The organism is Actinophytocola sp. (genome assembly GCF_035762905.1).
In the GTDB taxonomy this organism is placed as follows: domain Bacteria; phylum Actinomycetota; class Actinomycetes; order Mycobacteriales; family Pseudonocardiaceae; genus DASYTH01.
In genome coordinates, this window is sequence record NZ_DASUCC010000126.1 from 1 (window position 1) to 55185 (window position 55185).

The 55185-nt window shown below is 70.9% G+C and carries 60 protein-coding genes (1 of these 60 only partly in view); 37 read left to right on the forward strand and 23 right to left on the reverse strand.

Going from position 1 to position 55185, the window contains the following annotated elements; all coding sequences use genetic code 11:
- Window positions 1-157: 157 nt before the first annotated feature.
- The 3 genes from VFV67_RS26340 to VFV67_RS26350 all read right to left on the reverse strand — a co-directional run bounded on the left by VFV67_RS26340 (window position 158) and on the right by VFV67_RS26350 (window position 3010).
- Window positions 158-1267 carry a carboxymuconolactone decarboxylase family protein gene (locus VFV67_RS26340; RefSeq protein WP_326473335.1) on the reverse strand — a complete coding sequence of 370 codons (1110 nt, stop codon included), beginning with the start codon at window positions 1265-1267 and terminating at the stop codon, window positions 158-160.
- Window positions 1268-1402: 135 nt separating this feature from the next.
- Window positions 1403-2143 (reverse strand): AraC family transcriptional regulator, encoded by a 741-nt coding sequence (locus VFV67_RS26345; protein WP_326473336.1) that lies wholly within the window; start codon window positions 2141-2143, stop codon window positions 1403-1405.
- Between the two features lie 21 nt (window positions 2144-2164).
- Window positions 2165-3010 carry a winged helix-turn-helix transcriptional regulator gene (locus VFV67_RS26350; RefSeq protein WP_326473337.1) on the reverse strand — a complete coding sequence of 282 codons (846 nt, stop codon included), beginning with the start codon at window positions 3008-3010 and terminating at the stop codon, window positions 2165-2167.
- Window positions 3011-3194: 184 nt separating this feature from the next.
- On the opposite strand from VFV67_RS26350, the gene VFV67_RS26355 reads away from it, so the two are divergent.
- From VFV67_RS26355 to VFV67_RS26365, 3 genes are all read left to right on the forward strand, one after another.
- Entirely contained in the window at window positions 3195-3782 is a 588-nt protein-coding gene (locus VFV67_RS26355; protein WP_326473338.1) for a helix-turn-helix domain-containing protein, read from the forward strand.
- Window positions 3783-3794: 12 nt separating this feature from the next.
- A complete protein-coding gene (locus VFV67_RS26360; protein ID WP_326473339.1) occupies window positions 3795-4547 on the forward strand; it encodes an SRPBCC domain-containing protein in 753 nt (250 codons plus the stop codon).
- A 73-nt stretch (window positions 4548-4620) separates the two neighbouring features.
- The gene (locus tag VFV67_RS26365; RefSeq protein ID WP_326473340.1) at window positions 4621-5049 is read left to right on the forward strand and encodes a PPOX class F420-dependent oxidoreductase; all 429 of its coding nucleotides are present in this window, start codon (window positions 4621-4623) and stop codon (window positions 5047-5049) included.
- A 3-nt stretch (window positions 5050-5052) separates the two neighbouring features.
- Here the strand turns inward: VFV67_RS26365 and dinB are convergent, their stop codons facing one another.
- Window positions 5053-6249, reverse strand: a complete 1197-nt coding sequence (dinB, locus tag VFV67_RS26370; protein WP_326473341.1) for a DNA polymerase IV — start codon at window positions 6247-6249, stop codon at window positions 5053-5055.
- A gap of 124 nt (window positions 6250-6373) precedes the next feature.
- Here dinB and VFV67_RS26375 point away from each other — a divergent pair, with 124 nt between their 5' ends.
- Window positions 6374-7108 carry an ANTAR domain-containing protein gene (locus VFV67_RS26375; protein WP_326473342.1) on the forward strand — a complete coding sequence of 245 codons (735 nt, stop codon included), beginning with the start codon at window positions 6374-6376 and terminating at the stop codon, window positions 7106-7108.
- Here the strand turns inward: VFV67_RS26375 and VFV67_RS26380 are convergent.
- Complete coding sequence (locus VFV67_RS26380) at window positions 7105-7878, reverse strand: alpha/beta fold hydrolase (RefSeq protein ID WP_326473343.1); 774 nt, start codon at window positions 7876-7878, stop codon at window positions 7105-7107. The genes VFV67_RS26375 and VFV67_RS26380 overlap by 4 nt on opposite strands.
- A 91-nt stretch (window positions 7879-7969) precedes the next feature.
- Between VFV67_RS26380 and VFV67_RS26385 the strand changes: the two genes are divergently transcribed.
- Window positions 7970-11128 carry a BTAD domain-containing putative transcriptional regulator gene (locus VFV67_RS26385; RefSeq protein ID WP_326473344.1) on the forward strand — a complete coding sequence of 1053 codons (3159 nt, stop codon included), beginning with the start codon at window positions 7970-7972 and terminating at the stop codon, window positions 11126-11128.
- Here VFV67_RS26385 and VFV67_RS26390 read toward each other — a convergent pair.
- Window positions 11100-11663 (reverse strand): dihydrofolate reductase family protein, encoded by a 564-nt coding sequence (locus tag VFV67_RS26390; protein ID WP_326473345.1) that lies wholly within the window; start codon window positions 11661-11663, stop codon window positions 11100-11102. The genes VFV67_RS26385 and VFV67_RS26390 overlap by 29 nt on opposite strands.
- A gap of 93 nt (window positions 11664-11756) precedes the next feature.
- Window positions 11757-12167 (reverse strand): DUF4383 domain-containing protein, encoded by a 411-nt coding sequence (locus tag VFV67_RS26395; protein WP_326473346.1) that lies wholly within the window; start codon window positions 12165-12167, stop codon window positions 11757-11759.
- 636 nt (window positions 12168-12803) lie between these two features.
- Between VFV67_RS26395 and VFV67_RS26400 the strand changes: the two genes are divergently transcribed.
- The gene (locus VFV67_RS26400) at window positions 12804-14729 is read left to right on the forward strand and encodes an Ig-like domain repeat protein (protein WP_326473347.1); all 1926 of its coding nucleotides are present in this window, start codon (window positions 12804-12806) and stop codon (window positions 14727-14729) included.
- A 1-nt stretch (window position 14730) separates the two neighbouring features.
- Here the strand turns inward: VFV67_RS26400 and VFV67_RS26405 are convergent, their stop codons facing one another.
- From VFV67_RS26405 to VFV67_RS26415, 3 genes are read right to left on the reverse strand one after another with little or no spacing between them, the layout of a single operon-like run.
- A complete protein-coding gene (locus VFV67_RS26405; RefSeq protein ID WP_326473348.1) occupies window positions 14731-15807 on the reverse strand; it encodes an acetate/propionate family kinase in 1077 nt (358 codons plus the stop codon).
- Window positions 15808-15812: 5 nt separating this feature from the next.
- The gene (locus tag VFV67_RS26410) at window positions 15813-18182 is read right to left on the reverse strand and encodes a phosphoketolase family protein (protein WP_326473349.1); all 2370 of its coding nucleotides are present in this window, start codon (window positions 18180-18182) and stop codon (window positions 15813-15815) included.
- A 29-nt stretch (window positions 18183-18211) separates the two neighbouring features.
- Window positions 18212-20023: a PAS domain-containing sensor histidine kinase gene (locus VFV67_RS26415; protein ID WP_326473350.1), complete on the reverse strand. Its 1812-nt coding sequence runs from the start codon at window positions 20021-20023 to the stop codon at window positions 18212-18214.
- A 222-nt stretch (window positions 20024-20245) separates the two neighbouring features.
- Between VFV67_RS26415 and VFV67_RS26420 the strand changes: the two genes are divergently transcribed.
- Window positions 20246-22108, forward strand: a complete 1863-nt coding sequence (locus VFV67_RS26420) for a PAS domain-containing sensor histidine kinase (protein ID WP_326473351.1) — start codon at window positions 20246-20248, stop codon at window positions 22106-22108.
- Entirely contained in the window at window positions 22105-22815 is a 711-nt protein-coding gene (locus VFV67_RS26425; protein WP_326473352.1) for a response regulator transcription factor, read from the forward strand. The genes VFV67_RS26420 and VFV67_RS26425 overlap by 4 nt, the downstream gene beginning before the upstream one ends.
- A gap of 11 nt (window positions 22816-22826) precedes the next feature.
- Here VFV67_RS26425 and VFV67_RS26430 read toward each other — a convergent pair whose 3' ends face one another.
- From VFV67_RS26430 to VFV67_RS26455, 6 genes are all read right to left on the reverse strand, one after another.
- Complete coding sequence (locus VFV67_RS26430; RefSeq protein WP_326473353.1) at window positions 22827-23072, reverse strand: hypothetical protein; 246 nt, start codon at window positions 23070-23072, stop codon at window positions 22827-22829.
- 147 nt (window positions 23073-23219) lie between these two features.
- Window positions 23220-23462, reverse strand: coding sequence for a carbon storage regulator CsrA (gene csrA, locus VFV67_RS26435; RefSeq protein ID WP_326473354.1), 243 nt, complete (start codon window positions 23460-23462; stop codon window positions 23220-23222).
- A 16-nt stretch (window positions 23463-23478) separates the two neighbouring features.
- Window positions 23479-23886, reverse strand: coding sequence for a flagellar assembly protein FliW (gene fliW / locus VFV67_RS26440; protein WP_326473355.1), 408 nt, complete (start codon window positions 23884-23886; stop codon window positions 23479-23481).
- Between the two features lie 20 nt (window positions 23887-23906).
- Complete coding sequence (gene flgL, locus VFV67_RS26445; protein ID WP_326473356.1) at window positions 23907-24791, reverse strand: flagellar hook-associated protein FlgL; 885 nt, start codon at window positions 24789-24791, stop codon at window positions 23907-23909.
- Window positions 24792-24793: 2 nt separating this feature from the next.
- Entirely contained in the window at window positions 24794-26170 is a 1377-nt protein-coding gene (flgK, locus tag VFV67_RS26450; protein ID WP_326473357.1) for a flagellar hook-associated protein FlgK, read from the reverse strand.
- Window positions 26170-26652: a flagellar protein FlgN gene (locus VFV67_RS26455; RefSeq protein WP_326473358.1), complete on the reverse strand. Its 483-nt coding sequence runs from the start codon at window positions 26650-26652 to the stop codon at window positions 26170-26172. Before VFV67_RS26455 ends, flgK begins: the two co-directional genes overlap by 1 nt.
- A 190-nt stretch (window positions 26653-26842) precedes the next feature.
- Here VFV67_RS26455 and VFV67_RS26460 point away from each other — a divergent pair, with 190 nt between their 5' ends.
- The 14 genes from VFV67_RS26460 to VFV67_RS26525 all read left to right on the forward strand — a co-directional run bounded on the left by VFV67_RS26460 (window position 26843) and on the right by VFV67_RS26525 (window position 38076).
- Window positions 26843-27715 (forward strand): sigma-70 family RNA polymerase sigma factor, encoded by an 873-nt coding sequence (locus tag VFV67_RS26460; protein ID WP_326473359.1) that lies wholly within the window; start codon window positions 26843-26845, stop codon window positions 27713-27715.
- Between the two features lie 81 nt (window positions 27716-27796).
- Window positions 27797-28663, forward strand: a complete 867-nt coding sequence (locus tag VFV67_RS26465; RefSeq protein ID WP_326473360.1) for a flagellin — start codon at window positions 27797-27799, stop codon at window positions 28661-28663.
- Window positions 28664-28752: 89 nt separating this feature from the next.
- Complete coding sequence (gene fliD, locus VFV67_RS26470) at window positions 28753-30039, forward strand: flagellar filament capping protein FliD (RefSeq protein WP_326473361.1); 1287 nt, start codon at window positions 28753-28755, stop codon at window positions 30037-30039.
- Window positions 30040-30066: 27 nt separating this feature from the next.
- Complete coding sequence (fliS, locus tag VFV67_RS26475) at window positions 30067-30468, forward strand: flagellar export chaperone FliS (protein WP_326473362.1); 402 nt, start codon at window positions 30067-30069, stop codon at window positions 30466-30468.
- Between the two features lie 13 nt (window positions 30469-30481).
- Window positions 30482-30811 carry a hypothetical protein gene (locus VFV67_RS26480; protein WP_326473363.1) on the forward strand — a complete coding sequence of 110 codons (330 nt, stop codon included), beginning with the start codon at window positions 30482-30484 and terminating at the stop codon, window positions 30809-30811.
- Between the two features lie 137 nt (window positions 30812-30948).
- A complete protein-coding gene (gene flgB / locus VFV67_RS26485; RefSeq protein ID WP_326473364.1) occupies window positions 30949-31296 on the forward strand; it encodes a flagellar basal body rod protein FlgB in 348 nt (115 codons plus the stop codon).
- A gap of 2 nt (window positions 31297-31298) precedes the next feature.
- Window positions 31299-31688: a flagellar basal-body rod protein FlgC gene (locus VFV67_RS26490; RefSeq protein ID WP_326473365.1), complete on the forward strand. Its 390-nt coding sequence runs from the start codon at window positions 31299-31301 to the stop codon at window positions 31686-31688.
- Window positions 31685-31996, forward strand: coding sequence for a flagellar hook-basal body complex protein FliE (locus tag VFV67_RS26495; RefSeq protein ID WP_326473366.1), 312 nt, complete (start codon window positions 31685-31687; stop codon window positions 31994-31996). Before VFV67_RS26490 ends, VFV67_RS26495 begins: the two co-directional genes overlap by 4 nt.
- Window positions 31993-33621: a flagellar basal-body MS-ring/collar protein FliF gene (fliF, locus tag VFV67_RS26500; RefSeq protein ID WP_326473367.1), complete on the forward strand. Its 1629-nt coding sequence runs from the start codon at window positions 31993-31995 to the stop codon at window positions 33619-33621. Before VFV67_RS26495 ends, fliF begins: the two co-directional genes overlap by 4 nt.
- A 3-nt stretch (window positions 33622-33624) precedes the next feature.
- Window positions 33625-34644 carry a flagellar motor switch protein FliG gene (fliG, locus tag VFV67_RS26505; protein ID WP_326473368.1) on the forward strand — a complete coding sequence of 340 codons (1020 nt, stop codon included), beginning with the start codon at window positions 33625-33627 and terminating at the stop codon, window positions 34642-34644.
- A complete protein-coding gene (locus tag VFV67_RS26510) occupies window positions 34637-35290 on the forward strand; it encodes a FliH/SctL family protein (RefSeq protein ID WP_326473369.1) in 654 nt (217 codons plus the stop codon). Before fliG ends, VFV67_RS26510 begins: the two co-directional genes overlap by 8 nt.
- A gap of 91 nt (window positions 35291-35381) precedes the next feature.
- On the forward strand, window positions 35382-36698 hold the full coding sequence (locus VFV67_RS26515) for a FliI/YscN family ATPase (protein WP_326473370.1): 1317 nt from the start codon (window positions 35382-35384) through the stop codon (window positions 36696-36698).
- Window positions 36698-37120 carry a flagellar FliJ family protein gene (locus VFV67_RS26520; RefSeq protein WP_326473371.1) on the forward strand — a complete coding sequence of 141 codons (423 nt, stop codon included), beginning with the start codon at window positions 36698-36700 and terminating at the stop codon, window positions 37118-37120. Before VFV67_RS26515 ends, VFV67_RS26520 begins: the two co-directional genes overlap by 1 nt.
- The gene (locus tag VFV67_RS26525; RefSeq protein ID WP_326473372.1) at window positions 37117-38076 is read left to right on the forward strand and encodes a transglycosylase SLT domain-containing protein; all 960 of its coding nucleotides are present in this window, start codon (window positions 37117-37119) and stop codon (window positions 38074-38076) included. Before VFV67_RS26520 ends, VFV67_RS26525 begins: the two co-directional genes overlap by 4 nt.
- Here the strand turns inward: VFV67_RS26525 and VFV67_RS26530 are convergent.
- Window positions 38028-38762: a hypothetical protein gene (locus VFV67_RS26530; protein ID WP_326473373.1), complete on the reverse strand. Its 735-nt coding sequence runs from the start codon at window positions 38760-38762 to the stop codon at window positions 38028-38030. The genes VFV67_RS26525 and VFV67_RS26530 overlap by 49 nt on opposite strands.
- 93 nt (window positions 38763-38855) lie before the next feature.
- Between VFV67_RS26530 and VFV67_RS26535 the strand changes: the two genes are divergently transcribed.
- The 15 genes from VFV67_RS26535 (at window position 38856) to VFV67_RS26605 (ending at window position 49144) form a co-directional block, all read left to right on the forward strand.
- The gene (locus VFV67_RS26535) at window positions 38856-39482 is read left to right on the forward strand and encodes a flagellar hook-length control protein FliK (protein WP_326473374.1); all 627 of its coding nucleotides are present in this window, start codon (window positions 38856-38858) and stop codon (window positions 39480-39482) included.
- A 15-nt stretch (window positions 39483-39497) separates the two neighbouring features.
- Window positions 39498-39902 (forward strand): flagellar hook assembly protein FlgD, encoded by a 405-nt coding sequence (locus VFV67_RS26540; RefSeq protein WP_326473375.1) that lies wholly within the window; start codon window positions 39498-39500, stop codon window positions 39900-39902.
- A 55-nt stretch (window positions 39903-39957) separates the two neighbouring features.
- Complete coding sequence (locus tag VFV67_RS26545; protein ID WP_326473376.1) at window positions 39958-40779, forward strand: flagellar hook-basal body complex protein; 822 nt, start codon at window positions 39958-39960, stop codon at window positions 40777-40779.
- A gap of 105 nt (window positions 40780-40884) precedes the next feature.
- Window positions 40885-41169 carry a flagellar FlbD family protein gene (locus tag VFV67_RS26550; RefSeq protein WP_326473377.1) on the forward strand — a complete coding sequence of 95 codons (285 nt, stop codon included), beginning with the start codon at window positions 40885-40887 and terminating at the stop codon, window positions 41167-41169.
- A complete protein-coding gene (locus VFV67_RS26555; protein ID WP_326473378.1) occupies window positions 41169-41939 on the forward strand; it encodes a flagellar motor protein in 771 nt (256 codons plus the stop codon). The genes VFV67_RS26550 and VFV67_RS26555 overlap by 1 nt, the downstream gene beginning before the upstream one ends.
- Window positions 41939-42853 (forward strand): flagellar motor protein MotB, encoded by a 915-nt coding sequence (locus VFV67_RS26560; protein WP_326473379.1) that lies wholly within the window; start codon window positions 41939-41941, stop codon window positions 42851-42853. The genes VFV67_RS26555 and VFV67_RS26560 overlap by 1 nt, the downstream gene beginning before the upstream one ends.
- A 10-nt stretch (window positions 42854-42863) precedes the next feature.
- Window positions 42864-43283: a flagellar basal body-associated FliL family protein gene (locus VFV67_RS26565; RefSeq protein WP_326473380.1), complete on the forward strand. Its 420-nt coding sequence runs from the start codon at window positions 42864-42866 to the stop codon at window positions 43281-43283.
- A gap of 148 nt (window positions 43284-43431) precedes the next feature.
- Window positions 43432-44340 carry a flagellar motor switch protein FliM gene (locus VFV67_RS26570; protein WP_326473381.1) on the forward strand — a complete coding sequence of 303 codons (909 nt, stop codon included), beginning with the start codon at window positions 43432-43434 and terminating at the stop codon, window positions 44338-44340.
- Window positions 44337-45086: a flagellar motor switch protein FliN gene (gene fliN, locus VFV67_RS26575; RefSeq protein WP_326473382.1), complete on the forward strand. Its 750-nt coding sequence runs from the start codon at window positions 44337-44339 to the stop codon at window positions 45084-45086. The genes VFV67_RS26570 and fliN overlap by 4 nt, the downstream gene beginning before the upstream one ends.
- Window positions 45086-45499: a flagellar biosynthetic protein FliO gene (fliO, locus tag VFV67_RS26580; RefSeq protein WP_326473383.1), complete on the forward strand. Its 414-nt coding sequence runs from the start codon at window positions 45086-45088 to the stop codon at window positions 45497-45499. Before fliN ends, fliO begins: the two co-directional genes overlap by 1 nt.
- A gap of 47 nt (window positions 45500-45546) precedes the next feature.
- Window positions 45547-46338: a flagellar type III secretion system pore protein FliP gene (gene fliP / locus VFV67_RS26585; RefSeq protein ID WP_326473384.1), complete on the forward strand. Its 792-nt coding sequence runs from the start codon at window positions 45547-45549 to the stop codon at window positions 46336-46338.
- 7 nt (window positions 46339-46345) lie between these two features.
- Entirely contained in the window at window positions 46346-46618 is a 273-nt protein-coding gene (gene fliQ, locus VFV67_RS26590) for a flagellar biosynthesis protein FliQ (protein ID WP_326473385.1), read from the forward strand.
- A 3-nt stretch (window positions 46619-46621) separates the two neighbouring features.
- A complete protein-coding gene (locus VFV67_RS26595; RefSeq protein WP_326473386.1) occupies window positions 46622-47389 on the forward strand; it encodes a flagellar biosynthetic protein FliR in 768 nt (255 codons plus the stop codon).
- Entirely contained in the window at window positions 47386-48468 is a 1083-nt protein-coding gene (locus VFV67_RS26600; RefSeq protein ID WP_326473387.1) for an EscU/YscU/HrcU family type III secretion system export apparatus switch protein, read from the forward strand. Before VFV67_RS26595 ends, VFV67_RS26600 begins: the two co-directional genes overlap by 4 nt.
- Window positions 48469-48763: 295 nt before the next feature.
- Complete coding sequence (locus VFV67_RS26605; protein WP_326473388.1) at window positions 48764-49144, forward strand: hypothetical protein; 381 nt, start codon at window positions 48764-48766, stop codon at window positions 49142-49144.
- A 29-nt stretch (window positions 49145-49173) separates the two neighbouring features.
- Here VFV67_RS26605 and VFV67_RS26610 read toward each other — a convergent pair whose 3' ends face one another.
- From VFV67_RS26610 to VFV67_RS26635, 6 genes are all read right to left on the reverse strand, one after another.
- On the reverse strand, window positions 49174-50349 hold the full coding sequence (locus VFV67_RS26610) for a helix-turn-helix transcriptional regulator (protein WP_326473389.1): 1176 nt from the start codon (window positions 50347-50349) through the stop codon (window positions 49174-49176).
- Between the two features lie 69 nt (window positions 50350-50418).
- On the reverse strand, window positions 50419-50670 hold the full coding sequence (locus VFV67_RS26615) for a hypothetical protein (protein ID WP_326473390.1): 252 nt from the start codon (window positions 50668-50670) through the stop codon (window positions 50419-50421).
- A gap of 11 nt (window positions 50671-50681) precedes the next feature.
- Complete coding sequence (locus VFV67_RS26620; protein WP_326473391.1) at window positions 50682-52238, reverse strand: hypothetical protein; 1557 nt, start codon at window positions 52236-52238, stop codon at window positions 50682-50684.
- A complete protein-coding gene (gene flhA, locus VFV67_RS26625; RefSeq protein ID WP_326473392.1) occupies window positions 52216-54264 on the reverse strand; it encodes a flagellar biosynthesis protein FlhA in 2049 nt (682 codons plus the stop codon). The genes VFV67_RS26620 and flhA overlap by 23 nt, the downstream gene beginning before the upstream one ends.
- 116 nt (window positions 54265-54380) lie before the next feature.
- A complete protein-coding gene (locus tag VFV67_RS26630) occupies window positions 54381-54854 on the reverse strand; it encodes a hypothetical protein (protein WP_326473393.1) in 474 nt (157 codons plus the stop codon).
- Between the two features lie 4 nt (window positions 54855-54858).
- Window positions 54859-55185 carry the 3' portion of a response regulator gene (locus tag VFV67_RS26635; RefSeq protein ID WP_326473394.1) on the reverse strand. It continues 36 nt past the right edge of the window, so the window shows 327 of its 363 coding nt (coding positions 37-363); its start codon lies off the right edge, out of view; it ends in the stop codon at window positions 54859-54861.

A 55185-nucleotide genomic window follows, 5' to 3' on the forward strand; every position in this document is an offset into this window, starting at 1 on the left:
GGTGGCCCGGGGGGTGCAGCGGATCGCGTGCATGCGCGGGCCGAACACGGCGACCGTGCCGTCCCGGGTGCCGGCCGAGCTGCGCAGCGCGCTTGAGCCCTACTCGGACGGCCGGCCGGGCAAGACGTTCGCCGACGCGGCCTGACCCGGTTCCCGGTCAGCGCGGACGACGTCGGAACGGGAGCACGTCGGCGCCGCGCGGTGGCTCGGCCGCGAGCCGGCCGGCGATCCGCCGGGCCGCCGCCAGGCTCGCCCACGCGGTCAGCTCGAGCAGCGCGCGGTCGCCGCGCCGGCCCCGCCGGAACTCCTCGACGGTGCCCCGGTCCACCTCGTGCGGAGCCAGCGCGGTGCGCAGCGCCAGCCGAGCGGCCGGCCGGTCCCGTTCCTCCACAGTGGACAGATCGATTTCGTCCGGGTCCGGATCCGGGCCGGATCCGTTCCACCGGCCCAGTTCCCGGTCCAGCAGGGCCCGGACGGGTTTGGGAACCGAGCGGGCGCCGGCCGCGTCGACGGCGGCGAACGCCCGGGCGAGCGCGCCGGTGACGTTCGGGCTGCCCTTGGCCCAGCCGAGATCGGCGGGCACCGGGGCGGCGGGTAACAGGCGCAGCGCCACGCCCGGGGTGTGCGGGCGGGCGGCGGCGCCCACCAGGAACCGGCCGTACAGGCGCAGTGTCGCGGCCCGGCCGGCGTCCGGAATGCCGGCCGGCACGGCGGATCGCGGCAGGAACAGGGTGGCCATGCGGTTGAGGTACTGCACGGTCAGCACGGTGGCGACCAACTCGGGCAGTTGCTCGGCCGGAACCGGCGCCGTCCGCCAGGTGCCGCCCGCGCGGGCCCACTCGGTGATCGCCCGGATGGTGTGGTCGGCGGCCGCGGTGGCGACGTCGTCCGGCGCCGCCGCGTCCCGGTGCTCGTTCAATGAGTCCAGTGTGGACAGATGCGCCTCGACGCAGTACTGGCACGCGTTCTGGATGGACACTGCGGTGGCCACCGCCTCCTTGGTGACCCGGTCCAGGTGCCCGTCGGCGATCAGCGTCTCGCGCAGCATGACCCAGCACGCCGCCAGCACCTCCGGCGCGGCGGAGTGCACGGCGACCAGTGGGCTGAGCACGCCGTGGTCCCGTTCGGCCTGCGCGTACACGCTGGCCACCAGGTCGCGCGCCTGAGTCGGTGGAACGACGCGGACATGGCAGACCTGGCTCAAGGTCTTGTGGAATGCCTTCCGGATGAGGAAACCACTCATGGCCCGCCCTATCGGTTTCGTCATGCTACTGGCCATGATACGGGCGTGGGCGGGCCGGATCCACGCGCCGGCGCCAGATGAGCACGATCGCGTAACAGCGTGGTGCGGCCGCTGACGGCGGGCTCACTCGCCGGCACCGCCGCGGCCGAAGCTTTCGGGTCAGGACGCGGCGACCGCCCGCGCGGGCCGCACCTCCTGCAGGGCCATCAGCACCGGTGGGTCCAACACGTGCAGGGGGCGAAGGTGCACGTCGGCAAGCCGGGCGGTGATGTCCGGCCGGATCTCGATCGGCCCGCAGGCACCCACGTGCGCCGGGATCTCGCCGGCCGCGGCCCGCCGGGCGCAGTAGGCCAGCAGGTGCCAGCTGCCCGGCGGCACGTCGGGCACCGCGTACGGCCCGGGCTCGGGCAGCGTGGTGTACCGGACCGCCGGGGCCTCCAGGATCCGCCCGGGGAACAGCCCGACGAAGATCGGCCCCAGCGCGCTGCCCGGGGGGGCCAACACGTTCCCGCGCACCGTGGTGCCGTTCGGTGCGACGTCCGCGGTGTGCGTCGGCACGTGCGAGGTGGCGCCGCCGAGCTGGCGGTAGGTGGTCGGGGACACGCCGACGCTGCTGCGGAACCGCGAGCTGAACGTGCCGACGCTGTTGTAGCCGACCTGATGGCTGATGTCGGCGACGGTCAGCGAGGTGGACACCAGCAGCCGCTTGGCCTCGTCCAGCCGCATGGCGGACAGGAACCGGCCCGGCGACACCCCGGTGACCCGCTGGAAGACCCGGGTGAAATGGAACTTGCTGAACATCGCGGAGCGCGCCAGGTCGTCAATGGTGAGCCGGTCGCCGAGGTTCTTCTTCATGGTGTCGACGGCCCGCTCGACGGCGCGCAGGACAACCTCATCCACTCCGGTAACCCCCTCCGTGCTTCACCCCGCCCCGGTGACCGGCTCCGGAACGCGGAACATGGCCGCGAACCGCACCAGCAGGGCGGGCTCGCCGGTGATCCGGATCCGGCCGTCGGCGACCGCGGCGAGCGGATCGATCTCGCCGGCCATCAGTGCCTTGAGCCAGGTACCCGGCTCGATGACCAGGTCCGGCCGGGCGGCGGTGCCGGCCGCGACCCGGACCGCGCCGTCGTCCACCCGGGCGTGCAGCCGGATGTCGTCGCCGATCCGGATCTCGTACGTGGCGCGGAGGTCGCGGGCCTGCTCCGGCCGGAACGTGGAGCGCAGCGCGACCACCTGGGACGCGGTGGTGACGATCTCCTCGGGCCGCTGCGTGCCGAGCAGCCTGGCGCCCCAGGTGCCCAGCCGCAGCAGGATGGCCTCCAGTTCGACGCCGTAGTCGGTGAGCCGGTAGCGCGGGGTGCCGTCGGGCAACGGATTGCTGGTGACCACGTGCGTGCGCTCGAGGTCGCGCAGCCGCGCGGCGAGCACCTCGGGAGAGATGAGGGGCAGGCCGCGCTCCAATTCGGCGGCGGTCCGCGGGCCGACGGTGAGGTCCCGCAGAATGAGCAGGACCCAGCGCTCGCCGAGGATCTCCTCGGCGCGAGCAAGGCCGCAGTACTGCCCGTAGGAACGGCGGGTCATCGCCGCCAGTTCGGACAGTGTCGACTCGACCCGACCCGACTCGGCCATGCCGAGCAGCACGTCGTCGGCGGTCCCGCCGGCCGGAACCCCGTCCGGCCAGACCGTCGTCGTGAGCTGGAAATGGTCACCGGCGATCGTGACGCCCTGCTGGTCCACCTTCAGCTTCCATCGCGTGTCACTCACGTGGAAACGGTCGCAGAAACGCCGATACAGCGGCAGTGATCCACCCATGAGATGCCGGGTGAACAATTCCTGTGACAATTATGACCTGGTCATGAATGGTCCTCCACAGTGGACTCGACATCGCTTCGCCACCGAAAACTTCAGAGGTCTTGACAAGAAAAGTTGTCGGTGGGAGAGTGGTGCCATGCTGGAAGTAGCGGTGATCGAGGACCCGGCCGCGGCCGAGGTCTCCCTGGACCCGATGCGGGCCCGGCTGCTCGCCGAGTTGGCCGAGCCGCGCTCGGCGACCATGCTGGCCAGCCTGGTCGGCCTGGCCCGGCAGAAGGTCAACTACCACCTGCGCACCCTCGAGCGGCACGGCCTGGTCGAGCTGGTCGAGGAGCGGCGCAAGGGCAACGCCACCGAGCGCGTGATGCGCGCCACGGCCGCGTCCTACGTGATCTCGCCCGGCGCGCTTGCCGGCCTCGCGCCGGACCCGGCGCGGTCCCCGGACGGCCTGTCCGCGCGCTGGCTGATCGCCCTGGCCGCCCGCACCGTGCGGGAGGTCGGCGCCCTGGTCACCGGGGCCGCCAAGGCCCGCAAGCGGGTCGCCACCTATGCGCTCGACGTCACGGTGCGGTTCGCCTCGGCGGCCGACCGGGCGGCGTTCGCCGAAGAGTTGACCGCCGCGGTCACCGCGCTGGTCGGCAAGTACCACGACGAGTCCGCAGAGGGCGGACGTGCGCACCGCGTGATCGCCGCGGTCCACCCGAGTGTCCACATCGAGAAATAAGGAGACAGAGCAATGCCGCGCGAGTTCGAGGTCCGCGAAGAGATCACCATCGACGCCACCCCCGAGCAGGTCTGGGCGGCGATCGCCACCGGTCCCGGTCTGGACTCCTGGTTCATGGGCCGTAACCAGATCGAGCCACGGCTCGGCGGTCGGACCCGGATGGAGACACCGGCCTGGACCGCCGAGGCCACCGTGACCGCGTGGGAGCCCGGCCAGCACTTCGCCTATCGCGGCGACGAGGCGCCGGACGGCACCTTCATGGCGTTCGAGTATCTGATCGAGGGCCGGGAAGGCTCCTCGACCGTGCTCCGGTTCGTCCACAGTGGACTGCTCAGTGACGACGGTTGGGAGTCCGAGTACGACGCACTGCGCAACGGCGACCGGATGTACCTGGAGAAGCTGGCCGTCTACGCCGCCCACTTCGCCGGCCGCACCGCCACTCACAACCTGTTCCTGCTCGGCGAATCCGGCACCGACGCCGACGCGCTGTGGGCCGCCTACCGCGGCGCCCTCGGTCTCGGCGGGTCCGTCGCGGTCGGCGACAAGGCCCGGGTGGAGGTTCCCGGCCTCGAGTCGGTGGACGGCGTGGTCGAGTTCGCCCGCCACCCGTACTGGGTCGGCGTGCGCACGCCGGACGGCTTCTACTCGTTCATGTGCGGCTCCGACGCCACGCCGGTGATCGAGTACTCCGGCTTCGACCCCGGCGCCGACGGCTCCGCGATCGAGCGGGCCTGGGACGACTGGTTGGCGAAGGCCCTGGCCTGACGGCGAAGGGGGATGAACGGGGTGGCCCGCCGGGCCACCCCGTTCTTGATCGAGGGTATGAAATGCTGGCGGCATGGCCCGCCAGATGACCGCCGACGAGCGGCGTGCGTTTCTCGAGACGGGGAGCCGGACGGCCGTCGTCGCGGTGGTCCGGCCGGACGGCCGACCGCACGCGGTGCCGGTGTGGTTCGCGCTGGACGGTGACCAGGTGCTGATCAGCAGCCCGGCGGACACGGTGAAGGTCCGGGCGCTGCGCCAGGATCCGCGGGTCACCCTGGTGGTCGACGATCCCCGGCCGCCGTACGCGTTCGTCAAGATCGACGGCGTCGCCGAGGTGTCCGGCGACCCGGACGACATCCGGCGCGGCGTCACCATGATCGCCCGCCGCTACCTGGACGAGGCCGGCGCCCGCGACTTCGTCGGCTACGCCACCGGTCCCGGCATGGTGCTGGTCCGGATCCGGCCAGAGCGGGTGCTCGCCCTTGACCGGGTCGGCGGCTGACGGTCAGTCCGGCAGCAGCGGCACCTGTAGCCCCGGATCCCGGCCGAGCAGCACGGCGCGGGTCAGCGAGGTCGTGCCGAACCGGTCGTGCACCCGGTCCAGCACGGCGTCCAGCGCGGGGTTGGCGTAGTCGTCGAACGGCAGCGCGAGTTGGACCGCGCCGCTGGAGTCGAGGTTGCCGACCGAGATGCCGACCAGGGTCAGGCCGCGCTCCCGGATCAACGGCAGCGCGCCGGCCACCAGAAACCGCACGGTGGTCAGGATCGTCTCCGTGGCCGAGGTGGACCAGGGCAGCGTGTGCGACCGGGTGGCCCGGGAGAAGTCGTCGAACCGCAGCCGCAGCACCACGGTCCGCCCGGTCCGCTGCGCGGTGCGCATCCGCCTGGTGACCCGGTCGACCAGCGTGCACACCACCGCGTCGATGTCCGCCGGGGTCTTGGGGGAGCGGCCGAGCGCCCGCTGCCCGCCGATCGAGCCGCGTCGCCGGCCCACCTGCACCGGCCGGGGGTCGCGGTTGTGCGCGAGCGCGTGCAGGTGCCGGCCGGCCGCCCGGCCGAGCATCGCCACCAGGGTCTTCTCCTGCAGCCGGGCCAGATCGCCGACCGTCATGATGCCGCGGTTGTGCAACTTGGCCGCGGTGATCTCGCCGACGCCCCACAACCGGTCCACCGGCAGCGGGTGCAGGAACGCCAGTTCGCCCTCCGGCGGCACCACCAGCAGGCCGTCCGGCTTGGCCACCCGGCTGGCCACCTTGGCCAGGAACTTGGTCCGGGCCACCCCGACCGTGATCGGCAGTCCGACCCGCTCGCGCACCTGGCCGCGCAGCCGTGCGGCGATCTCCGCCGGCGTGCCTGCGATCTTGCGCAGACCGGCGACCTGCAGGAACGCCTCGTCGATGGACAGCCCCTCGACCAGCGGGGTGGTGTCCCGGAACACCTCGAACACCGCTTTGCTTGCCTCGGCGTAGGCGGACATGCGCGGTGGCACCACGATCGCCTTCGGGCACAGCGCCCGGGCCTGCCACCCGCCCATCGCCGTGCGCACGCCGTGCGCCTTCGCCTCGTAGCTCGCCGCAAGCACCACCCCGCCGCCCACGATCACCGGCCGGCCGCGCAGCCGGGGATCGTCCCGCTGCTCGACCGACGCGTAGAACGAGTCGAGGTCCGCGTGCAGGATCGTCGCCTCGCTCGTCACGAACATATGTTCGCATGGGGCACCGACAAAATCCGGATCGCCGGACAGCACGTGATCGCCAGCCGGTAGGTTGTAGGTCCGGCGTGTTCAGCAGCGAGCGCGTCCCACCCCCGCGCTATCAGGAGATGGGATGTACAGCGAGCTCGAGCCCGCCGCACTGCGTCCGCTGGCGCAACACTTCGCCGGCCTGACGCAAACCTTGCTGCAGGCCAGAACCGTGGACGACGTGCTGCACCGGGTGGCCGCGGCCGCCCGGTCCTCGATCGCAGGCGCCGACATGGTGAGCCTCACCCTGCGACTACAGAACGGTGGCTACACCACGCCGGTGGTGACCGACCCGGCGGCGGCCCGGCTGGACGAACTGCAGTACCGGACCAACCGGGGTCCGGCCATCGACGCCACCCGCACCTCCGGTCAGGGCGTGGCGATGAGCGACGACCTGTCCGCCGACCCACGCTGGCCCGAGGTGGGCCGGGCGGCCGCCGAGGTGGGCGTCGGCGCGGTGCTGTGCACCGGCATCCTGCCCGACTCCGACCCGCCCAGGTTCGGCGCGCTGAACATCTACTCCCGGCGCCCGCTCGGTCTGGTGGACGCCGACCAGGACATCGCCCTGCTGCTGGCCACGCACGCCGCGCTGGCCCTGGCCACCACCCAGGCGCGCACCGCCGGCCAACTCCGCGAGGCGCAGTTGCGCGAGGCGCTGGACAGCCGGGACGTGATCGGCCAGGCCAAGGGAATCCTGATGGTGCGCCGGGGAATCAGCGCCGAGGAGGCGTTCGAGGTGCTGCGACACCGCTCGCAGGAGCTCAACGTCAAGCTGGCCGAGGTGGCCAGGAGCCTGGCCACCGACGGCGGCGACCTCTAGGCCGGAGCGTCCAAAAAGGACTCGATCATCGGGACCAGCCAGGCCGCCCGCTCGGGCAGGCCGACGTGGTTGGTGCCGGGCAGCACGGCGAACTGGGACTTCGGCATCGGCACCACGTCGCCCGGCACGCCGCCACCGAGCAGGCGGAACAGCTCGACGGCGTGCTCCGGGCGCACGATGTCGGAGTCGCCGACCACCAGCAGCACCGGCGCCGCGATCGCCCGCACCGTCGCCGGCTCCCAGCCCTTGAAGTCCAGGTCGAACTCCTTGACCTTGTCCAGCAGCGCCGGCCAGGCCGCCGGGTCCGGCGCGCTCTCGGCGTAGGCCCGCTCGAACGGCGAGCCGGCCAGGTCGTCCGGGGTCAGCTCCTCGATGCCGTCCAGCAGCCCCGGGTGCATCCCGTCCACGGAGAACGCGACCGACTGCAGCACCAGCTTGCCGACCAGGTCCGGGCGGCGGATGGCGATCTCGAGCGCCACCCCGGCGCCGACGCTGTACCCGAAGAAGTCGGCTTCGGCGATACCGAGATGATCCAGCAGGGCGGCCACGTCGTCGGCGAACGCCGGATAGCCGAACGGCCGGTCGATGTCCGCGGTGCGGCCGTGCGCCTGCAGCTCGACCGCGATCACCCGTCGGGTCCGGGCCAGCGCCGGCAGGATCGCGCCGAACGAGGTGCCGATCGTCGACAGGGCACCGTGGATGAGCACGATCGGCCGGCCGCTGCCGTGGATCTCGTAGTACATCTCGACGCCGTTCACCGGTGCGTACATTGTCTTCTCCGTTCTCGACGTGCCGCCTGCACAGGGCAACCGTGCGCCGCACCGGTTACGGCGCACTTCCCATGCCCTTAAGGTGGCCGGCATGCGATTCGGGGTGCTGGGGCCGCTCGCGGTGTGGACCGCGGGTGGGGAGCCGGTCGCGGTCGCCGGGCTGAAGGTCCGCGCGCTGCTCGCCGATCTGTTGCTGCACGAGGGCCGGCCGGTGTCGACCGACCGGCTGGTGGCCGATCTCTGGGGGGACAACCCGCCGGCCAACGCCGCGGGTGCGTTGCAGGTTCGGGTGTCCCAGCTGCGCAAGGCGCTGGCGGACGCCGAGCCGGGCGGGCGGGACCTGGTGGTCTCCCGGTCGCCGGGCTACCTGATCGAGGCCGGGCCGGACGCCCTGGACGCGACCCGGTTCGCCGCGCTTGCCGAGCGGGCCCAGGCCACCGCGGACCCGCGGGCCCGGGCCGGGCTGCTCGCCGAGGCGCTCGGCCTGTGGCGCGGTCCCGCGTTCGCCGATTTCGCCGACGAGGAGTTCACCCAGGCGGCGAGCGCCCGGCTGGCGGAGCAGCGACTGGCGGTGCTCGAACTGCACGCCGAGGCCCGGCTGGCGCTCGGCGAGCACAGCCTGCTGGCCGGCGAGCTCGGCGATCTGGTGGCCCGGCATCCGTTGCGTGAGCGGCTGCGGGCGGTGCACATGCGCGCGCTGTACCGGGCCGGGCGGCAGAGCGAGGCCCTGGACAGCTATGCCGACCTGCGCCGCAGGCTGGACGAGGAGCTGGGCCTCGACCCCGGCCCGGAGCTGGCGGCGCTGCAGACGGCGATCCTGGCGCAGGACCCGGCGCTGCTGCCGGAGCCGGCCGCGGTGGTTCCCGTCGGGGTGGTCGAGGTGGCGCCCGGTGAGCGCGGGCGGCCGGCCACGAACCTGCCGGCCGCGCTCACCGGGCTGATCGGCCGGGATCCGGCCGTGGCCGAGGTCCGGGCGCTGCTCGGCTCGGCCCGGCTGGTCACGCTCTCCGGTCCGGGTGGCGTCGGCAAGACCCGGCTGGGCGAGGAGATCGCCACCCGGATGGTGGACGAGTTCGCCGACGGGGTGTGGCTGGTGGAGCTGGCCGGGTTGACTGACCCCGGCCCGCAGGAGGTCGCCGAGGCGATCATGGCGGTGCTCGACCTCCGGCAGCCGGCCGCGCTCGCGGTTGCCTTGCGGGACAAGCACATGCTGCTGGTGCTGGACAACTGCGAGCGGATCGTCGAGCCGGTGGCCGAGGTGGCCGGGGCGTTGCTGCGGGCGGCTCCCGGTCTGCGGCTGCTGGCCACCAGCCAGGAGCCGTTGGACCTGGCCGGCGAGTCGGTGTGGCCGGTTCCGCCGCTGGCTCCGGCCGGTGCCGCCGAGCTGTTCCGGGCCAGGGCGGGCCTGCCGGCCGGTGCCGAACCGGACGCGGTGGGGGAGATCTGTCGCCGGCTGGACGGTCTGCCGCTGGCGCTGGAACTGGCCGCCACCCGGGTGCGTGCGCTTGGCGTGTCCGGCGTGCTGTCCCGGTTGGACGACCGGTTCCGGGTGCTCACCCGGGGCCGCCGGGGCGCGCCGGCCCGGCAGCAGACGCTGCGTGCGGTGATCGACTGGAGCTGGGGGCTGCTCACCGGGCCGGAGCGGGCGGTGCTGCGCCGGCTGGCCGGGCACGTCGACGGCTGCACGCTGGAGGCGGCGGAGGCGGTGTGCGACGCGGGGGACGTCCCGGACGTGCTGGACGTGGTGGCCCGGTTGGTGGATCGCTCGCTGGTGGCGGTGTCCGACGGGCCGCGTTACCGGTTGCTGGAGTCGGTGGCCGCCTACTGCACCGAGCGACTGGGGGAGGCGGGCGAGCTGGACCCGGTCCGCGAACGGCACCGCGACTACTACGTGGGGCTCGCCGGGCAGGCCGAGCTGCGCGGTCCCGCCCAGCGCCGGTGGCTGGAGCGGCTGGACGCGGAGTCCGGCAACCTGCGTGCCGCGTTGGACACGGCGGTGCGCACCGGCGCCGGGGACGCCGCCCTGCGGCTGGTCAACTCGCTGGCCTGGTACTGGTATCTGCGCGGCCGGCTCAGCGAGGCGCTGCGCTCGCTGGACGCGGCACTTGCGGTGCCCGGCGGTGCGCGGGCGCTGCGCGCGGTGGCCACCGGCTGGCGGACCGGGATCGCGATGATGCACGGCGAGCCGGCGGACTGGACCGCGCGCGGCGACGCGGCGCTGGGGTGTTTCGACGGCACCGGTGACGATGCCGGCCGGGCTCTTGCCGAGTGGTTCCTGGTGCACGCCGGGCTGGACTTCGGTGACCTGCCGGCCGCGGAGAAGCGGTTGACCCGGTCGCTTTCCACGTTCCGGTCGGTGGGCGACCGGTGGGGCGTGGCCGCGGTGCTGGCCACCCGGGCGAAGATCAACCACGTGCGCGGCGATCTCGCCGCGATCGAGCGGTACGCCACGGAGAGCAGTGATCTGTTCCGCGCGCTCGGTGACCGGTGGGGGGTGTTGCAGGCGACCGAGTGGCTCGGCGGCCTCGCGGAGATGACCTGTGACTACGAGCGGGCCGTCCGCCTGCACAAGGAGGGTTTGCGGCTGGCCGAGGAGCTGGGCCTGTGGCCGGAGGTGTGCGGCCGGCAGTGCTGGTTGGGTTGGATCGCCGTTCAGGTCGGCGAGTACGCCCAGGCCCGGGGGTGGTGCGAGCGGGCGCTACGGCTGGCGGTGGAGCAGGACCACACCCCGAGCAAGGTGTTCGCCGAGCTGGGCCTGGCCTTCGCGTGTCGCCGCGAGGGCAGGCTCGACGACGCCGAGTCGCACCTGAACAACCTGCTGGATGTCGCGCGCCGGATGGACGCCGGCCCGGGTCACGCCCTGCACGAGCCGATGGTGTTGTCGGAACTGGGTTTCGTCGCCGAGCTGCGCGGCGACCCGGCCACCGCCCTCGCCCTGCACGCGGAGGCGTTCGAGATCAGCCTCAAGCTCGACGCCCCGCGCGACGTGGTCGGCGCCCTCGAGGGCATGGCCGGCGCCTGTGCGGGCACCGGCCACCACCGCCTGGCCGCCGAGCTGCTCGGCGCCGCCGCCGCCACCCGCGGCTCCAAGGAACTCCCGGCCGGCCCCGCCGAACGCGATGACATCGACCGGATCACCGCGGTCGTCCGCACCGCCCTCGGCGAACACGACTTCGCCGCCGCGGTCGACCGCGGCGGCGAAGCCGATGCCCGAACCCTGGTCAGCTCCGCTCCGCTGGCGACAGGTTGAGGATCACCACCCCGGACTTGAGCGTCCTGGAGCTGTTCACCTTCAACGGAATCTGGTCGCCATCCCGGAACAGCAGCTGGCCGATCTCGCCGGCGCCGGAGAGCACCGGGTAGATCCACACCTCGAGCTCGTCCAGCAGCCCGGCCTTCAGCAGCCGGTGCGCCACCGGCCCGTACCCGTACATGAAGAGGTTGCCCCCCGGCTCCTCCTTCAGCTTGGCCACGGTTGTTTCGACCTCGTCCCGCCGCACGATCGTGGTGTTGGTCCAGTCCGCCGTGTCCAACGAGTCGGACACGACGTACTTGGCCACGGTGTTCATGTGCGTCGCGAACTCCCCCTCGGCCTCCAGCATCTCCGGCTTCGTCCATGCCGCGGCGAACCCCTCATAGGTCCGCCGCCCCATCACCAACCCGTCGAACTCATGCGCCCCCGCCGCGTTGTTCCACTCCTCGTCCCAGAACGTGTGCGTGAACGCACCCGGGTTGTCGATGGCCCCGTCGAGTGACATGTCCGTCTTGGCGATCAGCTTCCGCATCGTCCTCAAGTCCCTTCCAGATGATCGTTCGTTGACAGTGATCACCCTGCCCCCCGGGACTTACGATGTTCTTCTGCCGCCCTTACCGCCCCCTCAGACGTGCGCCGCCGGATGCCGCGCCCGATCCGCCGCCAACCCGATCACCATCAACGCGACCGCACTCGCGAAGTGCAGTGCATGGTCCGGCGCGTTCAACGCCAACAGGTTCAACTCCCCGGACCCGATCGCCACCCCCACGATCCCGACCAGCAGATACACCGCTCCCACGACGGTGTTGACGGCCTTCGACACCGCCGTGCCCGCCGCCGCCGCCCCGATCAACGCCGCCCCCACCAACAGATGCACGACGTTGTGCAACCCGTTCACCGCGAAGATCCCCAACAACAGCCCACCGTGCTCCCCCGCAAAAGCGTGGCTCCCCGACACCGTGAACCCAAGCAGGCCGACCAGGACGTACACCGCCCCGAACCCGTACCCGACCAACTGGTTGACACTGCGAGACATGTTCTCCTCCTAGAGGGATGGAAGGTCATCCCGCTATTCGGACCAACTCGCCGGTCGGATTGGGTGCCGGCCCGGATCGATCTCGATCGGGTGAACGGAGCCGGACGTATGTGCCGCCAGGTGAGGTCGGGCCGACCATCCGAGATGCGGAGGGATGACAGCGGTGATTCCATGACGGCACCGGTACAGCGAGTCGGGAAGGTCGTCGCCATGGCACTCCCCACCGCATGGGGGATCCTCGGCAGTGGTCCTCGACGGCCCAACCGGGCATCGTGGATTCCGGTCCTCTGTCTGGTCGGTGCGTCGCTGGTGACGACGGCCGCTTCGGCGGTCGCCGAAACTGCGCCCGTCCCGGAACCACCCGCCGTGGAAGTCACCGGCGCACCGGCTGAAGGGGGCGCGGTTACACCGGCGCCAGTGCCGACGGTGGAGCAGGCCGGCCCCGCAACCTCCGCGGCGGGAGCCGGTTCGGCGGAGCCGGCCGGGCCCGATCTTCCCGGCGATGTCCCTCCGGAGCCGGATTCGGTCGAGCCAGCGCCCGACCCGGTGCCGGCCAACGAGGAAACCACGCCGAATGCGCCGCCACAGCCACCGCAGCCCGCTGGATCCCGGCCCGACGCCCAGATCGTTCCACCGATGGTGGTGACGCCGAGTTCCGGGCTGGGCGGCCCGGTGACCTTCATCGCGACGATCGACGGTACCGGCATCAGTCCTATTGGGACGGTCACCTTCACGAGCAATCCGAATGTGGGCGGGTGCGCCGCCGTTCCGGTCGCCGGCAGCGGCGCCGATGACGCGGTGGCCACCTGCGAGATCACCGTCGCCCCCGGCCAGAACGTCACGGTCACCGCGAACTACTCCGGCTCTGGGGACGGCACCTACGACCCGACGTCGGCCAACGTCGACTACAACGCGGTCAAAGCCACCCCCGCCGTCACGGTCAGCCCGACGACCGGCCCCAGTGGTCCAGTCACCTTCACCGCCACCATCGAGGGCACCGGAACCCGTCCCACCGGGACGGTTACCTTCACGACCGCCCCGGACGTGGGCGGGTGTGCGGCCGTCCCGGTCGCTGCCAGCGGGGCCGACGATGCCACGGCGACCTGTCTGATCACCGTTGCCCCCGGACAGGGCGTGACCGTCAACGCCGCCTACAGCGGCGACGCCGGCTACAACCCCGCCGCCGGCAACGGGGACTACCAACCGGTCCAGATCACCCCCACCGTCACCGTCACCCCGACGACCGGCTCGGCCGGTCCCGTCACGTTCACCGCCACCATCGACGGCACCGGAACCAGTCCTACCGGGACGGTCACGTTCACGACCAGCCCGGCCGTCGGTGGCTGTACTGGTGTCCCGGTCGCTGCCAGCGGCGCCGACGACGCCACCGCCACCTGCGCCATCACCCTCGCCCCCGGCCAGACCGTGACCGTCAACGCCGCCTACACCGGCGACGCCACCTACAACTCCGCCACCGGCAACACCGACTTCCTGACCCTGCTCGTGCCGGTGGTGACGGTGACGCCGGACGGACAGGGACCGGCGGGGACCGTGACCTTCACCGTGCGCGTGACCGGTGCCGGAGCGGACCCGACCGGGACGGTGGACGTCACGGCCTCGGCCGGGCTTGGTGGGTGCACCGCGCTCACCCTGATCCGAGGCACCTCCGGATCGACCGCGACCTGTTCCCTTTCGATACCGCCGGACGCCAGCGTGCTGGTCACCGCGACCTACTCCGGCGACACCAACTACGAAGCCGGTGTCCAGGGGCAGGCCGGCTACCAGACACCGACGGCGACCGTGGCCGTGGCCGTTGTCGCGTCGGTTCCGCCCGGCGCGCCGGCGGGAACGACGTCGTTCACCGCAACGGTCACCAGCAGCGACGGCGGCACGCCGACCGGGACGGTGACCATCACCGTGCAGACCGGCCTCTTCTCCGGGCCGCAGAGCTGCGTCGCCCCGCTGCAGCCCGGCCCCGGCCCGGGTCAGGCGAGCGGAACCTGCCCACTGGCGGTGGACCCGAACCAGACCTTCTCCGTCGCCGCGGTCTACAACGGCAGTGGCCACTACTTCGCCGGCACCGGCCAGGTGACCAACGCGCTCCGGGCCACGCCCGTGGTGTCGCTGACGGCGGACGTGTCCTCCCCCGTTGCAGCCGGCACACCGGTGACCTTCACCGCCACGGTGACCGGCGACGCCGGCGGTGCCAACCCGACCGGAACGGTGCGCTTCGAGGTGGCCGGAATGCCGGTCACCGGTTGCGAAAGCGTTCCGGTGGTCGCCGGAACGGCCAGGTGCACCGTGACGCTTCCGCCGGGCTCCCACCGGATCGTGGCGGGCTACAGCGGCGACGCCGGTTACCTGCCGGGCAGTGCCGAGATCGGCGAATACCTGGTCGGCGAAGCGCTGGCGTTGACCGGCTCGGCCGAGAACCTGGCCCGCACCGGCGCGGGCGTCGACAGCCTGCTGCTCGCGGCGCTGCTGCTGATCCTCGCCGGCGGAAGGACCGCCGCGTTCGGAGCCACACGTCGAGGCCCGCGGCGCGGCTCGTGCGGCAGCTGAGCTATCCGGAAACCACAGCCCGCGCTTGCCGCGCCATTTCGATATCTTCCCGCGCCGCAATCACCAGGGTACGCACCCCGGCACCCGACGCCGTGATGTCAGTATCGCCGGACGCGGCCCGGTTGGCCGCGTCGTCCACCCGGACGCCGAGGAAGCCCAACCCCGCCGCCGCGCCGGCCCGCACCGCCGGCTGATGCTCCCCGACCCCACCGGTGAATACCAGCACATCCAAGCCTGCCATCGCCGCCGCCATCCCGGCGATCTCGCGGCGCAGCCGGTGCAGGTAGACCTCGAACGCCAACGTCGCGTCCGGACCGGCGCCGAGGGTGCGCAGGTCGCCGGAACCGCCGGTCAACCCGGCCAATCCGGCCCGGTGCTCCAGCGCGTCGGCGACCTCATCGGGAGCCAGGCCGGCACGTCGGATCAGCCACAACACCAGACCGGGATCGACGGAGCCCGGCCGGGTGGCCATCACCAGACCCTCCAGCGGCGTGAACCCCATCGTGGTGTCGACCGACCGCCCCCCGGTCACCGCCGCCAGTGACGCCCCCGACCCCAGATGGCAGCTCACCACCCGCGGGCCGGCCAACCCGACCAGCTCACTCGCCCGGCGCGCGGCGTACGCATGCGACAACCCGTGAAAACCGTAGCGGCGCAACCCGAACCGCTCATTCCACTCCCGCGGCAGCGCATACGTCGCTGCCGCGGCCGGCAACCCGGCGTGGAACGTCGTGTCGAAACATGCCACCGCCGGGATCCCGGGCAGCACCGCGGCCATCGCGTCGATCCCGGCCACCCCACGCGATTGGTGCAACGGCGCCAACTCGGACAGCGCCGCGATCCGGTCCCGCACGTCCCCGGCGATGACCGTCGCACCGGTGAACTCCGCCCCACCGTGCACGATCCGGTGCACCACGACGTCCACAGTGGACACGGTGAACACGAACCGGCGCAGCTCCGCCGTCTCGTCCCGGCCGGCCCAGGAATCCAGGTCCAGCGATCGGACCACGTGATCGGCCGGATCGAGCAGCCGCACCTTCAGGCTGGACGAACCGGCGTTGACGACCAGGACGTGCATCGCGCTCAGGCCGGCCAGGTCCAGTCCCGGACCGCCGGCAGATCCTCGCCGTAGGTCCGGATCCACTGATGGTGCCGTGCCCGCATGTCCTCCATCTGCTGGCGCAGCAACGCGGTCCGCGCGCCCAGCCGCGGCACCCGGTCCAGCACGTCGATCACCAGCCGGAACCGGTCCATGTCATTGAGCACCAGCATGTCGAACGGCGTCGTCGTGGTGCCCTCCTCCTTGTACCCGCGGACGTGGATGTTGTGGTGGTTGGAGCGCCGGTAGGTCAGGCGGTGGATGAGCCAGGGGTAGCCGTGGTAGGCGAAGATCACCGGCCGGTCCACCGTGAACAGGGCGTCGAACTGGGCGTCGGTCATGCCGTGCGGGTGTTCGGTGTGTTGTTGCAGGCGCATGAGGTCGACCACGTTGACGACGCGCACCCGCAACTCGGGCAGGTGTTCGCGCAGCAGCGCGGTGGCGGCCATGATCTCCAGCGTCGGTGCGTCGCCGGCACACGCGAGTACCACGTCGGGCTGGCCGTCGTCGTTGCTGGCCCAGTCCCAGATGCCGGCGCCGCGAGTGCAGTGCAGGACGGCCTCGTCCATCGGCAACCAGTTCGGCGCCTCGTTCTTGCCGGCCACGATGACGTTGACGTAGTCCCGGCTGCGCAGGCAGTGGTCGGCAACGGACAGCAGGGTGTTGGTGTCCGGCGGCAGGTATACCCGGATCACCTCGGCCTTCTTGTTCATCACATGGTCGATGAAACCCGGGTCCTGGTGGGAGAAACCGTTGTGGTCCTGGCGCCACACATGCGAGGTGAGCAGATAGTTCAGCGACGCGATCGGCCGCCGCCATGGCAGCTGTTTGCTGGTCTTGAGCCATTTCGCGTGCTGGTTGAACATCGAGTCGATGATGTGGATGAAGGCCTCGTAGCAGGAGAACAGCCCGTGCCGGCCGGTGAGCAGGTAACCCTCCAGCAGGCCCTGGCACATGTGCTCGGAGAGCATCTCCACCACCCGGCCGTCCCGGGACAGATGCTCGTCGACCGGCAGAACCTCGGCCTGCCACTGCTTTCCGGTGACCTCGTACACCGCGTCGAGCCGGTTGGACGCGGTCTCGTCCGGCCCGAAGATCCGGAAGTTGCGGGCGGAGGTGTTGGCCCGCATCACCTCGCGCAGGAACCGGCCGAGCACCCTGGTCGGCTCCGAGGTGGCACCGCCGGGCGGCTCGGCGGCCACGGCGAACTCCCGGAAGTCGGGCATCGCCAACGGATGCAGCAACAGCCCGCCGTTGGCGTGCGGGTTGCGGCCCATCCGCCGGTCACCGGCGGGCGCCGCGGACAGCACGTCGGCGACCGGACGACCGGCCTCGTCGAACAGCTCCTCCGGCCGGTACGAGCGCAGCCAGCTTTCCAGCGCTGCCAGGTGCTCCGGATTGTCCCGGACGCCGGCCAGCGGAACCTGGTGGGACCGCCAGGTGTCGGCCACCGGCACTCCGTCCACTTCGGACGGACCGGTCCAGCCCTTCGGTGAGCGCAGCACGATCATCGGCCAGCGCGGCCGGACCCCGTCGGCCCCGGACCGGGCGTCGTCCTGGATCCGCCGGATCTCGTCGACCACCGTGTCCAGCGTGGCCGCCATGTCCGAGTGCATCCACTCCGGATCGGACCCGGTGACGTAGTGCGGCGCGTAGCCGTAGCCGCGCAGCAGCGCGTCCAGCTCCTCGTGCGGGATCCGGGCCAGCACGGTCGGGTTGGCGATCTTGTAGCCGTTCAGGTGCAGGATCGGCAGCACCGCCCCGTCGTGCACCGGGTCGAGGAACTTGTTGCCGTGCCAGCTGGTGGCCAGCGGCCCGGTCTCCGCCTCGCCGTCGCCGATCACGCAGGCCACGATCAGGTCCGGGTTGTCGAAAGCCGCGCCGTAGGCGTGTGCCAACGAGTAGCCCAGCTCACCGCCCTCGTGGATGGAGCCGGGCACCTCCGGCGCCACGTGGCTGGGCACCCCGCCGGGGAAGGAGAACTGACGAAACAGCGCCCGCATCCCGCGCTCGTCCCGGGACACCTCCGGGTAGCACTCGGAGTAGCTGCCCTCCAGCCAGGTGTGCGCCAGCAGCCCCGGCCCGCCGTGCCCGGGCCCGATCACGTAGATCATGTCCAGGTCCCGCAGCCGGATCAGCCGGTTGAGGTGGGCGTAGAGGAAGTTCAGCCCGGGCGTGGTGCCCCAATGCCCCAGCAGCCGCGGTTTGATGTGCTCGGCCCGCAGCGGCTCGCGCAGCAGGGGATTGTCCAACAGGTAGATCTGCCCGACGGCCAGATAGTTCGCCGCCCGCCACGCCGTGTCGATCCGGCGGAGCTCCGTCTGGTCTATCCCGGCCCTGGCCACCTCGGTCATACCGCCAGGCTTCCATACCCGGCTAGGGGTCACACATCGTCAGCGGTGGGTGAGGTGGGCAGGGAGATCCGCACCGCCGCGCCCTCGGCGCTGCCGGCGATCCGCAGCTCGCCGCCGTGCCGGCGGGCGATCGCCCTGGCCAGCGTCAGGCCGAGGCCGATGCCGATCCGGGCGCGCTCGTCGCCGGCCGAGAGATGGTCCGCGGTGCGCAGCGTGTCGCCGGACACGGTCAGCGTCCAGTACCGGCGGCCCAGCTCGCCGCGCAGGAAGATCCGCGAGGCCGGCCGGCCGGAGGCGAACGAGCCGGACACCACGTACCGGATCATGCGGTACAGCCAGTGCGGGTCGGCCTCCAGCGTGACGTCGGCGTCGTCGAACTTCTCCACGATCGACACCCCGTACTGGGCGGCCTCGGTCCGCAGCGCGGCGAGCCCCTCGCCGAGCACCGAGCCGATCGGCACCCGTCGGGTCTCCAGCGGTAGCTGGCCGGCCTCGAACCGGGCCAGCAGCAGCAGGTCCTCGACGATGCTGAGCAGCCGAGTGTTGTTGCGGCGCAGCGCGTCCACCATGTCCACCGACAGCGGGGTGGCCCTGTCGTCCGAGTCGAGCAGCTCCAGCAGGCTGGACGCGGCGGTCAGCGGGGTGCGCAGCTCGTGCGAGACGGTGGCCAGGAACTCGTTCTTGAGCAGGGCGAGGTCGGCCAGCTCCCGGTTGCGCGCCTCGAGGGCGTGCTGCGCGGCCACCCGGCCGGTGACCTCCCGGCCGACCAGGAAGTGGCCGCGGATCACACCGTCGATGTCGATCGGCAGGTAGTCCGCCTCGATCACCACGCCGTCCGGGAAGTGCAGTTCCTCGCCGTAGACCGGCTTGCGGCCGGAGATGCTGCGGTCGGCGAAGTCGGCGGCGATCCGCAGTACCTCGCGGGAGGCAAGGCCGCGCTCGGCCAGCTCGGCCAGCTCGGCCACCGAGCAGCCGATCACCGCCTGCAACGGGGCCTGGAACCGCATGATCTGCAGTGCCTTGGGGTTGATCTCGGCCAGCCGCATGTTCTCGTCGACCACCAGGATGGCCACGTCGATCGCGTCGATCAGGGTGCGCAGCCGGGCCGAGCCGACCCGCTGGCTGTACTCGGTCTCGCGCAGGTAGGTGACGTCGTTGGCATAGCTGACCACGCCGCGCACCGCCGGGTTGTCGCACAGGTTGCGCATCACCACGTGTGCGTGCCGCCACTGGTCGTCGGCGCCGAACAGCCGGACGTCCACCTCGGCGTGGTCGCCGGACTCCGCGACGAGTTGCTGGCGGAGCTCGGCCAGCCGGCGCCGGTCGTCCGGGTGCACCCGCTCCGGCGCCATCGCCAGGCCCTCGATGGACGGGGCGCCCCGGCTGGACCAGCGCGCGGTGCCGTCGGGGTCGTGCACGGCGATGAGGAACGGCGCGTGCCGGCCGAGCGCGCGGAAGAACTCGAGCTGGTCGTCGGGGTGCGGGGTCTCGCTGGGGGCCGGCTCGATGACCACGTCCGCGGGCCCGATCTCCCACAGCCGCACGGCCATCGCCTCGGCCAGCAGACCGAGCGCCTGCACCACGTCCGGGCGGACCGAGTTCGGGCCCTTCAGGTGCAGCACGTGTGCCGGGCCGATGGTGATCTTGGTGGGGAAGGCGTCGAGCCGTTCGTCCCGTTCGGTCAGCCGGGCACCGGTGATACCGGGGACGGAGCGCAGGCCGCGGACCACCTCGGGCACGACGACCGTGCCGGGCAGGGCCGAGTCGGCCAGCGTGGCCAGCAGCGCGCCGATCCGCTTGGCCAGCGGTTCCGGCCAGGTCTCGACCAACTCCTGTTCCACTTCGATATCACCTCCTCGGCTTCACTCGAACGTGGTACATAGTGGATTCTAAGCCGCGAGTCGTCGCACAATTGCCCGACCACGCGCCATGCACATGTCCTTTCGAGTGAACCAAGAACACCACTGCAGATCGGTAGTGCCTGGGGTGCGGAGCGGTCGTACCTTGAACGGAAGAGCACGCCAGGAATCGCGCGGCCAATGGTGCACAAAGGGGATGCGCGGGTGAGCGAACCGAACCGCAGCACGGTGCGCGCCGATGCGGCCGCCGTTCAGGTCGTCGACCTCGTGGTCAAGGCGGCCGAGCTGCTGTCCGGTCCGAACCAGACGGACGACCCGCTGGACGAGCTGGCGGCGGTGTTGCGCGCCACACAAGGCATCCACGCCGTCTCCCGGCGACCGCGCACCGTGGCGTCCATCTGGGACGCCAGCCGCGACCTGCCCGGTCAGCGCACCCCGACGGCCACCCAGGTCTCCTCCTGGGCGGGGCAGCGGCAGCGCCATCTGATCGGGGCGTCGTCCCGCGGCGTCGGCCCGGACCTGCTCGTGGTCGATCTGGCCCGGCCCGGCGACGACGATTGGGTCGGCCCCGGGCAACTGCACCGGCTGACCTCGGCGCTCACCGTGATCGAGTCGGCCACCAGTGCGGGCGGCCGGCCGGCCGACGGTCCGAGCGAATGGCTGTTGCGACATGGCCGGTCCATTGTGGTCCAGCTCATGCCGGAAAGCTGGGTCGTGCGCTCGGACGCGATGACCCGGGTGCTCGGCTACCCACGCTCGTTCGTCCCGGTCCAGGCGCCACTGTCGCTGGTGGACCCCAGGGACCGCACCGCCGCCCTGCGCGCCTACGTCGAGGTGCTCACCGGCCGGCGCACCGACCACACCGTGGATCTGCGGGTGCGGGCCGCGGACGGCGGCAGCCGGGTGCTGGAGACGACGTTCGTGAACCTGCTCTCCGCGCCCGGCGTGCACTCGGTGGTGCTGTACGGGGAGGACGTCACCGAGCAGCGGGCCGAGCGGGCGCGCACCCGGGAGTTGGTCAACGGCGCGCTCAGCGCGCTGTTGGTGGTGGACGAGCGCGGCCGGATCCGGCTGGTCAACGACCACTTCACCCGGCTGTTCGGCACCCGGGCCGGCGGGTGGATCGGCGCGCACCAGGAGGACGCGCTGCGTGCGGTCGCGGCGATCTGCCTGGACGAGCCGGGCGTGGCGCGCCGCCTGCGGCCCTACACCACCGCCAACAAGCGCCGGGCCACCCAGCTCGACCTGGCCGACGGGCGCGTGGTGGAGCTCAGCCGGGCACCGCTGGAGGACGGCGGCGCCAGCCTCGGCTCGCTGTGGGCGTTCCTGGACGTCAGCCTGGACATCTCCCGGCGGCAGGACCAGCCGGACGAGGCCGTGCAGAACCGGATCCTGGCCACCGTCTCGCACGAGCTGCGCACCCCGCTCACCGCCGTGCTCAGCTTCGCCGAACTGCTCGGCGATCCGCACATGGGGCCGCTCAACGAGGGCCAGCAGAGTGCCTGCGACGTGATCGCCCGCAACACCAAACGCCTGTTGACCCTGGTGGACGACCTGCTGTTGCTGGCCCGGCTGGAGAGCGGGCAGCATCCGCTGCGCGCCCGGGCGCTGGACCTCGCCCAGCTGGTCACCGACACGGTGGCCCAGCACCAGATCGAGGCCGAGGAGGCCGGCATCACCCTGCTGTGCGTGGCGCTGCCCGGCCCGGATCTGTCCGGTGACCCCAACCGGCTGCAACAGGTGATCGACAACCTGGTCGGCAACGCGATCAAGTTCAGTCCGGCGAGCAGCACGGTGCAGGTGCGGGCCGGTCACCACGGCGACCGGTGGACCATCGAGGTGGCCGACTCCGGGATCGGCATCCCGGAGGGGGAGTTGACCTCGATCACCCGGGGGTTCAAGCGCGGCTCCAACGCGTTGTCCGCCGGGATTCCGGGCAGCGGCATCGGGCTCGCGGTCTGCCGGGAGCTGGTCGAGCTGCACGGCGGCACGTTGGACATTCGCAGTGTGGTGGACGTGGGTACCACCGTGCGGATCACGTTGCCCGACCAAGGGAGTGCGCCATGACGAAGATTCTCGCGGTGGAGGACGAGCCGGACATCGTGCTCGCCCTGCGGCTGGTGTTCGAGCGCGCCGGATACCAGTTCATCTCCTCCTCCGACGGCCGGACCGGGCTGCGCATGGTGCACGAGGAGAAGCCGGACCTGGTGCTGCTCGACATCGGACTGCCCGGAATGGACGGTTGGACCGTGCTGGAGCGGATCCGGGACCTGGCCGATCTGCCGGTGCTGATGATCAGCGCGCACGGCCAGGAGTCGGACAAGGTGCGCGGGTTGCGGGCCGGGGCGGACGACTACGTGACCAAGCCGTTCACCAACAACGAGCTGCTGGCCCGGGCGGAGGCGCTGCTGCGCAGGTCGGCGCGCCCGGCGGAGCAGGCCGCGGACTGGGCCGACTACTACGACGACGGGCTGGTGCGGATCAACCGCAAGGCGCGGGCGGTGCACGTCAACACGGATGCGGGGGAGCGGGAGGTGCAGCTGACCAACACCGAGTTCCGGCTGCTCAACGTGCTGGTCAAGCACGCCGGGGCGGTGTTGTCGGCGCAGCAGCTGCTGGCCAACGCCTGGGACGATCCGACCGGACTGGCGCCGGACCGGGTGAAGTTCGCGGTACTGCGGCTGCGTCGCAAGCTCGGCTGGGACAACGCCGGGACGTCGTCGCCGATCAAGGCCGTGCGCGGGGTCGGATACCGCTACGACCGGCCGGGCTGACGCGGGGTCCACTAGTTACTCCCGACGCAGCGCGCACCCTTCTCGGCGAGGATGGCCCGGATGTCGAACGACTTGGCCGAGCGCAGCGCGTTGGCGGCGGCGATGTTGGCGGCCGCGGTGGCGGCCACGGCGGCGGTGACGGTCTCGCGCGTGCCGAGCTCCTCGGCCAGAATGCGGTCCACGGTCCCGCTGGCCTTGCTCAGCCGGAAGGCCACAACGGCGATCACCGGAACCATCATCAGAAACACCATAGTCATCGTGCACGCTCCCTTCGAGATTCAATAGTGGCAACGGAAAAGGTGGATGGAAAGGGCCCGGGAGCCCCTGCAACCGTCCCGCACCTGTGGCGCACCTGGGGAGTAACCGATGAGATTGGGAACACACGAATCGGCGGGTAACGCCGGTCAGTTCCGGGGTTTGGCCTGCCGGAGAATGGCGGACAGTCCGGCCGCGACGGTGTCGTCGGTCACGGCCGCCTCCTCGTTGGCCCGGCGCAGCTCGCGGTAGACCTCGTCGCGGTGCACGGCCACCGAGCGGGGCGCCTGGATGCCCAGCCGGACCACGTCGCCCCGGATGTCCAGCACGGTGACCGTGACCTCGTCCCCGATCCGGATGCTGTCACCGGTACGGCGCGTCAACACCAGCATGGGGCGGTCCTTCCGGTCAGGGCAGCAGCGGCGCCCGGATAGGGAGATCCTCGGACAGGATGACCTGGACCGCACGCCGGGTCGCCCGGTTGACCACCACCGGCGCCAGCAGGTTGGCGGTGGCCTGCGCCGGCGTGTCGCCGCCGGTGACCACGAGCAGCACCAGCAGGTCGTCCGCCTTGGCGGTGGCCAGCTGCTCGAGCACCTGGTCGCCGATCTCCGGGGCGTAGTCCGGGAAGAACGGGGCGGGCGGCACCACGATGAACCGCAGCGCCGGCTCGTCCACCGAGCACAGCGTGAACACCGGTTCGTCCTCGCCGGAGCCGACCAGGACGAACGTGCGGTGCTCCGGGAAGCCGGGCATGGGTGTGCTGAACTCGATGGTCGGCAGATCCTCTGTGGACGCGGGATCGATGCGGGTCATCGTGGCGTTTCCTCCCCGATTCACCGCAAGAAGTCCAGCAGTGAGGGCGTGGTCACCTTCGCGGTGGCGCCGAGCGCCGCCTCGTACCCGACGCTCTGGCTCTGTAGATCGATGATCGATTTCACCAGGTCGATGTCCTCGAGTTCGGACAGCTCCGAGCCCAGCCGCACCGACTGAGCGCCGGCGGCGTCACTGGCCGCGGTGAGCTGACTGTAACGGGTGCCCACGGCGGTGAGCGCCGAGTTGACGCTCTCGATCCCCAAATCCAACCGATCGAGGTCGGACCCGACCGCGGACGGGTTGCCGCGCAGGTTGGCCACGATCGAGTCGAGCACCCCGAAGAGCTGGTTGGCGCCGGTGCCGAAGGCCGAAGCCGGCACGTCCACCCGCACCTGCACGTTGTCGGCGATCCGGCGGAGCACCTCACCGCTGTCACCGACGTAGCTGCCGGTGGTGTCGAACGCCGTGCTGCCGGCGGTGGTGCCGCCGAACACCGGGCGGCCGAGGAACGTGGTGTTGGCCACGGACAGCAGCCCGTCGCGCAGCCCGGCGAGCTCGCCGGCGATCGCCTCGCGGGCGATCGGGTTCTCCAAGGCGGGCGAGGACATGCCCTGCAGCACCAGATCCCTGGCCCGGTTGAGCATGCTGCTCGCGGTGTTCAGCGCGCCCTCGGCGGTCTCCAGGCGGGAGACGCCATCGGTGGCGCTGCGCATGTAGCGGTCCTTGGCGGAGAGGTCGCCGCGCAGCCGCAGCGCCTGGGCGGCGCCGGTCGGCCAGTCCGACGGCTTGGAGATCTGCTTGCCGCTGGCCATCTGCTCGCGCAGCTGCTCGAGGCGGGTCTGGTTGCGCTGCAGTCCGGTCAGCACCCTGGCCGACATCGACTGCTCGGAAACCCGGAACGTCATGGCTACCTCACCATCCTGTTGATCAGCGTGTCCAGCAGCTCGTCGACCGCGGTCATCACCCGGGACGCGGCCTGGTACGACCGCTGGTAGGCGAGCATCGAGGTGAGCTCCTCGTCGATGTTCACGCCCGCCACCGAGAGCCGGGCGAAGTCCACCTGCGCGGTGATCACGTTCTGGGTCTCGGAAAGCTGCGTGGCGGTGTTCGTCTCGATGCCGATCCGGGCCACCACCGCGGCGTAGGTGTCGGTGACGCCGCCGGCGGCCCGGCCCAGCTCGGCGAGCTTGTCGGCGTTGCCGCCGTCCAGCGCGAGGGTCGGGTCGGACGACGCGGCGATGTCGTCGGGGTTGGTGATGGCGACCTTGATGGTGGCCGCCGTGGTGCCGCTGAAGAACGGCACGCCGGCCGTGCCGGTCGTGGTGTACCCGCCCTGCTGCACCGCGTTGATGCTGTTCGCCAGCATGGCCGCGACGTTGTCCATGGCCGCGGCGTAACCGGGCAGGGTGACGTTCAGGGCCTCGACCGCCGCGCCGGTCTTGCCGCCCGCGCCGGGCACGGCCGTGCCGTCGTCGGCGAAGCGCACCGTGACCGGGTCGCCGGCCTGCCCGGCCAGCGTCGCCGAGCCGGTGAGGGTCAGGGCCCGCGCGGTGCTTCCGGTCACCAGCGCCGCGCCGCCGAGCTGGAGGTCCACCGAACCGTTGGGGTTGCGGGAGGTGGTCGCGCCGGCCAGCTCGGTCAGCCGCAGCACGAGCACGTCCCGCTGGTCGATCAGCTCGTTGGCCTCGAGGCCGGCGGCCTGGGCCTTGACCACCTTGTCGTTCAGGTCGGCCAGCTTGGTGGCCGCGGTGTTGATGTCGGTGATCGTGTCGGTCAGCCCGTGCCGCTGGGCCTCGAACCGGGTGGCGAACCCGGTGGCCATGGTGTTCAGCGAGGTGGCCACGATCTGGGCACGCACCAGCAGTTGGTTGCGGGCGGCCGAGTCACCGGGCGAGTCGGCGACGTCGGTGAAGCCGCCCCACAGCTGGCCGAGCCGGGCCTGCAGGCCGGAGTCGCTCGGCTCGTCGAAGGTCGACTCGATGTCGAGCAGCGCGTCGGTCCGGCTGTTCAGCAGGGCCTGCCGGGCGTGCTCGGTGTGCGCCCGGGTCTCCAGGTACACGTCCCGCATCCGGACCGTGCCAAGCACGTTCACCCCGCCGTCGTACGGGTTCGGGGTGGCCCACAGGGCCGGGACCGCGGTGCCGCCGACCGCGGTGGTCTCCAGCCGCTGGCGGCTGTATCCCTCGGTGTTGGCGTTGGCGATGTTCTGGCCGGTCAGCTCCAGGCCGCGGCGCTGCGCCTTGAGCGCGGACAGCGCGGTGTTCAGTCCGGAGAAGGTGCTCATCAGACAGCCTCGTCAATCAGTCGGGCGCCACCGCTCGCGGCGGCCAGGTTTCCGTCCGGTCCATACATTCCGGTCGCGCCGTTGACCAGCGCCAGCGCCTGCTGCGCGGCGCGCTGGCCCGAGGTGAGCAGCTCCCGGTTGGCCCGCACGGCCGCGTCGATCTCGGCGGCCAGGCCGACCAGCGCCTTGCGGTGCTCGGCGAAGGTCTCCCGCCACGGCTCGTCGAGCACGGCGATCAGGTCGGCAAGGCTCGCCGCTGCCGGCAGCCCGTATTCGGCCGCGACCGCGTCGAAGGCGGCCGCCCGGAACACCTCGTTGGCCTGCACCTGCTCGAGCACCAGCTCGACCTCGTAGGTCGCCGAGCCCAGCCAGCGGGTGCGGCCCGCGGTCAGGATCAGGCTCTCCGCGTCCAGTTTGAACAGCAGCATGGACAGCAGCTCGCGCTGCCGCCACAGGATGTTCGACGTCTCCATGAGACTCATCCGGTGTGCCCTCCTCGGTGCGTGCACGGGCGGTCGTCCTACGCACCATCGGCACGGCGTGGGTGGACCTGAGCGCTCGCGCCCCTGCCACCGAGCGGCAACCGTATGAGCAGCGGAAATACACCCGTGAGCCCCGACTCTCGACATCACCGGGCGGTCGAGCCCGGAGGCCATCGGGAGGAAACCGCTCATGCTGCAGATCAGGACCGCTGCCCCCACCACGTTCGACGCCAACGTGGCCATCGAGACAAACCTGCCGCTGGTGGGGCACCTCGTGCGGGAGATCCTGGCCAGGGTACCTGCGCATGTCCGCCGCGAGGATCTGTTCTCCGCCGGTTCCGAGGCGCTGGTGAACGCGGCCCGCGCGTTCGATCCGGAGCGCGGCATCCCGTTCACCGCGTTCGCCACCATGCGGGTGCGCGGCGCGCTGCTGGACGAGCTGCGCGGCCTGGACTGGGCGTCCCGTTCGGTGCGCGGCAAGGCCCGCCGGATGGAGCAGGCCCGCGACCAGTTCGTCGCCCGGCACGGCCGCACCCCCAACGACATCGAGCTGGCCACGCAGATGGAGACCGACATCACCGAGGTGGTGTCCATTCGCGACGACGTGCAGCGCTCGGTCGTGCTGAGCCTGCAGGGCATCGCCGGCGAGGGCCCGGGCGGCGCGGAGGTCGCGGTCGTCGAGCGGCGCCGGTCGCCGGAGGAGGTGCTGATCGACCGCGAGCGGATCGGCTACCTGCACGACGCGATCTCGGCGTTGCCGGAGCGGCTGCGCCGGGTCATCGAGGCCTACTACTTCCAGTCCCGGCCGATGGCCGAGCTGGCCGAGGAGCTCGAGGTCACCGAGTCGCGGGTGTCCCAGCTGCGCGCCGAGGCGACCGCCCTGCTGCGCGACGGCATCAACGCGCAGCTGGCCCCGGAGCTGGTCGACACGCCGGCCAAGCCGGACGGCTGCGCCGCCCGCCGCCGCGCCTCCTACTACGCCGCGATCGCCGCCACCAGCGTGCTGCGCACCCGGCTCGCGCACACCAGTCTTGACGGTGTTCCCGTCAACCAGTTGGGCTGACCCGAAAAAAATCCAAAAGTCGTCGGCGGGTTTTCTCAGCCCGGAACCGCACGAGCCGATGACATGTTTGCCGGGCCACGGATGGACCGGAAACGGACTCAATTCAAGGAGGAAATCATCATGAGTCTGCGTATCAACAGCAACATCGCTGCGATGAACGCGTACCGCAACCTGTCGTCGAACGACAAGATGATGCAGAGCTCGCTGGAGAAGCTGTCCTCTGGCCTGCGCATCAACAAGGCGGCCGACGACGCTGCCGGTCTGTCGATCTCCCAGGGCCTGCAGGCTCAGATCGGCGGCCTGACCGTGGCTGCGCGCAACGCTCAGGACGGCGTGAACGTCGTGCAGATCGCCGACGGTGCTCTGACCGAGACCAGTGCGATCCTGCAGCGCATGCGTGACCTGGCGGTCCAGGCGGCCAACGCCGGTTCGCAGGACACCGACGCCCGGACGGCGGCTCAGACCGAGGTCACCCAGCTCATCGACGAGCTGGACCGGATCGCGGACACCACCGCCTTCGGCGGCCAGAAGCTGCTCGACCAGGCCTACAACGGCACCTTCCAGGTCGGCGCCAACTCCGGCGAGTCGATCAGCGTTGACCTGACCGCGCAGGGCTTCGACGCCGCCGGGCTGGGCGTCGACGCGATCGACCTGATCGCCGTTGGTGCTGCGGACGCCGCGATCACCACGCTCGACACGGCGATCACGGACCTGTCCACGGCGCGCGCCAACCTCGGTGCGTACCAGAACCGGTTCGAGCACACCATCAACAACCTCAATGTTCAGATTGAGAACCTGTCCGCGTCGAAGTCGGCCATCACCGACACCGACATGGCTCAGGAGATGGTCAAGTTCACCCGGTCGCAGATCCTGTCGCAGGCGGGCACCGCGATGCTGGCTCAGGCCAACCAGGCGCCGCAGTCCGTGCTGCAGCTGCTGCGGGGCTGATTTCAGTCCCTGATACGTGGACCGGGCGGGAGTACCCCGACCCCGCCCGGTCCGCCTTTTCCTGGTCTAAAGCGGAGGAATGATCACCCATGGCTAGCGTCGACGGTCTGGTTACCGGACTGGACACCACCTCGATCATCTCGCAGCTCATGCAGCTCGAGGCCATGCCGCAGACCAGGCTCAAGAACCAGGTCAGCGCCCAGCAGACGGTGCAGAGCTCCTACCAGGCGATCAACGCGCGCATGATGGCCGTGCGCAATGCCGCCCAGGCGCTCACCACCGCCACGACCTGGCAGGCGGTGACCGCGACAAGCTCGACCGACGCGGTCACCGCCTCGGCTGGGGCCACCGGGCAGGCCGGCTCCACCACGTTCGACGTGGTCCGGCTGGCCGCCGCGCACGTGGCCACCTCGACCGGCTCCGGTGCGCCGGCCGCCGGCGGGTCGATCGACCTGACCATCGGCGGGAAGACCACCACGATCACCGTCGGCACCAACACCGCCCAGGGGGTGGCGGACGCGGTCAACAACGCCAAGCTCGGCGTGCGGGCCGCGGTGCTGAACACCACCACCGGACCGGTGCTGCAGTTCTCCGCGCAGACCACCGGGGCCGCGAGCGCCTTCACCATCACCGGCCTGACCGACCCGGTCGTCGTGCAGACCGCGGGCGCGGACGCCGAGATCGCGGTCGGCGCGCACCGGATCACCAGCGCGGACAACACCTTCAAGGACCTCATTCCCGGGGTGACCATCAAGGTCAACAAGATCGAGACCGGTGTCACCGTGAGCTCCGCCCCGGACGTGAACAAACTCGCCGACGCCATGCAGGCGCTGGTGACCGCGATCAACGCGACGGTCACCGACATCAACACCAAGAGTGCGCCCGGCACCGGCGGCAAGGGCGGCGGCGCCCTTCAGGCCGACTCGCTGGTCCGCAGCCTGCGCGGCGAGCTGCTCTCGGGCATCAGCAGCGGCATCGACAAGGGCGCAGGCGTCCGGCCGGAGAGCTTGGCCCCGATCGGTGTGCAACTGGACCGCTACGGCGTCGTGCAGTTCGACCGGGAGAAGTTCCTCGCGGCCTACCAGGCCGACCCGGCCAAGCTGCAGAGCACGGTCAGCACCGGGTTCGCCAAGACCTACGAGACCATGGCCAACAGGGCGACCAACTCCACCGACGGTCGCATCACCCAGGCCATCCAGGGCGTGCAGACCTCGGTGCGCCGGATGAACAACGAGATCTTCGCCTGGGACGCCCGGCTGACGGCCAAGAAGGCCAGCCTCCAGCGCCAGTACTCCGGGCTGGAAGTGGCGCTGGGCAAGTTGAAGGACCAGTCCTCCTGGCTCGCCGGCCAGCTCGCCGGCCTGCCGAACTCCTAGCCCGGACCGAAGCGAGGGACACCCACCATGTCGGCACCCGTGCGGCTGCGCTACCTGACGGACACGATCGCCACCGCCTCTCCGGCCCGGCTGCTCGTCATGCTCTACGACCGGCTGTGCCTTGACCTGGAGCGCGCGCACGCGGCGCTGCTCGCGGGCGAGCGCGAGCCCGCCTCGGATGCGCTGGTGCACGCCCAGGACATCCTGATGGAGCTGCGCGGTTCGCTGCGCCTCGACGGCTGGGACGGGGCGGCGAACCTGTCCGGCATCTACACCTTTCTGATCGGTGAGCTGCTCAAGGCCAACATCCGGCAGGAGCCCGACCGGGTGTCCGCCTGCCTGGCCACGGTGCGGCCGCTGCGCGACACCTGGCGCGAGGCCCTGGGGAGCAACCCGCACGCACCCGCCGAGCTGCGTGCTCTTGCCTGAGCGGACCGAGCCGATGAGCACCGTGCCCGCGACCTGGCAGGAGACCTGGGCGGCCGCCCTCGACCGGCTCGAGGAAGACGTCGCCACCGTCGAGGCGCTGCTCGCCGAGGAGCACCAGCTCCGCTCGCTGCCCCCCGTCGACCCCTGGCGCCCGCCGGCCGGCCTCGGGCCGCTGCCGGTCGACCTGCGGCCGCGGGCCGACCAGGTGCTGGCCCGCCAGCTCGCCGTCGCCGAGCGGATCGCCGCGATCATGACCGGGACCGCCCGGCAGGCCGCGATGCTCGGCCGGATCGACGACGGCCGCGGCGCGCCCCGGCCCAACTACGTCGACTGCGCCATGTGACCGTCCTCACTGGACGGTAACGCGATAGTTCTCAGCCGCGAGGCATCCCCGCCGATCTCTTCGGTAGGAGCACGGACAGCTCAGCCCTGATAGCCACGGATCGGCACACCAGGAACGAAAAAACGAGGAGCTTTGTCGTGTTCGACGACCTCGCGTCCAGCGCGGTGCGATCGGCGTTGACCGGCCTGTCCACCCGACAGCGCGTGTCCGCCAACAATATCGCCAACTTGCAGACCCCGGGCTTCACCGCCGTGCGGGTCGAGTTCGAAGACGCGCTGCGCAACGCCGTCGAGTCCGGCGACACCTCCCGGGTCACCCCCACCTACGCCGACTCACCGTTGGCCGCGCGCCAGGACGGCAACAACGTCAACCTCGACGAGGAGACGCTGTCCGCAATGGACACCGGCCTGCGCTACCAGCTAATGCTGCGCGCGCTCGACGAGAAGTACGAGTTGGTCAGCACCGTGTTGAAGGGCGGGCGCTAGACATGTTCGACAGTCTCCACATCGCCACCACCGGCGTCGCGGTCCATCGCAAGTGGCTGGACGCGGTCTCGGACAACCTCTCCAACATCAACAACGTGTCGCCGACCAACGGGGACGCGTTCCAGGAGCGGTTCGTGCGCGCGTCCGCGGTCAAGGGCGGCGGTGTCACGGTCACCGGGATCGAGGCCGGCGACGCGGCCGGCCGGGTGGTCTACGACCCGAACCACCCGTTGGCCGACGAGCAGGGCAACGTCAAGGTCCCGGACATGGACCTGGCCGACCAGATGGGCTACCTGATCATGGCCCAGCGCGGTTACCAGGCCAACCTGGCGGCCGCCGAGCGGGCCACCAATTCCTACCAGGCCGCACTGCAGTTGGGGAAGAACGTATGAGCGCGATAGACGCCATCGGCGCGGTCGCCGGACCGCCCGCACCACTGGCCCGCATCACCGCCGACGATTCGTCGGCCACCGGCTCCGGCGACCGGTTCGGTGAGCTGATCGGCAAAGCGATCAACAACACCGAGCAGGTGCAGAACCGGGCCGACGAACTGGCCGTGCAGGCCGCCTCCGGCGACCTGGCCGACGCGCAGGAATACCTGGCCGCCGCCACCGAGGCCTCGCTGACCACTCAGCTGACCGTCGCGGTGCGCAACAAGGCCGTTGACGCCTTCAACGAGATCATGAGGCTGCAAGCATGAACCTTGACCGCTTTCTGGTGCTGGGCCGGCGAGTGGTCGGCGGTTTCAAGGCGTTCTCCCTCGGGCAGAAGATCGTGGTGACGGCCAGCGTGCTGGCCATCGTCGCCGGCGTGGTGGCGTTCATCGCGTGGTCGTCCAAACCGGACTACGCGCCGCTGTTCTCGAACCTGGCGGCCAAGGACGCCGGTGCGATCGTGGAGAAGCTGGACTCGGCCGGGACGTCCTACGAGCTGACCGACGGCGGTCAGACGATCATGGTGCCCAAAGACCAGGTCTACCAGCTGCGGCTGCAGATGAGCTCGGCCGGACTCCCGGCCGACAGCGACACCGGCTACGCGCTGCTGGACCAGCAGGGCGTGACCACCTCCGAGTTCATGCAGCAGGTCGGCTACCAGCGCGCGCTGGAGGGGGAGCTGACCAAGACGATCAAGTCCATCGACGGGGTGGCCAACGCCACCGTGCACCTGGCCATCCCCAAGAAGGACGTGTTCTCCGACGAGGCGAGCAAGCCCACCGCCGCGGTGATGGTGCAGTCCAACGGCAGCAAGCAGCTCGCCCCCGAGCAGGTGCAGGCCGTGGTCAACCTGGTCGCGTCCAGTGTGGAGGGACTGAACCCGGACGACGTCACGGTGGCCAACTCGGACGGCACCGTGCTCGCCGCGCCCGGCCAGACCGGCGCCGGCGCCACCTCCGGGCACGAGCAGCAGACCCAGGCCTTCGAGCAGCGGATGAGCACCTCGGTGCAGCAGATGCTCACCCAGGTGGTCGGCGCCGAGCACGCGGTGGTCAAGGTGACCGCCGACCTGGACTTCGACCAGGTGGAGAGCAAGAGCCAGATCTACACCAGCGACCCGAACGCGGAACCGCTCTCGGAGAGCAACACCAACGAGACCTACAACGGCAACGGCACCGCCAATGGCGGTCTGCTCGGCCAGATCAACGGCATCACCGGCGGCAGCACCGGCAACGGCAACTACCAACAGGAGAAGTCGGTCCGGGACAACGCGGTCAACTCGGTGATCGAGAGCCGCAAGTCGGCGCCCGGCAAGGTGCGCAAGCTCGGTGTGGCGGTGCTGCTCGACTCGACCACCGCGGGCACCGTGGACATGGGGGCGATCGAGAACCTGGCCTCCTCGGCCGTCGGGCTGGACAGCACCCGCGGCGACACGATCGCGGTGTCGCGAATGCCGTTCGACCAGAGCGCGGCGGAGGCCAACCAGCAGGAGCTGGCCGCGGCCCAGGCCGCGGAGAACGAGGACCAGCTGTACTCGCTGATCAAGACCGGGATCGTGGCGGCCGGCGTGCTGGTGCTGCTGCTGATCACCTGGATCGCCGCGCGCCGCAGGCGCAAGCGCAACGCGGTCAACCGGGCCGAGCTGCGCAAGCTCGAGGAGCTCAAGGCCGAGCTGGAGCGCAGCCGGATCGCCGAGGAGATCAAGGCCGCGGAGCACCAGGCGAAGCTGATCTCCACCGGGGGCCCGGTGGCGGAGCTGCCGGCCGGTCCGGTCGAGCCGGACAACGGCCCGGAGGAGCACAAGCTCAAGGAGATCGAGGCGCTGGTGGACGACCAGCCCGACGAGGTAGCCCGGCTGCTGCGCAGCTGGCTGACGACGACGGGAGCCTGATCCATGGCAACGGACCTGCGGCCGTCCCCGGCCGGGCTGCGCAAGGCGGCGGTGCTGCTGCTGCAGATGGGCAAGGAGGGCTCGGCCAAGCTGATGGCCCGGCTGCGCGAGGCCGAGGTGGAGGCGCTCTCCGCGGAGATCGTCCGGCTGGGCACGGTGGACCGCGCGGTCACCAGCGCCGTGCTCGAGGAGTTCCACGCGATGGCCCGGGCGCGCAAGCACATCGCGCACGGCGGCATGGACTACGCCCGCGACCTGCTGGTGCAGACGCTCGGCGCCGACCGGGCCGAGGAGATCGTCGGCCGGCTGTCGGCCAGCATGCTGGAGGCGCCGTTCCGCTCACTGCAGCGGGCCGACCCGCGCCAGGTGCTGTCGTTCCTGGCCGAGGAGCACCCGCAGACCATCGCGCTGGTGGTGGCGCACATGCCCGCCCAGCTCGCCTCGATGGTGCTCTCCGGCCTGTCCGCCGAGCGGCAGAGCGACGTGGCGCTGCGGGTGGCCACCATGAGCCGCACCTCGCCGGAGGTGGTCCGCAAGGTCGAGGCCATCATCGAGCGCAAGGTCTCCTCGCTGCTGCAGCCCAGTGACCTGTCCACGATCGGCGGCGTGAAGCCGTTGGTGGACATCATCAACCGGTCCGACCGGGTCACCGAGCGGTCCATTCTGGAGGGTCTGGCCGAGCGCGCGCCGGACCTGGCCGACGAGGTCCGCAGCCAGATGTTCATGTTCGACGACCTGGTCCACATCGACGACCGCTCGATTCAGCTGCTGCTGCGTCAGGTGGAGCCGGTGGATCTGGCCACCGCCCTGAAGGGCGTGCGGGACGACGTGCGGGACAAGGTCACCCACAACCTGTCCGAACGGGCCGCGGAGAACCTGCTCGAGGAGATCCAGCTGCTGGGTGCGATTCGACTGCGCACCGTGGAGGAGGCCCAGGCCAAGATCATCTCGGTGATCCGCAGCCTGGAGGACTCCGGTCAGCTCGTGCTGCGGCGAGGTGATGATGACGAGTTCGTTGACTGACTGGAACGCGGCCGTCGTGTCGCCCGAGGTCGCCCAGACCGCCGTTCCCTACCAGGTCGGTGCGGTCGCCTCGGACACCCAGGGCACCAACTCGGTCGCCGCCATCGCCCGCGCCGAGGGCTACGCCGTCGGCTGGTCCCAGGGCATGCGGGAGGCGCGGGAGAGCACCAACGCCGCCCGCCGCCGGGCCGAGCAGGAGATGTACCAGATGCTGCGCAGGCGCGACCAGCTCGCCAAGCGCAGCCTGCGGGCGCTGGCCTCGTCCTCCGGTGAGGTGCGCACGGTGACCGTGCAGCGCACCGAGGAGATCACCGAGTTCATCGTGGCCGAGGCGATCGACCTGGCCGAGGCCATTCTGGGTGCCGCGCTGTCCGCCGACGTGCTGGCGATCACCCGCAACGCCGTCGCCCGGGCGCTGAAGGAGCTTCCGGTGACCGGTCCCGCGGTGACCGTGCGGCTCAACCCGGACGACCACACCGAGCTGACCGCCACCGACTTCAGCGACGTGGTCGGGGTCCAGGAGGTTTCCCTGGTCGCCGACCCGGACCTGGCTCCTGGCGACGCCGTGGCGACGAACGCGGTGAGCACGGTCGAGGTCACGGTGGCCGGGGCGCTGGCCCGGGTGCGGAAGGAACTGGCCTCATGAGCGAGCTTGCGAGCGAACGAATCGACACTGCCCCGGCGCCGAGCCTGCGAGGCGGCGGGGATATGCGGCACCGAGCTTGCGAGGTGCCGTCATGATTCCGATTGTCAAGGAGCGGCTGGCCGGCGTGCGGTTCGTGACCGGACCGCAGGTGTTCGGCCGGGTTTCCGGCGTGGTCGGGTTGGCCGTTTCGGTGGCCGGTCTGCCGGCCCGGGTCGGCGACCTGGTCCGGATCGGCGGGTCGGCGGACCTGCTTGCCGAGGTGGTGTCGCTGGACACCGACCGGGTGGTGTGCCTGCCGCTCGGTCCGCTCGGCGGCGTGGGGATCGGCAACCCGGTGGTGAACACCGGCCGCCCGTTGCAGATCGGCGTGGCCGAGTCGCTGCGCGGCCGGGTGCTCGACGGGCTCGGCCGGCCGATGGACGGCGGCCCGCCACTCGGTGAGGTGGTCCGGGTTCCGGTGGACCTGCCCCCGCCGTCGGCGCTGGAGCGCGACCTGATCAGCAAGCCGATGCAACTCGGCGTCCGGGCCATGGACACCGCCGTGCCGGTCGGGCAGGGCCAGCGGGTGGGCATCTTCGCCGGGTCCGGCGTCGGCAAGTCCAGCCTGCTGTCCATGATCGCCCGGGGTACCGCGGCCGAGATCAACGTGGTCGCCTTGATCGGTGAGCGCGGCCGGGAGGTCCGTGAGTTCCTGGAGCACGACCTCGGCCCGGAGGGCCTGGCCCGCTCGGTGGTCGTGGTGGCCACCTCGGACCAGCCGCCGCTGGTGCGGCTGCGCGCCGGGTTCGTGGCGACCCGGATCGCCGAGTGGTTCCGCGACCGCGGCAGCGACGTGCTGCTGATGATGGACAGCCTCACCCGGATCGCCATGGCGCAGCGCGAGGTCGGCCTTTCGGCCGGCGAGCCGCCGGCCACCCGGGGTTTCCCGCCGTCGGTGTTCGCCCTGCTGCCCACCCTGCTCGAGCGGGCCGGCCCGGCGCCGGTCGGCAGCATCACCGGCCTCTACACGGTGCTGGTGGAGGGCGACGACCACAACGAGCCGATCGCCGACGCCGCCCGGTCCATTTTGGACGGACACGTGGTGCTGGACCGCCGGCTGGCCACCGCAGGCCACTTCCCGAGCATCGAGCTGCTCGAGTCGGTGTCCCGGGTGACCGGCAAGGTCACCACGCCGGAGCAGCGGGCCGACCTGAACGAGCTGCGCCGGCTGCTGGCCGCCCGCCGGGACGTGCGCGAGCTGGTGGAGATCGGCGCCTACGTGCCGGGCACCAACGCCGACGCGGACCGGGCGCTGGCCCTGTGGCCGCGGATCAACGACTTCCTCCGCCAGGAGATCGACGAGCAGGTGCCCGCCGAGCAGTCCTGGCAGCAGCTTTCCGCACTACTGCACAACGGGGAGATTCACTGATGGTCGCATCGAGACTTGTCGCGGTGCTGCGCGCCCGCCGGGTCCAGGAGGACGTGGCCCGCGGCGACGTGGCCAGGGCCAACGCCGAGGTCGACGAGGCCAGCTCCCGCACGGCCGAACGGGCCGGGGCGGTGGACCGCTGGTCCGGACCGGACGACGGCTCCAACACGGGCTTCCTGGCCTCGGTGGCGGCCGGCCGGGCGCTGGTCGACGCACTGTCCGCGGCCACCGCCGCCGAGCGGTCCGTTCGGGCCGAGGCGGATGTCAGCCGGGACCGGCTGCTCGCGGCGTCCCAGCGCCGGCGCAGCGTGGAGAAGCTGGTCGAGCGGGCCGCCGCGGCGCACCGGCAGCACGAACTGGCCACCGAACAACGAGTAGTGGACGACCTGGCCACCGGCCGGCGGACCGGAGAGGCACGATGAACGCAATCACGGATATCGCCGCGCGGATCCAGCAGCTGAACAACCTGCTGCCGACCCAGCTTCGGCCCGTGCAGTCGGCGGACACGAAGTCCGCCAACGACTTCGCCGCCATGCTGACCTCCGCGCTCGGCCGGGCCGGGGACAACGGCGCGACCGGCGTGGTCGCCCAGAACGGCGTGGCCGGATCCGACGTGGTCAGCGGCGCGCAGAAGTACATCGGCGTGCCCTACGTGTGGGGCGGCACCGACCCGAAGACCGGCCTGGACTGCTCGGGTCTGGTTCAGCGGGTCTACGGCGACCTCGGCATCGACCTGCCCCGGGTGAGCCGCGACCAGGCCAAGGTCGGCCAGCCGGTGGCCAGCCTGGACCAGGCGCAGCCGGGTGACCTGCTGGCGTTCGGCAGCCCGGTCCGGCACATCGGCATCTACGTCGGCGACGGCAAGATGATCCACGCCCCGGAGCCGGGTGCCTCGGTGCGGGTGCAGAACGTCTACGAGACGCCGACCGCCATCCGCCGGGTGGTGCCCAACGCGACCGGCGTGACCGCCGCCGCCCCGGCCGCGTCCGGCGGCAGCGGCCCGTACGCCGACCTGTTCACCGCGGCGACCGCCAAGTACGGCCTGCCGCAGGGCCTGCTCTCGGCCGTGGCCAAGCAGGAGTCGAACTACAACCCGAACGCGGTCAGCGGCGCGGGCGCCCGCGGGCTGATGCAGATCATGCCGGCCACCGCGGCCGGGCTTGGCGTCAACCCGATGGACCCGACCCAGGCCGTGGACGGCGCCGCCCGGCTGCTGTCCGGCCACCTGAACAAGTTCGGCTCGGTGCCGCTGGCGCTGGCGGCCTACAACGCCGGCCCGGGCGCGGTGCAGAAGCACAACGGCATCCCGCCGTACCAGGAGACCCAGAACTACGTGCGCAAGATCATGGCCAACCTGAGCTCGGGAGCGGCGGCATGACCCAGCCCCTGACCCTCGGCCCGAAGCCGGCACCCGCCACCCCGGGCAGCCCGGCCGACACGCCGGCCGACACCGCCGAGCAGGCGACCGCGTTCGAGTCGCTCCTGCTGGCCCTGACCGGCACCGTGCCCCCGGCCGTCGTCACCGACCCAGCCGCCGGCCTGGCCACCGGACCCGGCCCGGCCGCCGGCACCGGCACTGGCCTGACGGCCGGCACCAGCCTGACCGCCGACCTGACCTCGGGAATCGGCCCGGCCGCTGGCGCCGGTCAGGTCGCTGGCCCCGGTCAAGATGCTGGCACCGGTCAGGTCGCTGGCCCCGGTCAGATGGCTGGCATCGGTCACATATCTGACACCGGTCACATATCTGGCCCTGGTCAAGATGCTGGCACCGGACACATGGCTGGCACTGGTCAGATGGCTGGTCCCGGTCAGGTTTCTGGCGCCGGCCTGGCTGCTGGCGCCGGTCAGGTTGCTGGCTTCGGTCAAGCTGCTGGCACCGGTCCGGTTTCTGGCGCCGGTCAGATGGCTGGCGCTGGTCAGGTGGCTGTTCCTGGTCAGATGGCTGGTGCCGGTCAGGTTTCTGGCACCGGTCTGGCTGCTGGCGCCGGTCAGGTTGCTGGCTTCGGTCAAGCTGCTGGTACCGGTCAGGGCGCTGGTGCTGGTCAGGTTGCTGGCTTCGGTCAAGCTGCTGGCACCGCGCCGGCCGGCTCGGCGTCCGTGCCGTCCGATGCTGCACCCACACCGCTTCCGGTCGGCTCCGTGCCGGCCGGTTCCCCGGTGGCCGCCTCTCCCGCGGCCGGCCACCTCGAAGACCCGTCGGCCGTCCCGGATGGTTCGCTGTGGATGGAGTTCCACTCCGGGACGGCCGACGGCCCTGCCACGGGCACTGTGTCCACTGTGGATGGTGGGCCGGTGGCCGGGCAGCCGCTGCCGGTCTCGCCGGCGCCGGCCCAGCAGCCGGCCGCGGTCGCCCCGGCGGCCCGGACCGAACCGGCCGCCGCCCCGCCGCCCGCCGAGCAGTTGGCCGCCGAGATCGTGCCGCTGCGCTCCCGGGACGGCGAGCACAAGCTGACCGTGCACCTGCACCCGGTCGACCTCGGCCCGATCACCGTCACCGCACAGGTGCGGGGCAACGACATCCAGCTCGACCTGGGCGGGGCCACCGAAGGCGCCCGCGAGGCGCTGCGGGCCGCACTGCCGGAGCTGCGCCGCGAGCTGGAGCGGGCCGGGTTCGACTCGTGCCTGCTCAACACCGGCACCGGCGGGGCCCGGGAGGACCGCCGCCCGCCGCACTGGCAGCGGCCCGCGGCCACCGAGCCGCTCGCCGGCCCGGCCGCACCCGAGCCGGTCGCCGCGACCCCCGTCCGTTCCCGTACCGCCGGCGTGCTCGACCTGCACGCCTGATCCAGGAGAGAAGCCATGACCAGCCCGATCAACGGCAGCACGCCGGCAACCCAGCAGCAGCGCCCGCAGGGCATGAGCGGGATGACTTCGGACGACTTCATGAAGCTGCTCGTCGCGCAGCTGAAGTACCAGGATCCGACCAACCCGAGCGATGCCACCACGTTCATGTCGCAGACCGCCCAGCTGTCTACTGTGGACACATTGACCTCGCTGGCACGGTCGCAGTCCGAGATGCTCGCCTCGGCACTGTCCACCGAGGCGAGTGGGCTGGTCGGGCACACCGTGCGCTACCTCAACGCCGACGGCGCCAAGCTGACCGGCAACGTCACCGGTGCCAACTTCGGCACCTCGCCCACCGTGACGATCGACGGCACCGACATCCCGCTGCAGTGGATCCTCGGTCGCACCCAGACCGACTGATCCACCCCGGAAAGACCACACTCCTCCATCCCAAGAAAGAAAGTAGGCAATAACCATGCTCCGTTCGCTGTTCTCCGGCATCAGCGGTCTGCGCGGCCACCAGCAGATGATGGACGTCACCGGCAACAACATCGCCAACGTGAACACCACCGGCTTCAAGTCCTCGCAGGTGGTCTTCGCCGACGCGCTGAGCCAGACGCTGCGCGGCGCCACCGCTCCGGGCGCCAACACCGGCGCCACCAACCCGGCGCAGGTCGGCCTCGGCGTGCGGACCGCCGGCATCAACACCAACTTCGGCCAGGGCGCCACCCAGGTCACCGGTCGCAACGAGGACATGCTGATCCAGGGCGACGGCTTCTTCGTGGTGAACGCGGGCGGCCAGCAGGTCTACACCCGCGCCGGCGCGATGAACTTCGACGCCACCGGCCAGCTGGTCACCCCGGACGGCGGCCTGGTGCAGGGCTGGATGGCGCCGAACAACCCGGCCACCGACCCGCTGCAGCCGCTGGTGGTGGACTCGGCCCTGTACCGCAGCTTCAGCGTCGCCAGCGACGGCACCCTGACCGGCCTGACTGCGGCCGGCACCAGCGTGGCCATCGGCCAGATCGCCATCGCCAACTTCGCCAACCCGGGCGGCCTGGAGAAGGCCGGCGGCTCGCTGTACCGCGAAACGGTCAACTCCGGCGCGGTGCAGGTCGGCACGGCCGGCCAGAACGGCACCGGCGAGGTCATCAGCAACGCCCTCGAGATGTCCAATGTGGACCTGGCGCAGGAGCTGACCGGGCTGATCATCGCCCAGCGTGGCTTCCAGGCCAACTCCAAGGTCATCAGCACCTCTGACGAGCTGCTGCAGGACCTGATGAACCTCAAGCGATAACCCACTGGCCAGGGCCGGGTTCGGCTCAGTTCGACCCGGTCCCGGCCGATTAGGGAAGTGCGGCCCCAGGGATGGGGCCGCGCACTAGTCCAAGGACGGAACGCCGTGATACTGCTCAACCGACTCAACGGTCAGCCTTTCGCGCTGAATCCTGACCTGCTCGAGCGGGCTGAGTCCACCCCGGACACCGTGATCACCCTGCTCAACGGCGCGAAGTACGTCGTCGCCCAGTCGCTCGACGAACTGGCGATGCTCGTCCGCGACCACCGCGCGCTCGTGCTCAGCCGCGTGCAGGAACACGAGCAGGACGGCGGAAACCAAGCCACCCGGCCGAAATCCGTGCCGGAGGGTGACGCGACCGTGTTGCGCCTACCCGAAAGAGGACAGTAATGGATCCGGCAACTCTGATCGGGATCGGCCTCGCGCTCGCCGCGATCTTCGTGTCGATGCTGCTCGAGGGCGGCGACCCGATGTCGATCATGCTGCTGCCCCCGATCCTGCTGGTGCTCGGCGGCACCATCGGCGCCGGCATGGCCGGCGCGATGATGCGAGACACGGCGGGCATCGTCACCCACCTGAAGCGCGCGGTCCTGGCCCCCAAGCTGGACGGCGCCAATGTGATCAGCATCGTGGTCAAGCTCGCCGACCGGGCCCGCCGTGAGGGCATGCTCTCGCTCGAGGACGAGGTCAAGAAGGTGGGGGACCCGTTCCTGCGCCGAGGTCTTGAGCTGGCCGTCGACGGCGTGGACTCCGACGAGCTGCGCGACATTCTCGAGGCCGAGATCGACACCAAGCGCCGCCAGGACAAGGTGGGGATCAAGCTGTTCGCCGACATGGGCGGGTTCGCACCGACCATCGGCATCATCGGCACCGTGCTCGGCCTGGTGAACACGCTGGAGAACCTGGCCGAGCCCAACGAACTCGGCCACCTGATCGCGGGCGCGTTCGTCGCGACCCTGTTCGGCGTGCTCACCGCGAACGTCATCTGGCTGCCGCTGTCCAACCGGCTCAAGCGGATCAGCGACCTGGAGGCCGAGCAGATGCAGCTCGTCGTCGAGGGCGTGCTGGCCATCCAGTCCGGGCTCAACCCGCGTCTGGTCTCGCAGAAGCTGCGCAGCATGGTCCCGGCCGACCCGGCCCCGGCGAAGAAGGCCGCGTGATGGCAAAGCGAAGCGCACCGCGCCGGCGTCGCAAGCGCCACGGCGGCGAGGAGGAGGAGCACGCCAACCACGAGCGCTGGCTGCTCACCTACGCCGACATGATCACCCTGCTGATGGTGCTGTTCATCGTCATGTTCGCCGTGTCCAGTGTGGACTCACAGAAGTTCAAGGAGCTGCGGGACAGCCTGGCCGGCGCGTTCGGCGGGTCGCCGTCGGTGATGAGCGGCGGGGCGAAGTCGATCGGCGAGTCCGAGGGCACCAGCAAGGCGCCGGACGAGCTGCAGCCGGGCACCCTCTCCGACGCCGACTCGCTGCAGAAGCTCGACCAGGCCGCGGCCGCAAAGGCGGTGCGTGACGCCGACCGGGTTCGGGCCTCCCGCAACCTGGAGGAGGCCAAGCGAGAGGTGCAGAACCTGCAGGAGCTGCAGCGGCAGATCACCGCGCGGCTGCAGACCCAGGGCCTGGAGAAGTCGGTCGCGTTCGCCATCGACGAGCGTGGACTGGTGATCAACATCGTCACCACGTCCGTGGTGTTCCCCGGTGACAGTGCGGTGCTGCTGCCCGAGGGACAGCAGATCGTGGCCGCCCTCGCACCCACGCTCGCCGAGATCACCAACCAGGTCGAGATCGACGGGCACACCAACCAGCTGCCGGTGCCGACGGTCAACTACCCCAGCTCGTGGGAGCTGTCCACGGCCAGGGCGTCCAGCGTGGTGCGCTTCCTGACCGGGCACGGTGTTCCCGCCAACCGGATGACCGCGGCCGGCTACGCCGACCAGCGCCCGCTCTACCCGCCGTCCGACCCGCAGTCGGTGACCAAGAACCGGCGTGTCGAGGTCATCATCCTGTCCGACAAACCCGCCGACGTCCGGGCGCTGCTCGCGTCCGTCGTCGCCAACCTGGCGAAAAAGTAGGAGGCCTGCCGTGGAGAAGGAAGAGACCAAGGGCGGCAAGGCCGCCGGCTCGAAGAAGAAGCTCGTGCTGATCGTGGCGCTCGTGCTCGCGCTGGCCGGCGGCGGGGCGTACTACTTCCTGTTCGCCGGTGGGACGTCGGCCCCCGAGCCGGGCAAGGTGGTCGCCCTCGAGCCGATCACCGTGAACCTGAACGAGGGTCACTACCTCAAGCTGCGGCTCGCCCTGCAGGCCACCAGCGACGCCTCCGGCGACCTGGACGGCAGCCGGGCCCTCGACCTCGCGGTCAGCGAGTTCAGCAACCGCGAGGTCGGCGAGCTGTCCAGCAACGCGGCCCGGGACTCGTCCAAGGAGATCCTGAAGAAGAAGGTCTCCGACGCCTACGCCGGCGAAGTGATGGACATCTACTTCACCGAGTTCGTGATGGAGTGACCGACGCTGGGTCCGTCGCGGCACATTAACCCGATCGGGTACCACCGGGCAGAACTCTCAGCTCGGTGGTACCCGCGTCGATCTCACGGACGTGCCATCAACCCCGCTTCGCCCCGGCCGAGCGCCGGGTAACCCCAGGCCCGGCGGCTTGGTCACGGACGGCCGCATCCCGCTGGCCTACGACTTTCTGCGGCCGGTCAAACTCGCCCGCGAGCATCTGCGCACGCTCAACGTGGTGTCCGAGACGTTCGCGCACCGGCTCGCCGTGTTGCTCACCTACAACCTGCGGGTGGTGTGCCGGGTCACGCCGTACGCGGTGCAGCACAGCAGCATCGAGGAGCACGTGGCCTGGATCAGCGAGCCGACCGTCATCGCGCCGCTGAGCCTCGAACCGCTGCCCGGTACCGCGCTGCTGGAGATCTCCCGGAACACCGCGATGGTCTGTGTGGACCACCTGCTCGGTGGCCGCGGCGGCGACGACCAGCCGCAGCGCCCGCTGTCCGAGATCGAGACGCCGCTGTTCCGCGACCTGATCACCGAGATCCTCGCCGAGCTGCGCGACTCGTTCGCCGGGATCGAGGACATCTACCCCTCGTTCGGCGCGCTGGAGTACGACCCGCAACTGGTCCAGTTCGGCGGCGGCCCGACCGATTCCATGCTGGTGGCCTCGTTCGAGCTGGCCGTCGGCGAGGTGACCAGCGTGCTGTCGCTGTGCCTGCCGCTGCAGGGCCTGATGCCCGCGCTGCAGCGCTACCACGACCAGGCCGCGGTCAGCGCCAGCGAGCGGGCCGCCCGGCAGGCCGCGCACGAGCTGCTCAGCGACCGGCTGCAGGAAGTGCCGATCGAGGTCAACGTGCGGTTCGACTCGGTGAAGATGCAGTCCACCCAGCTGCTCGGGCTGCACCCGGGTGACGTCGTTCCGCTCGGCCACCCGGTCGACCGGCCGCTGGAGATCACCGCGGACGGCCAGATCTTCGGCCACGCCGTGGCCACCAAACGTGGCAAACGGCTGGCTTGCCAAATCGTCAACATCGTCCAGGAGGAGCACCGCGCATGACCGCGTCCACCCTTTCCCCGTCCGCCGTGGCGATCCCGGCCGCCGAAGCGGCCCTCGCCGTGCTGCCGATCGGCGAGAACCTGACCATCGGCGAGCCGGTGACCGACCCGGCCGCCGGGGCCATCGACGGCGGCGTCACGATCGTGGCGACGCTCACCGGCAACACGGCCGGACACCTCGGCGTGACGGTCAACCAGGAGCTGGTGGACGCGCTGCGCACCAGCCCGCTCGGTGAGCTGGACCTGGCCACCGCCATCGCCCCCGCGCTGGACGCGGTGGCCGGCGTGCTCGGCTCGGTCGCAGGCGCCGCCCAGGAGCTGACCCCGGACGCGGCGCTCACCGCGATGGCCGCCGCCGGCGAGCTGACCGTCATCCCGCTCACCGCGGGCGACGAGCCGCAGGCCGCGATCGTGCTGTCGCTGCCGGCACCGGCTCCGGCACCCGCGCCGCAGCCCACCCCGGAGGCCGAGCCGGCGGTTCCCGTCACGGCCGGCTACGACCTGCTGCACGGCGTGGACATGGAGATCACCGTGGAGCTGGGCCGGACCTCGATGACCGTCCGGGACCTGCTCTCGCTGTCCAACGGCTCGGTGCTCGAGCTGGACCGCACCGCCGGCAGCCCGGCCGACGTGCTGGTCAACCGCCGGCTGATCGCCCGCGGCGAGGTCGTGGTGATCGACGAGTACTTCGGCATCCGGATCACCGAGATCCTGGCCTCCGGCGACCGCGACCAGAAGATCGCCTGATGGAGGCGATTCTGCGGGTCGTCATCGCACTGGTGCTGGTCATCGGCGTGATGTGGGTGCTGGCCAAGCTGGCCCGCCGGCCGCTGCGCGGCAAGGCCGCAGGCGCGCTGGACGTCGTCGCACGGACCCAGCTGTCCCGGCACGCGAGCGTGGCCGTGGTCAAGATCGACGACACCGCGCTGGTGCTCGGCGTCACCGACCACGGGATCAGCCTGCTGCACGAGACCGGCGCCGACGCCTTCGCGGTCGAGGCGCCCACCCGCCGGACCGCCGTCGACCTCGACGCGGTGCGCGCCCGCAAGTCCAGCGCCGCGCCGGCTGCCGGCTCGCCGCTGACGGGATCGGCGCTGTCCATGAAGACCTGGAAGCAGGCCTTCGAGACCATGAAAGAACGGTCGGTACGCAAGGCATGATTTCTGCCATCGGGGTGGCAATTCACCGGCGCTGGCTGGTGCGAGCGGTGGCCATCACCGCAATCCTGGTCGGGGTGACCATCGGTCTCGGTCTGTTCGCCGCGGCCACGCCGGCCGCCGCCGAGACCGTCGCCGCGGCCGTCGCACAGCCCGCCGACCCGGCCGGCCCGGCCGGGCCCGGCGAGGTGACGGTCACCGTCGGAGCGCCGGACAAACCGAGCGAGTCCATCGTCATCCTGATCGCACTCACCGTGCTGTCGGTGGCGCCGGCGGCGCTGTTGCTGTGCACCAGCTTCACCAAGATCTTCGTGGTATTGAGCATCACCCGCAACGCACTCGGCCTGACCTCGGTGCCGCCCAACCAGGTGCTGGCCGGTCTGGCGCTGTTCCTCAGCCTGTTCATCATGGCGCCCACCGCGGCCGCGGTGAACGAGCAGGGCATCCAACCCTTCCTGAAGGGCGAGAAGTCCCAGTCCCAGGCATTCAACGACGGTGTGCAGCCGCTGCGCGAGTTCATGCTCAAGCAGACCCGGCCGGAAGAGATCGCGCTGTTCACCAAGGTGGCCAACCAGGAGAAGCCGGCCAACGCCGAAGCCGTCCCACTGTCCACTTTGGTACCGGCGTTCGTGCTCTCCGAGCTGCGTGCCGCGATGCTGATCGGCTTCGTCCTGTTCATACCATTCCTGGTGATCGACATGGTGGTGTCGGCATCCCTGATGTCACTGGGAATGATGATGCTGCCGCCGGTGACCGTCGCACTTCCGTTCAAGTTGCTGCTGTTCGTCCTCGCCAATGGCTGGGGTCTGATAGTCACCGCGCTCGTCGGCACCTATACCTAGGGGAAGCATGAACGACACAACGGTCATCCAGCTCGGCCTGCAAGCCATGCTGATCACCGGAAAGCTGGCCGCGCCGATCCTGCTGACCGCGCTCGCGGTGGGCTTCGGGATCTCGCTGTTCCAGTCGGTCACCCAGATCCAGGAAGTCACCCTTTCCTTCGTGCCCAAGGCGATCGGTGTCGCGATCGCGCTGCTGGTGTGCGGTAGCTGGATGGTGCACGAGATCGTCTCGTTCACCACCTCGCTGTTCAGCTCGATCCCCTCGCTGGTAGGCGGATAACGCGTGCAGGTTCAACTGTCGGTCGGAACGGTGCTGGCGCTGCTGCTGGCGGCCACCCGCGCGGCGGCCTGGCTGGTGATCTGCCCGCCGTTCAACGGCCGGGCCATTCCGTTGACCGTCAAGGGAATGCTCGCCGTTGCCATGACCCTGCCGATGGTGCCGCGGCTGGCCGCCACGGTGCCGCCCGCGGACAGCTGGACGATCGTGGTCAGCGCCGTCGAGCAGGTGGTGATCGGCGCCGGGCTCGGCCTGCTCACCGCGGTGATCTTCGCCGGGGTCCAGGCGGCCGGCGACCTGCTCGACGTGTTCGGCGGCTTCTCGCTCGCCTTCGCGTTCGACCCGATGTCCTTCTCCGGCAACAACGCCGTGCTCGGCCGGTTCTACGGCCTGCTGGCCACCACCCTGATGTTCGCCACCGACGCCCACCAGTTGGTGATCCGCGGCTTCACCCTGTCCTACGACGCCATCCCGCTCACCGGCGGACTATCCCTGGCCAAGCTGAGCGACGTGCTCACCACCGGCCTCGGCCAGATGTTCCTCGCCGCCGTCCTGATCGCCGGCCCGCTCATCGTCGTGCTGTTCTGCGCCGACATCGGCCTCGGTCTGCTCACCCGGATCGCGCCCGCCCTCAACCCGTTCGCCATCGGGTTCCCAGCCAAGATCGGCCTCACCCTGCTCCTGGTCGGCCTGGCCCTTCCGCTGCTCCCGCAGGCCGTGCAGGTCGCCGCCGAGCAGGCCACCAACGCGGTGCTGAAGGTGATCGGACAATGAGCAAGAAGGACAAAACCGAGAAGCCGACACCCAAGAAGCTCAAGGAAGCGCGCCGGGAAGGCCGGACCGCCCGCACCCCCGAGCTCGGCGCGTGGGCGGCCATCCTCACCGCCAGCTTCCTCATTCCCGGCGTGCTCAAGGCCCTCATGGACACCGGCGCCGACCTGCTCCGGCGGATCGCCGACTTCATCGCCCGCCCCGATCCGGGCGCCGCCGTGGCCATTCTCGCCGACGGCCTGCGCGGCGGCGCCCTCGCCGTCGCCCCGCTGCTCGGCGCCATGGTCCTGGCCATCATCGCCTCCGCAGGCGTCCAGGGCGGCCTGCGGCCGGCCCCCAAACTCCTCAAGCCTCAGGTCAAACGCCTCAACCCACTGTCCGGCTTCAAACGCATTGTCGGCCCCAAAGCCTGGTGGGAAGGCGCCAAAACCCTCCTGAAGACCCTCGTCCTCGGCGCCGTGCTGTATTTCGTCGTCAAGGGACTGATCCCCGCCGTCACCGGCTCCGGCTCGCTGCCGCTGGCCGCCCTCATCGACATCACCGCCAGCCAGGCCCTCAACCTCATCCGCACCGCCGCGGCCGTCGGCCTGGTTCTCGCCCTGGTCGACTACATCGTGGTTCGCCGTCGCACCAACAAAGAACTGAAGATGACGAAGCAAGAAGTCCGCGACGAACACAAGAACACCGAAGGCGACCCGCAACTCAAAGGCGCCATCCGCTCCCGCCAGCTCTCCATGTCCCGCAACCGGATGATGTCCGACATCCCCACCGCCGACGTCGTCCTGGCCAACCCCACCCACGTGGCCGTGGCCCTCCGCTACGACCCAGCCAAAGGCGCCCCCCGCGTGGTCGCCAAGGGCGCCGGCCCGATCGCCGCCAAGATCCGCGCCCTCGCCACCGAGCACCGCGTCCCCATCGTCCGCGACGTACCCCTGGCCCGCGCCCTCTACAAATCCTGCGAGCTCGGCCAGGAAATCCCCGCCAACCTCTTCGCCCCCGTGGCCCACGTCCTCGCCTTCCTGCACCGCCTCCGCCGCAAAGGCAGCGCCGCCGGCACCCACACCCTCGCCCAAGCCAGCTGACCGTCCCGGCACCTTCGGCGAGTCCCCGTTTCCAGCACCTGAGCCGCCGGCTCCAACAGCCGAGTGCCCGGTTCCGGTTGGATCCGGGCGGGCCTGGGTGCCGTCCCCCGGCAGCGGCGGAACGCCGGGTCGGTCAATTCGGCGGGGCGGGGCCCGGCGTTCCGAAACACCGCGCCGCTGCGCGGCGCCGCGCAGCGGCGCGTCGCCCGTGCGGGTAATGGAACAACCCGTCCTACCTGCGCAAGATCAAGTTCGCTTAGCGTCGTGGGTGAGCACGAGGAGTGAGCGCCCGCCCATGAACACCGAATTCGACTACTGGCTGGAGAAGCTGCGCCACGGACGCTGGATGCTGCACCTCGGCGGCATCGACGCACGACGTCCTGACTGGATCGCCGCCCAGTTCCAGTGGCACGACTGTGCGGACGTGGTGATCATCCGCGCAGAAGACTCGGCGGTCGCGTTCCGCACGCCCACCGACGAGACCACCGACGTCCTGAACCCCGACACGGTGAAGTGGGTCTACGGCGACGACAAGTCAGCAGTGTGGGTCCTCCGCGCCGCGCTCTCGCTGCCAAGCCCCGGCTCACCGCACGAGCCGTATCACCTGATCGACGCGCCGCCCGCGTGCCGCATCCCGCCTGGGGGACGCCGGCCGGTGACCATGCGCCCCCGGTGAGCGTCCGGGGCCAAGGAATCCTGCGTGTGTTAGTTGGCCACACCCAACCGGCGGGCCAGATCTCGGAGCCGGCGGGTTTTGCCGCGCTGCATGAGTTCGGCGACGACCTGACGGGGCAGGGTGTGGTAGCGCATCATGTCCGGCGCCATATGTTCGGCGGCGAGCACGGCATCAAGCGCGCGTTGGTCATTGCCCAGGCGGGTGTGGGCCAGCGCCTGGTCGTAAAGATTTCGGGCACGCGACACGACGGGGAGGCGGGTGTCCTTCGGCAGCCGATCGGCGGCATTCAGAGCCTCCGCGTAGTTCTCGGTCACCACGCGCACGTCGACGGTCTGCATGGTGACTTGTGAGACGCCGAACGAGGTCTCGTAGTCGTTGCGATCGGCGCCGATGCGGCGGGCGTACTCCATGGAGGTATTCAGCAGGTCGACCGCGTGATCTTCCTGCATGTTTCGACCGGCCGCGCTGGCGGCCATGAGCAACAGATGGCCATACGCCGACAGGTGAGCAGCCGGTACGTCGCCGCTCGGCTCGATCCCGTCGGCCGCGTGCATCGACACCGTGAGGGATTCGTCGTAGCGGCCCTGCGTCAGCAATTGATGCGCAACCGAGCTTCGTACCATCGCGGCGAGCAGCGGATCATTTCCACGGCCCGCGGCATCGACGGCGTTCCGGATCGCGAGCCAGGCAAGATCAGGTTGGCCGAGCCTGGTAGACGTACACCGGGTGACGGTGTAGAGCTGCGCGAGCAGTTCGTACGCCGTAGGCGAATCCACAGCCCGTGCCGTCGCCCTCAGCTGAGCCAATCCGATGGGCAAGAGCGTGCCAAGAGCTTCAAGGTGGCCACCCCAGTAGCTACCCCACGCGTAGGTCACCACGCGGGCCGCTTCGTCGAGGCTGGCCGGGTCGCCCTCACCGGTCGCCTCGCCGAGCAGGGAATCAACCGACGTGAGCGCGTTTCTGATGGCGACCACACCAGAGTTGGGATCGCCGGACGGCATGGACGCGGGCTTGTTCAGCAGCGCTGTCAGGTCAACGTCGAGCGCGCGGGCGATCCGGTGCAGGCTGCCGATGCTGGCGGTATGGCGCTGGCCCTGCTCCAGCTTGCGGATCAGCGACAGGCTTACGTCGGCGGCCGCTGCGAGATCGGCCTGAGTCATCCAACCGGCACGCAGCTCGCGGATGCGCTCACCGATGGTAGTCACGTGGCAACGTTACCCGCCGCATTCGGCAACGCGGCACGTGCGCGCTCGCGCCGGATGAAGGCCGACCCGTTAGGGCGTGGGGGTTTCCGCGGGGCGGTCGGTGCGGTTGGCGTCGGCTTGGATGAGGGTGGGGAGGGGGCGGTGGCGGCGGTAGTAGTTGATGACGGTGCGGGGGATGGCAAGGAGCACCGCGGCGATGGGAACCGCTATGAGGAAGCGGATGAGGGCGTCGGTGGGGTCCAGGGACTCCGTGACGAAGGCCTGCCAGAGGGCGGGGCTGGCCATGATCGCGGCGAGGGCGATGGTGGAGAAGCGGAACATGGGCGGCGTCCTTAGCGGGCGTTGAGGAGGGCCTGCTTGGGGCCGTCGGGGCCGACCGGGCGGCCGTCGACGAGGAGTACCGGCAGGCCGAGGTCGAGGATCGTGTCGGGCTCGGGGCTGGAGGACGCGGCGTAGACGGCCATGGCCTGAGCGGTGCCGAGGTCGGCGAGGTGGCGGCGGAGGTCGGGGATCTTGCGGGTGGCGTCGACCACGGAGATCACCGCGTCGGCGGCGAGGGCGCGGGCGATGGAGCCGGCCCAGGTGCCGCCGTCGGGTTCGGACACCGGGGCGTCGACGACCACGACGATCGGGGCGCCGCTGCCGCGCAGCTGGCCGGCCAGGACGCCGGCGTGCTCGGGGCCGTAGATGCGCTGGTGGTCGCTGGACACGTCGGGGCCGGCGACGAGCATCCGGTTGGGGGCGATCCGCATCCGGCGGCACACCCAGGTGGCGACGTCAAGGGCCCAGGGGAGCTCGCCGGCGATCAGCACGATGCGGCCGGGCAGGGCGACCAGGAGGTTGGACAGGTCCGAGCCCTCGGGGGTGTGCGGGGCCACCGGGACGGTCACCCGGGTGGGGCTGACCTTCTTGCGCGGAGCGGCGGCGGTGGTCTTGGCCGAGGTCGAGCGGCTGGCCGCCTTGGTGGCGGGGGTCTTGCCGCCGGCCGGCTTGCGGGCGGCGGCCGCGGTCGGGCCGGCGGCCGGCGGGGCCGGCTCGGGGGTGTGGGCGGTGGGCGCCGGCTCCGGGGTGGACGCGGCGGGCGGGACGGCGGCGAAGCCGGGCGGCGGCGTGCCGGGACCGTCGGTGGCGAAGACGGGCGCCGGTGCCGGCGGCCGGTTGGTGCCGAACGCGGACGCCTCGGCGGCGGTCGGCGCGGCGGCCTGGATGCCGGCGAACCCGGAGGCCGAGCCGCCGGCGAGGGCGGGCGCGGGGACCTGGGCGCTGACGTACCCGGGGAGCTGGGCGCCGGTGAGCGCGGGCACGCGGGGCTGGACCGCGGCGTACCAGGGGGTCGCGGCGCCGGCCAGCGCGGGCGCGGGGATCTGCGTCGAGGCGCCGGTGAGCGCGGGCACGCGGGGCTGGACCGCGGCGTACGCGGGGGTCGCGGCACCGACCAGCGCGGGCACGGAGGTGTGCGCGGCGGGTGCGGGGGCCTTGGCGGAGGCCAGCGCGGCGGCGAACGAGGGTGTCGACTCGGCCAGCGCGGTGGCGAACGAGGATGTTGGATCGGCGAGCGCGGCGGCGAACGTGGGTGTCTGCTCGGCGGCGAACGAGGCTGCCGGCTCGGCCAGCTCGGCGCTGTCGCCGTGGTCGGCCAGGTTGAGCAGCGCCTCCACCGAGTCCGGTGCCGGAGCGGAGGTGGGCGCGGCAGCGGGGGCCGCGGTGGCGGCCGGCTGGTCGGGTACCTCCACACCGATCTCGAACCACTGGCGGCCGAAGAAGCCCATGATGCCGCCCCGCTGCAGGCGGTCCGCGGACACGATCCGCGCCTGCGGGCCGTGCTCGGCGTGCACCTGCTCCAGCAACGTCTCCAGGCTCGGTCCCTCAAGCAGCAATCGCGTAGCCACTGTTCACCACTCCGACGGTCTCGATCCGGTGCGTGCCACCGGAAAGCTCGGCATAGGACAGAACGGTCAGCCGCGGCAGTGCCACGTGCAGCAGCCGGTAGAGCGGTGCCCGCAACCGCGGCGAGCACACCAGGATCGGGCTCAGGCCGCGTTCCTCGGCCTGTGCGGCCAGCGCCGACACCTCGCCGATCACGGCCTCGGCGTGCGCCGGGTCCAGCACCACCTGGGCGCCGGCATCGGTGATCCGCAGACCTTCCAACATCGCGTGCTCGATCCGCGGATCCAGGGTGATCACCGGCAGCATGCCGTCGGTGGCCACCCGGGCGGCGATCGCCGGACCCAGCTCGGCGCGGGCGGCCTCGACCAGCCGGTCCAGGTCGGTCCCGCTCTTCGCGGCCGTGGACAGCGCCTCGTAGATGCGCACCAGGTCGCGAATGGACACACCCTCGTCGAGCAGGCGGTGCAGCACCCGCTGCACCTCGCCCAGGCTGAGCGTGCCCGGGGTCAGTTCCTCGACCACCACCGGATGCGTGCGCCGGACCACGTCGGTCAGCGCCCGCACGTCCTCGCGGCCGAGCAGCCGGCTGGCGTGCGTCCTTGTCACCTCGGCCAGGTGGGTGACCACGACGGACGCCCGGTCGATCACGGTCGCGCCGGTCAGCTCGGCCTGGTGCCGCAGCTCCGCCGGCACCCACTTGCCGGCGAGGCCGAACACCGGCTCGGTGCCGGCCCGGCCGGGCAGCGACTCGATGCCCTCGCCGATGGCCAGCACGGTGCCCGGTGGGGCGAACCCGGTGGCCACGTCCGATCCGCTGATCCGGATCACGTAGGTGGACAGCGGCAGCATGAGGTCGTCGCGGGTGCGCACCGGCGGCATGACGATGCCCAGGTCCAGGGCCATCTTGCGGCGCAGTGCGCGCACCCGGTCCAGCAGGTCCCCGCCCGCGGTGTCGACCAGGTCGACCAGATCGGTGGCCAGCGCCAGCTCCAGCGGGTCCACCCGCATCTCGGCGAGCAGCGTGTCGCCGGCGTCCGGCTGCGCGGCCTCGGCCGCCGCCTTCGTCTCGGCCGCGTCGGCCGCGGCCGCGGTCCGGCCGATCCGCTGGCTCATCAGCAGCACCCCGCCGCCGACCAGCAGGAACGGCAGGATCGGCAGCCCGGGCAGCAGCCCGAGCAGCACGATCGCGGCACCGCCGATCTGCAGCGCCTTGCGACTCGCGCCGAACTGGGTGGCGACCTGCGAGCCGATGTCGCCGTCGGTGCCGGACCGGGTCACGATCAACCCGGTGGCCACGGACAGCAGCAGCGCCGGAATCTGGGAGACCAGGCCGTCGCCGACGGTCAGCAGGCTGTAGACGTTGATGGACTCCATCGGGGACAGTCCACGCTGGATCATGCCCACGGTGAAGCCGCCGACCAGGTTGATCAGCGTGATCACCACGGCCGCGATCGCGTCGCCCTTGACGAACTTGGATGCGCCGTCCATCGCGCCGTAGAAGTCGGCCTCGGCGGTGACCTCGGCGCGCCGGCGCCGGGCCTCGCTCTCGTCGATCAGCCCGGCGTTGAGGTCCGCGTCGATCGCCATCTGCTTGCCCGGCATGGCGTCCAACGTGAACCGGGCGCCGACCTCCGCGACGCGGCCGGCGCCGTTGGTGATCACGACGAACTGGATGACGATGAGAATGAAGAACACGACCAGGCCGACCACGAGGGATCCGCCCACCACGAAGTGTCCGAACGCGCCGATCACCGCGCCGGCGTCGCCGTCCAGCAGCACCAGCCTGGTCGCACTGATGTTCAGGGCCAGCCGGAACAGCGTGGCGAGCAGCAGTATGGCGGGGAACACCGAGAAGTCCAGCGGCCGGCGCACGTACATGCTGATCAGCACGACCAGCAGGGCCAGCGCGATGTTGATCACGATGAGCAGGTCGAGCAGGAAGGTCGGCATCGGCAGGACCATCAAAACGATGATCATGATGACGCCGGCCGGCACGGCGAACTGGCTCAGCCGCTTAGTCACGGTCACCCCGACGGGTTCGTAGGACGTGGCCGGTCCGTGGCCTCGAGCGCCTTCCTGGCAAGGTCGTAACGACCCTCAGATCGGCCTGTCCCGGTCGGTTCTGAGGGTTTTCGTCCGGCCGCCTACAGCGGGACCACCAGCGAGAACGTCCCACTGCCGTAGCCCGCGACGTCCACCGACAGATCGAGCCGGTTGCCCAGCGCCACCAGCTGGGCCCGGACGTCGGTGGGGATGTCGCCGGCGGACAGGTGCACCTTGTGCAGTTTGACGCGCTTGCCGGTCTTGCTGAACAGGCCGGTGAGCACGTTGCAGACCTCGGTGAGGTTGTCCCCGAGCATGGAGCTCAGCTCACCGTCCTCCACGGCGGCCTCGGCCCCGCCGGGCGGGACCAGACCGATCGCGGCCGCGATGTTGGCCGCGAGCGGGAGGTCGAAGCCGATCAGCCCGGCCAGGGCGAGGCTGTCGTGCACGAACACCGCCACGACCGGGATGGACTCCCCGGCCGGCGGGTCCTCCAGCGCGACGGTGACCTCCCGGCCGAGCAGATCGCTCAGGGTTTCCCGCACCTGAAGGGGTGCGGGCAGTTGGTCCGCCATGCCGTCACCCTAGAAGGGATCCGAGCTGCTCGCGAAAGATGTCAGCCGTGAAGGGCTTCGTGATGAGGAACAGCGCGCCGCCATCGGAGGCGATCGTGGCCATTTCCTCAGAGCTTTCCGAGGTGATGAAGCCGAACGGAACCGTGTTGCCGCCGGCGCGCAGCGCGCGGAGCAACTCGATGCCGGTCATCCCCGGCATGTTCCAGTCGGACAGCACCAAGTCGGGCTTCTCGCTGGCCACCGTCTCGTGCGCCGACGTGCCGTCGTTCGCCTCGACGATGTCGTGGTCGCCGAACCCCGCCTGGCGGAGCGTTCGGATGACGATCTGCCG

Excerpts from the sequence above, each read along its gene's own strand:
- VFV67_RS26555 (WP_326473378.1), top strand. The coding sequence starts at position 41,169 with ATGGATCCGGCAACTCTGATCGGGATCGGCCTCGCGCTCGCCGCGATC.
- VFV67_RS26400 (WP_326473347.1), top strand. The coding sequence starts at position 12,804 with ATGGTGGTGACGCCGAGTTCCGGGCTGGGCGGCCCGGTGACCTTCATC.
- VFV67_RS26380 (WP_326473343.1), bottom strand. The coding sequence starts at position 7,878 with ATGTACGCACCGGTGAACGGCGTCGAGATGTACTACGAGATCCACGGC.
- VFV67_RS26465 (WP_326473360.1), top strand. The coding sequence starts at position 27,797 with ATGGACCGGAAACGGACTCAATTCAAGGAGGAAATCATCATGAGTCTG.
- VFV67_RS26385 (WP_326473344.1), top strand. The coding sequence starts at position 7,970 with ATGCGATTCGGGGTGCTGGGGCCGCTCGCGGTGTGGACCGCGGGTGGG.
- VFV67_RS26520 (WP_326473371.1), top strand. The coding sequence starts at position 36,698 with ATGGTCGCATCGAGACTTGTCGCGGTGCTGCGCGCCCGCCGGGTCCAG.
- fliW (WP_326473355.1), bottom strand. The coding sequence starts at position 23,886 with ATGACCCGCATCGATCCCGCGTCCACAGAGGATCTGCCGACCATCGAG.
- fliQ (WP_326473385.1), top strand. The coding sequence starts at position 46,346 with ATGAACGACACAACGGTCATCCAGCTCGGCCTGCAAGCCATGCTGATC.
- VFV67_RS26375 (WP_326473342.1), top strand. The coding sequence starts at position 6,374 with ATGTACAGCGAGCTCGAGCCCGCCGCACTGCGTCCGCTGGCGCAACAC.
- VFV67_RS26405 (WP_326473348.1), bottom strand. The coding sequence starts at position 15,807 with ATGCACGTCCTGGTCGTCAACGCCGGTTCGTCCAGCCTGAAGGTGCGG.
- csrA (WP_326473354.1), bottom strand. The coding sequence starts at position 23,462 with ATGCTGGTGTTGACGCGCCGTACCGGTGACAGCATCCGGATCGGGGAC.
- flgK (WP_326473357.1), bottom strand. The coding sequence starts at position 26,170 with ATGAGCACCTTCTCCGGACTGAACACCGCGCTGTCCGCGCTCAAGGCG.
- VFV67_RS26545 (WP_326473376.1), top strand. The coding sequence starts at position 39,958 with ATGCTCCGTTCGCTGTTCTCCGGCATCAGCGGTCTGCGCGGCCACCAG.
- VFV67_RS26460 (WP_326473359.1), top strand. The coding sequence starts at position 26,843 with ATGCTGCAGATCAGGACCGCTGCCCCCACCACGTTCGACGCCAACGTG.
- VFV67_RS26615 (WP_326473390.1), bottom strand. The coding sequence starts at position 50,670 with ATGTTCCGCTTCTCCACCATCGCCCTCGCCGCGATCATGGCCAGCCCC.
- VFV67_RS26365 (WP_326473340.1), top strand. The coding sequence starts at position 4,621 with ATGGCCCGCCAGATGACCGCCGACGAGCGGCGTGCGTTTCTCGAGACG.
- fliS (WP_326473362.1), top strand. The coding sequence starts at position 30,067 with ATGTCGGCACCCGTGCGGCTGCGCTACCTGACGGACACGATCGCCACC.
- VFV67_RS26525 (WP_326473372.1), top strand. The coding sequence starts at position 37,117 with ATGAACGCAATCACGGATATCGCCGCGCGGATCCAGCAGCTGAACAAC.
- VFV67_RS26340 (WP_326473335.1), bottom strand. The coding sequence starts at position 1,267 with ATGACGAAACCGATAGGGCGGGCCATGAGTGGTTTCCTCATCCGGAAG.
- VFV67_RS26360 (WP_326473339.1), top strand. The coding sequence starts at position 3,795 with ATGCCGCGCGAGTTCGAGGTCCGCGAAGAGATCACCATCGACGCCACC.
- fliD (WP_326473361.1), top strand. The coding sequence starts at position 28,753 with ATGGCTAGCGTCGACGGTCTGGTTACCGGACTGGACACCACCTCGATC.
- VFV67_RS26630 (WP_326473393.1), bottom strand. The coding sequence starts at position 54,854 with ATGGCGGACCAACTGCCCGCACCCCTTCAGGTGCGGGAAACCCTGAGC.
- VFV67_RS26605 (WP_326473388.1), top strand. The coding sequence starts at position 48,764 with ATGAACACCGAATTCGACTACTGGCTGGAGAAGCTGCGCCACGGACGC.
- VFV67_RS26430 (WP_326473353.1), bottom strand. The coding sequence starts at position 23,072 with ATGACTATGGTGTTTCTGATGATGGTTCCGGTGATCGCCGTTGTGGCC.
- flgL (WP_326473356.1), bottom strand. The coding sequence starts at position 24,791 with ATGACGTTCCGGGTTTCCGAGCAGTCGATGTCGGCCAGGGTGCTGACC.
- VFV67_RS26490 (WP_326473365.1), top strand. The coding sequence starts at position 31,299 with ATGTTCGACAGTCTCCACATCGCCACCACCGGCGTCGCGGTCCATCGC.
- dinB (WP_326473341.1), bottom strand. The coding sequence starts at position 6,249 with ATGTTCGTGACGAGCGAGGCGACGATCCTGCACGCGGACCTCGACTCG.
- fliG (WP_326473368.1), top strand. The coding sequence starts at position 33,625 with ATGGCAACGGACCTGCGGCCGTCCCCGGCCGGGCTGCGCAAGGCGGCG.
- fliO (WP_326473383.1), top strand. The coding sequence starts at position 45,086 with ATGGAGGCGATTCTGCGGGTCGTCATCGCACTGGTGCTGGTCATCGGC.
- VFV67_RS26540 (WP_326473375.1), top strand. The coding sequence starts at position 39,498 with ATGACCAGCCCGATCAACGGCAGCACGCCGGCAACCCAGCAGCAGCGC.
- VFV67_RS26495 (WP_326473366.1), top strand. The coding sequence starts at position 31,685 with ATGAGCGCGATAGACGCCATCGGCGCGGTCGCCGGACCGCCCGCACCA.
- VFV67_RS26425 (WP_326473352.1), top strand. The coding sequence starts at position 22,105 with ATGACGAAGATTCTCGCGGTGGAGGACGAGCCGGACATCGTGCTCGCC.
- fliF (WP_326473367.1), top strand. The coding sequence starts at position 31,993 with ATGAACCTTGACCGCTTTCTGGTGCTGGGCCGGCGAGTGGTCGGCGGT.
- VFV67_RS26480 (WP_326473363.1), top strand. The coding sequence starts at position 30,482 with ATGAGCACCGTGCCCGCGACCTGGCAGGAGACCTGGGCGGCCGCCCTC.
- fliN (WP_326473382.1), top strand. The coding sequence starts at position 44,337 with ATGACCGCGTCCACCCTTTCCCCGTCCGCCGTGGCGATCCCGGCCGCC.
- VFV67_RS26455 (WP_326473358.1), bottom strand. The coding sequence starts at position 26,652 with ATGAGTCTCATGGAGACGTCGAACATCCTGTGGCGGCAGCGCGAGCTG.
- VFV67_RS26355 (WP_326473338.1), top strand. The coding sequence starts at position 3,195 with ATGCTGGAAGTAGCGGTGATCGAGGACCCGGCCGCGGCCGAGGTCTCC.
- VFV67_RS26410 (WP_326473349.1), bottom strand. The coding sequence starts at position 18,182 with ATGACCGAGGTGGCCAGGGCCGGGATAGACCAGACGGAGCTCCGCCGG.
- VFV67_RS26395 (WP_326473346.1), bottom strand. The coding sequence starts at position 12,167 with ATGTCTCGCAGTGTCAACCAGTTGGTCGGGTACGGGTTCGGGGCGGTG.
- VFV67_RS26560 (WP_326473379.1), top strand. The coding sequence starts at position 41,939 with ATGGCAAAGCGAAGCGCACCGCGCCGGCGTCGCAAGCGCCACGGCGGC.
- VFV67_RS26515 (WP_326473370.1), top strand. The coding sequence starts at position 35,382 with ATGATTCCGATTGTCAAGGAGCGGCTGGCCGGCGTGCGGTTCGTGACC.
- VFV67_RS26390 (WP_326473345.1), bottom strand. The coding sequence starts at position 11,663 with ATGCGGAAGCTGATCGCCAAGACGGACATGTCACTCGACGGGGCCATC.
- VFV67_RS26600 (WP_326473387.1), top strand. The coding sequence starts at position 47,386 with ATGAGCAAGAAGGACAAAACCGAGAAGCCGACACCCAAGAAGCTCAAG.